Origin of the sequence: Aureimonas sp. AU40, assembly GCF_001463785.1 — a bacterium.
Taxonomy (GTDB): Bacteria; Pseudomonadota; Alphaproteobacteria; order Rhizobiales; family Rhizobiaceae; genus Aureimonas.
In genome coordinates, this window is the sequence record NZ_BBWL01000006.1 from 1 (window position 1) to 52,261 (window position 52,261).

At 68.1% G+C, this 52,261-nt stretch carries 45 protein-coding genes; 23 read left to right on the top strand and 22 right to left on the bottom strand.

Going from position 1 to position 52,261, the window contains the following annotated elements; genetic code table 11:
• Positions 1-173 precede the first annotated feature (173 nt).
• Both AUL32_RS02580 and AUL32_RS02585 read left to right on the top strand, forming a co-directional pair.
• Complete coding sequence (locus tag AUL32_RS02580; RefSeq protein WP_062111481.1) at positions 174-710, top strand: peroxiredoxin; 537 nt, start codon at positions 174-176, stop codon at positions 708-710.
• 35 nt (positions 711-745) lie between these two features.
• Complete coding sequence (locus AUL32_RS02585; protein ID WP_062111483.1) at positions 746-2,176, top strand: aldehyde dehydrogenase family protein; 1,431 nt, start codon at positions 746-748, stop codon at positions 2,174-2,176.
• A gap of 22 nt (positions 2,177-2,198) precedes the next feature.
• On the opposite strand, the gene AUL32_RS02590 is transcribed toward AUL32_RS02585, so the two are convergent.
• Positions 2,199-3,065 carry a 1-acyl-sn-glycerol-3-phosphate acyltransferase gene (locus AUL32_RS02590; protein WP_062111486.1) on the bottom strand — a complete coding sequence of 289 codons (867 nt, stop codon included), beginning with the start codon at positions 3,063-3,065 and terminating at the stop codon, positions 2,199-2,201.
• A 447-nt stretch (positions 3,066-3,512) separates the two neighbouring features.
• The gene (locus AUL32_RS02595) at positions 3,513-4,439 is read right to left on the bottom strand and encodes a LysR family transcriptional regulator (protein WP_062111489.1); all 927 of its coding nucleotides are present in this window, start codon (positions 4,437-4,439) and stop codon (positions 3,513-3,515) included.
• A gap of 134 nt (positions 4,440-4,573) precedes the next feature.
• Here AUL32_RS02595 and AUL32_RS02600 point away from each other — a divergent pair, with 134 nt between their 5' ends.
• The 3 genes from AUL32_RS02600 (at position 4,574) to AUL32_RS02610 (ending at position 7,538) form a co-directional block, all read left to right on the top strand.
• Complete coding sequence (locus AUL32_RS02600; protein WP_082659178.1) at positions 4,574-5,494, top strand: VOC family protein; 921 nt, start codon at positions 4,574-4,576, stop codon at positions 5,492-5,494.
• A gap of 17 nt (positions 5,495-5,511) precedes the next feature.
• Positions 5,512-6,477, top strand: a complete 966-nt coding sequence (locus tag AUL32_RS02605) for a glutathione S-transferase family protein (RefSeq protein ID WP_062111491.1) — start codon at positions 5,512-5,514, stop codon at positions 6,475-6,477.
• Positions 6,478-6,557: 80 nt separating this feature from the next.
• On the top strand, positions 6,558-7,538 hold the full coding sequence (locus AUL32_RS02610; RefSeq protein ID WP_062111493.1) for an asparaginase: 981 nt from the start codon (positions 6,558-6,560) through the stop codon (positions 7,536-7,538).
• 51 nt (positions 7,539-7,589) lie between these two features.
• On the opposite strand, the gene AUL32_RS02615 is transcribed toward AUL32_RS02610, so the two are convergent.
• Genes AUL32_RS02615 through AUL32_RS02630 form a run of 4 tightly spaced genes read right to left on the bottom strand, consistent with a single transcriptional unit; the run spans position 7,590 to position 11,421 of the window.
• Positions 7,590-8,612 carry a hemin-degrading factor gene (locus AUL32_RS02615; protein WP_082659180.1) on the bottom strand — a complete coding sequence of 341 codons (1,023 nt, stop codon included), beginning with the start codon at positions 8,610-8,612 and terminating at the stop codon, positions 7,590-7,592.
• Positions 8,600-9,409 carry a heme ABC transporter ATP-binding protein gene (locus tag AUL32_RS02620; RefSeq protein ID WP_062111497.1) on the bottom strand — a complete coding sequence of 270 codons (810 nt, stop codon included), beginning with the start codon at positions 9,407-9,409 and terminating at the stop codon, positions 8,600-8,602. Before AUL32_RS02620 ends, AUL32_RS02615 begins: the two co-directional genes overlap by 13 nt.
• 13 nt (positions 9,410-9,422) lie before the next feature.
• Positions 9,423-10,538 (bottom strand): FecCD family ABC transporter permease, encoded by a 1,116-nt coding sequence (locus AUL32_RS02625; RefSeq protein ID WP_062111565.1) that lies wholly within the window; start codon positions 10,536-10,538, stop codon positions 9,423-9,425.
• A 22-nt stretch (positions 10,539-10,560) separates the two neighbouring features.
• Complete coding sequence (locus AUL32_RS02630) at positions 10,561-11,421, bottom strand: heme/hemin ABC transporter substrate-binding protein (RefSeq protein ID WP_062111499.1); 861 nt, start codon at positions 11,419-11,421, stop codon at positions 10,561-10,563.
• Between the two features lie 409 nt (positions 11,422-11,830).
• Here AUL32_RS02630 and AUL32_RS02635 point away from each other — a divergent pair, with 409 nt between their 5' ends.
• Positions 11,831-13,924, top strand: coding sequence for a TonB-dependent hemoglobin/transferrin/lactoferrin family receptor (locus tag AUL32_RS02635; RefSeq protein WP_062111501.1), 2,094 nt, complete (start codon positions 11,831-11,833; stop codon positions 13,922-13,924).
• A gap of 57 nt (positions 13,925-13,981) precedes the next feature.
• On the opposite strand, the gene AUL32_RS02640 is transcribed toward AUL32_RS02635, so the two are convergent.
• The 3 genes from AUL32_RS02640 to AUL32_RS02650 form a co-directional block, all read right to left on the bottom strand.
• Entirely contained in the window at positions 13,982-14,953 is a 972-nt protein-coding gene (locus AUL32_RS02640) for a carbohydrate kinase family protein (protein ID WP_082659184.1), read from the bottom strand.
• A 62-nt stretch (positions 14,954-15,015) separates the two neighbouring features.
• Positions 15,016-16,608, bottom strand: a complete 1,593-nt coding sequence (locus tag AUL32_RS02645; protein ID WP_192847410.1) for a glycerol-3-phosphate dehydrogenase/oxidase — start codon at positions 16,606-16,608, stop codon at positions 15,016-15,018.
• A gap of 10 nt (positions 16,609-16,618) precedes the next feature.
• Positions 16,619-17,653 carry a zinc-dependent dehydrogenase gene (locus AUL32_RS02650; protein ID WP_082659186.1) on the bottom strand — a complete coding sequence of 345 codons (1,035 nt, stop codon included), beginning with the start codon at positions 17,651-17,653 and terminating at the stop codon, positions 16,619-16,621.
• A 418-nt stretch (positions 17,654-18,071) separates the two neighbouring features.
• Here AUL32_RS02650 and AUL32_RS02655 point away from each other — a divergent pair, with 418 nt between their 5' ends.
• The 9 genes from AUL32_RS02655 to AUL32_RS02695 all read left to right on the top strand — a co-directional run bounded on the left by AUL32_RS02655 (position 18,072) and on the right by AUL32_RS02695 (position 28,482).
• Positions 18,072-19,019: a substrate-binding domain-containing protein gene (locus AUL32_RS02655; RefSeq protein ID WP_062111509.1), complete on the top strand. Its 948-nt coding sequence runs from the start codon at positions 18,072-18,074 to the stop codon at positions 19,017-19,019.
• 76 nt (positions 19,020-19,095) lie between these two features.
• Entirely contained in the window at positions 19,096-20,586 is a 1,491-nt protein-coding gene (locus AUL32_RS02660) for a sugar ABC transporter ATP-binding protein (RefSeq protein ID WP_192847411.1), read from the top strand.
• Positions 20,587-20,658: 72 nt separating this feature from the next.
• Positions 20,659-21,651 (top strand): ABC transporter permease, encoded by a 993-nt coding sequence (locus AUL32_RS02665; RefSeq protein ID WP_062111511.1) that lies wholly within the window; start codon positions 20,659-20,661, stop codon positions 21,649-21,651.
• A 132-nt stretch (positions 21,652-21,783) separates the two neighbouring features.
• Positions 21,784-22,722, top strand: coding sequence for a sugar-binding transcriptional regulator (locus AUL32_RS02670; protein ID WP_062111513.1), 939 nt, complete (start codon positions 21,784-21,786; stop codon positions 22,720-22,722).
• A 79-nt stretch (positions 22,723-22,801) separates the two neighbouring features.
• Positions 22,802-24,124 carry an NAD(P)H-dependent oxidoreductase gene (locus AUL32_RS02675; protein ID WP_062111515.1) on the top strand — a complete coding sequence of 441 codons (1,323 nt, stop codon included), beginning with the start codon at positions 22,802-22,804 and terminating at the stop codon, positions 24,122-24,124.
• Between the two features lie 23 nt (positions 24,125-24,147).
• Entirely contained in the window at positions 24,148-25,212 is a 1,065-nt protein-coding gene (locus AUL32_RS02680; protein WP_062111518.1) for a thiamine pyrophosphate-dependent dehydrogenase E1 component subunit alpha, read from the top strand.
• Positions 25,213-25,356: 144 nt separating this feature from the next.
• Positions 25,357-26,370 carry an alpha-ketoacid dehydrogenase subunit beta gene (locus AUL32_RS02685; RefSeq protein ID WP_062111519.1) on the top strand — a complete coding sequence of 338 codons (1,014 nt, stop codon included), beginning with the start codon at positions 25,357-25,359 and terminating at the stop codon, positions 26,368-26,370.
• Positions 26,371-26,374: 4 nt separating this feature from the next.
• Positions 26,375-27,805, top strand: a complete 1,431-nt coding sequence (locus tag AUL32_RS02690) for an acetoin dehydrogenase dihydrolipoyllysine-residue acetyltransferase subunit (RefSeq protein WP_062111521.1) — start codon at positions 26,375-26,377, stop codon at positions 27,803-27,805.
• 17 nt (positions 27,806-27,822) lie between these two features.
• Positions 27,823-28,482, top strand: a complete 660-nt coding sequence (locus AUL32_RS02695; RefSeq protein ID WP_062111523.1) for an HAD family hydrolase — start codon at positions 27,823-27,825, stop codon at positions 28,480-28,482.
• A gap of 81 nt (positions 28,483-28,563) precedes the next feature.
• Here AUL32_RS02695 and ptsP read toward each other — a convergent pair whose 3' ends face one another.
• The 6 genes from ptsP to AUL32_RS02725 form a co-directional block, all read right to left on the bottom strand.
• Positions 28,564-30,510 (bottom strand): phosphoenolpyruvate--protein phosphotransferase, encoded by a 1,947-nt coding sequence (gene ptsP, locus AUL32_RS02700; RefSeq protein WP_306302883.1) that lies wholly within the window; start codon positions 30,508-30,510, stop codon positions 28,564-28,566.
• A 203-nt stretch (positions 30,511-30,713) separates the two neighbouring features.
• Positions 30,714-31,094: a PTS glucitol/sorbitol transporter subunit IIA gene (locus AUL32_RS02705; protein ID WP_061974688.1), complete on the bottom strand. Its 381-nt coding sequence runs from the start codon at positions 31,092-31,094 to the stop codon at positions 30,714-30,716.
• Between the two features lie 121 nt (positions 31,095-31,215).
• The gene (gene srlE / locus AUL32_RS02710; protein WP_062111525.1) at positions 31,216-32,262 is read right to left on the bottom strand and encodes a PTS glucitol/sorbitol transporter subunit IIB; all 1,047 of its coding nucleotides are present in this window, start codon (positions 32,260-32,262) and stop codon (positions 31,216-31,218) included.
• A 25-nt stretch (positions 32,263-32,287) separates the two neighbouring features.
• Positions 32,288-33,070 (bottom strand): PTS glucitol/sorbitol transporter subunit IIC, encoded by a 783-nt coding sequence (srlA, locus tag AUL32_RS02715; protein ID WP_062111571.1) that lies wholly within the window; start codon positions 33,068-33,070, stop codon positions 32,288-32,290.
• Between the two features lie 186 nt (positions 33,071-33,256).
• Positions 33,257-33,700, bottom strand: a complete 444-nt coding sequence (locus tag AUL32_RS02720) for a transcriptional regulator GutM (protein ID WP_062111528.1) — start codon at positions 33,698-33,700, stop codon at positions 33,257-33,259.
• 99 nt (positions 33,701-33,799) lie between these two features.
• A complete protein-coding gene (locus tag AUL32_RS02725) occupies positions 33,800-34,765 on the bottom strand; it encodes a sugar-binding transcriptional regulator (protein ID WP_062111531.1) in 966 nt (321 codons plus the stop codon).
• A 141-nt stretch (positions 34,766-34,906) separates the two neighbouring features.
• Between AUL32_RS02725 and AUL32_RS02730 the strand changes: the two genes are divergently transcribed.
• From AUL32_RS02730 to AUL32_RS02755, 6 genes are all read left to right on the top strand, one after another.
• Positions 34,907-35,608: a hypothetical protein gene (locus AUL32_RS02730; protein WP_062111533.1), complete on the top strand. Its 702-nt coding sequence runs from the start codon at positions 34,907-34,909 to the stop codon at positions 35,606-35,608.
• 100 nt (positions 35,609-35,708) lie between these two features.
• Positions 35,709-36,374: a hypothetical protein gene (locus tag AUL32_RS02735; protein WP_062111536.1), complete on the top strand. Its 666-nt coding sequence runs from the start codon at positions 35,709-35,711 to the stop codon at positions 36,372-36,374.
• A gap of 298 nt (positions 36,375-36,672) precedes the next feature.
• A complete protein-coding gene (locus AUL32_RS02740; RefSeq protein ID WP_062111538.1) occupies positions 36,673-37,587 on the top strand; it encodes an alpha/beta fold hydrolase in 915 nt (304 codons plus the stop codon).
• Between the two features lie 131 nt (positions 37,588-37,718).
• Complete coding sequence (locus AUL32_RS02745; RefSeq protein ID WP_062111540.1) at positions 37,719-38,903, top strand: substrate-binding domain-containing protein; 1,185 nt, start codon at positions 37,719-37,721, stop codon at positions 38,901-38,903.
• A gap of 92 nt (positions 38,904-38,995) precedes the next feature.
• Positions 38,996-40,483: a sugar ABC transporter ATP-binding protein gene (locus AUL32_RS02750; protein WP_062111542.1), complete on the top strand. Its 1,488-nt coding sequence runs from the start codon at positions 38,996-38,998 to the stop codon at positions 40,481-40,483.
• Positions 40,467-41,477, top strand: a complete 1,011-nt coding sequence (locus tag AUL32_RS02755) for an ABC transporter permease (RefSeq protein WP_062111544.1) — start codon at positions 40,467-40,469, stop codon at positions 41,475-41,477. The genes AUL32_RS02750 and AUL32_RS02755 overlap by 17 nt, the downstream gene beginning before the upstream one ends.
• A gap of 88 nt (positions 41,478-41,565) precedes the next feature.
• On the opposite strand, the gene AUL32_RS02760 is transcribed toward AUL32_RS02755, so the two are convergent.
• The 7 genes from AUL32_RS02760 to AUL32_RS02790 form a co-directional block, all read right to left on the bottom strand.
• Positions 41,566-42,435, bottom strand: a complete 870-nt coding sequence (locus tag AUL32_RS02760; RefSeq protein ID WP_062111546.1) for an urea carboxylase-associated family protein — start codon at positions 42,433-42,435, stop codon at positions 41,566-41,568.
• Between the two features lie 124 nt (positions 42,436-42,559).
• Positions 42,560-44,080, bottom strand: coding sequence for a tripartite tricarboxylate transporter permease (locus AUL32_RS02765; protein ID WP_062111548.1), 1,521 nt, complete (start codon positions 44,078-44,080; stop codon positions 42,560-42,562).
• A gap of 103 nt (positions 44,081-44,183) precedes the next feature.
• Positions 44,184-44,726: a tripartite tricarboxylate transporter TctB family protein gene (locus tag AUL32_RS02770; RefSeq protein WP_062111550.1), complete on the bottom strand. Its 543-nt coding sequence runs from the start codon at positions 44,724-44,726 to the stop codon at positions 44,184-44,186.
• Between the two features lie 65 nt (positions 44,727-44,791).
• Positions 44,792-45,787 carry a tripartite tricarboxylate transporter substrate binding protein gene (locus AUL32_RS02775; protein WP_062111553.1) on the bottom strand — a complete coding sequence of 332 codons (996 nt, stop codon included), beginning with the start codon at positions 45,785-45,787 and terminating at the stop codon, positions 44,792-44,794.
• A 108-nt stretch (positions 45,788-45,895) separates the two neighbouring features.
• Positions 45,896-47,632, bottom strand: a complete 1,737-nt coding sequence (locus AUL32_RS02780; RefSeq protein ID WP_062111555.1) for a dihydroxyacetone kinase family protein — start codon at positions 47,630-47,632, stop codon at positions 45,896-45,898.
• Positions 47,629-48,582, bottom strand: a complete 954-nt coding sequence (locus AUL32_RS02785; protein ID WP_062111557.1) for a sugar phosphate isomerase/epimerase family protein — start codon at positions 48,580-48,582, stop codon at positions 47,629-47,631. Before AUL32_RS02785 ends, AUL32_RS02780 begins: the two co-directional genes overlap by 4 nt.
• A 39-nt stretch (positions 48,583-48,621) precedes the next feature.
• Positions 48,622-49,659, bottom strand: coding sequence for a 4-hydroxythreonine-4-phosphate dehydrogenase PdxA (locus tag AUL32_RS02790; RefSeq protein ID WP_062111559.1), 1,038 nt, complete (start codon positions 49,657-49,659; stop codon positions 48,622-48,624).
• A gap of 164 nt (positions 49,660-49,823) precedes the next feature.
• On the opposite strand from AUL32_RS02790, the gene AUL32_RS02795 reads away from it, so the two are divergent.
• Both AUL32_RS02795 and AUL32_RS02800 read left to right on the top strand, forming a co-directional pair.
• Positions 49,824-50,525 carry a GntR family transcriptional regulator gene (locus tag AUL32_RS02795; RefSeq protein WP_062111561.1) on the top strand — a complete coding sequence of 234 codons (702 nt, stop codon included), beginning with the start codon at positions 49,824-49,826 and terminating at the stop codon, positions 50,523-50,525.
• A gap of 905 nt (positions 50,526-51,430) precedes the next feature.
• On the top strand, positions 51,431-52,261 hold an 831-nt coding region (locus tag AUL32_RS02800), incomplete at its 3' end, for a dihydroxyacetone kinase subunit DhaK (protein ID WP_192847412.1).

A 52,261-nucleotide genomic window follows, 5' to 3' on the forward strand; every position in this document is an offset into this window, starting at 1 on the left:
GACCCGCCGCAGCGCATGCGGCGGGTCTTTTTTATGGGCATCGTCTCCAATGCTGCCGGCTTTGCACGGATAGCGCGCTTGCCTCCGGGCGGGCGGCGGCCGACAATCCCCGCCAGAGCGGCCCCGATGCCCGACCGTCGGCCCGGCCGCGCCGAATGCCTTGAGGAGAGGCCATGCAGCCCGATCGCGTTCCCGACGTCACCTTCCATACGCGCGTGCGCAACGACGCGCTGGGAGGGCCGAACCCGTTCGAGTGGAAGGACCTGACGACGGCGGAGGTTTTCGGCGGCAAGCGCATCGTGCTCTTTGCCGTGCCCGGCGCCTTCACCCCCGCCTGCTCGGACACGCATCTGCCCGGCTTCGAGACGCATTACGAGGACTTCGTCGCGCTCGGCGTCGATCAGGTGATCTGCCTGTCAGTGAACGACGCCTTCGTCCTTTATCAATGGGCACGCAGCCGCAATATCGAGAAGGTCTTCATGCTGCCGGATGGCAATGGCGACTTCACGCGCCGAATGGGCCTGCTCGTTCAACGCACGCACAGCGGCATGGGCCTTAGAAGCTGGCGCTATTCCATGCTGGTGGAGGACGGCGCGATCGTGAAGCTCTTTGCCGAGCCGGGCGTGCGGGACGAGCCCGAAGGCGTCGGCGTCAACCTGTCGGATGCCAGCACGATGCTCGCCTTCTTGCGCGAACGCGCGGCAGCGTAGGCCAGCCTTTTTCTCCAATCCGGGACCGCATTTCCATGAAGAACGCCCTGAAATTCTACATCGACGGCGCCTGGGTCGATCCCGCCCGGCTGGAAACGCTGGCGGTCGTGGACCCCTCCACCGAGGAAAGCTGCGGCGAGATCGCGCTCGGCTCGGCGGCGGATGTGGACAAGGCCGTGGCGGCCGCGCGCCGCGCCTTCGAGAGCTTTTCGCGCACCAGCCGCGAGGAGCGCCTCGCGCTGCTGCGCCGGCTGCTCGAGGTCTACGATCGACGCTTCGACGAGCTGGGCGAGGTGATGAGCCGCGAGATGGGCGCGCCGCTTCCCTTCGCCCGTGAGTGGCAGGCCGGCATCGGCCGCCGGCATCTGCAAAAGGCGATCGAGACGCTGGAGGTGTTTTCCTTCGAGGCGCGTCACGGCACGACGCTCGTCGCCAAGGAGCCGATCGGCGTCGTCGGTATGATCACGCCCTGGAACTGGCCGATGAATCAGATCATGGCCAAGGTCGCGCCCGCGCTCGCCGCCGGCTGCACCATGGTGCTCAAGCCTTCCGAGATCGCGCCGCTGAACGCCATTCTCTTTGCCGAGATCGTGGACGAGGCGGGCGTGCCGCCGGGCGTGTTCAACCTCGTGAACGGCGACGGCCCGGGCGTCGGAGAGGCGATCTCGCGCCATCCCGCCATCGACATGGTGTCCTTCACCGGCTCCACACGCGCCGGCATCCTGATCGCCAAGTCGGCGGCCGACACGATCAAGCGCGTTCACCAGGAGCTCGGCGGCAAGTCGGCCAACATCCTCCTGCCCGACGTCGATCTGGAAACGGCCGTGACCAAGGGCGTCGCCGGCTGCTTCGGCAATTCGGGGCAGAGCTGCAACGCGCCGACGCGCATGTTCGTGCCGGCCGACCGGCATGACGAGGCGGCGGAGATCGCCGCGCGCGCCGCTGCCCGTTTCAAGGTCGGCCCGGCGGGCGACGAGGGCGTCGATCTCGGCCCCGTGGTCAGCCAGATGCAGTACGACAAGATCCAGCGGCTGATCGAGACCGGCATCGCGGAAGGCGCGAGCCTCGTCGCCGGCGGCTTAGGCCGGCCGGACGGGATGAATCGGGGCTATTTCGTCAAGCCCACGGTGTTTGCCCATGTGACGCCCGACATGACCGTGGCGCGCGAGGAGATTTTCGGGCCGGTCCTGTCGATCCTCTCCTACGAGAGCGAGGAGGACGCCGTGCGCCTCGCCAACGACACGGTCTATGGCCTCGCCTCCTACATCCAGTCGGCCGACCTCGACCGCGCCCGGCGCGTGGCGGCGCGGATGCGCTCCGGCAACGTTTATATCAACTATCCCGCCTGGGACCCGGGCGCGCCCTTCGGCGGCTACAAGCATTCCGGCAACGGGCGCGAATATGCCGAGTTCGGCCTGGAGGAGTTCTTGGAGATCAAGGGCATCGTCGGCTACGAGGCGGCCTGACGAAGCGCGGCGGGGCGGGCGGTCAGTCGCCCGCCTTTCGCCGGCGCGCCCTCAAGGCGGCGCGCAGCGAGGTGCGCCGGGGTTCTGGCCGTGGCGCCAGGCGAAAGACGGAGCGGCGGAGCGTGTCGGTAAGGGCGCGTCCCTCGACCTGATCCCGCGCGCGGATCGGCTCGCCGACGGTCAGCCGGATCGTGCGCCCGTAGAGGCGGCGGAAGGCGCCGATAAGAAGGCCGTAGCGCAGGGTCTGCGACCACTTGCTGACCAGATGGAACAGCGGCCCGTTCTGCCCATGGACATGAACGGGCAGGACCGTTGCGCCGCCCATGCGCGCCAGCCGGGCGGTGAACTGCTTCCAGGGCAGGTCCTCGGCGCGGCCGAAGACCTTGGCGGCGGTCGCGACGCCCCCGGCGGGGAAGACGAGGATGGTGACGCCCTCGCGCAGGAGCCGCATCGCCTCGCGCCGCGTCTGGAGATTGAGCGCCTGTGCTTCGCGCGTGTCCTCGAACGAGACGGGCAGGCCGCACACCGCCATTTCCTCGATCCGCATCAGGTCGTTGCTGACGAGGATGCGGAAGGGTCGGCCGAGCTGTTCGGCCAGCGCCAGGAGCGCCACGCCGTCTCCGATGCCGAACGGATGGTTGGCGACGATCACCAGCGGCTCGCCGGGCGAGATGGCTGGCGGCCAGGCGCCGGCGATGTCGAGCCGGATGCGCATCACCGCGAGCATGGACTGGAAGCGGGCCATGGGCCGAAGCCGCGCCCCTTCGCGCCAGAGCGCGTAGAGCCGGGCAAGCTTGCCCCGCCCCGCCGCCCGCTCCATCGACCGGATCACCACACGCCGAAGGAGGGGATCGTGCGGGCGGGCATAGCTCAACTCGGGAAACAGCATTGGCACGGGCGGGATGGTGGGAAGTGTAGGTTCCACGGAGTCTAAGGCCGTGCCCTGACGGTTCGATGACAGGCTCGGTCCGCGTGCGCCCTAAAGACCCTTGCCCGATTCGACGAGGCGCGGACCGGCAGGCCGGTGGATCAATGCGCTGAGCGCTGGCGCTGAATATTTCCCAAACGCAAGCGAGCGCTCTCGGGTCGCCCTCGCGCATCTGATGTGCGGCGTGAGCCGCGATGTCGGGCGCTGTGGCCTTCAAAAAGGGGGCGAGAGATGAGACCATCACCTCTGCAGCGTGCTTGTGACCGCAGAGGTCGTAAGCCTCGGCGACCGTCGGCCCAGCGCCCGAAGGGAGAGTTGGCAGGCTCCACCGCGCCAAGGCAAGCGCGCAGGGTTCGACGCCGAGCGCGAGTCCGGCATGTCATCAGCCAGAGCGCAAGGCTGCCCCCGTTAGTCGAAAGGCAAGTCCCGGTCCCAGGGCGGGTTCGGTCCGAAGCGCGCGGCGAGAAAGTCGATCAGCGCGCGCACCTTGGCCGGCGGGCGGCGGTCCAGGGCGTGGACGGCATGTACGCCCGGCATGTCCAATGGCGGATGGTCGAGCGCGAGCGGCATGAGGCGGCCGGCGCGGATGTCGTCGCCCAAGAGAAAGGTCGGCTCGTAGACGATGCCCTGGCCGGCCAGCGCCGCGGCCACCAGCGCGTCGCCATTGTTGGCGCGCAAGGAACCGGACACGGCCACCTCCACCGATCCATCCCGCCCGAACTGCCAGCGATGGGCGCCGAGCGCGGGAGACAGCGTATAGCCCAGGCACTCGTGATGGCCGAGATCGGCGACCCGGCGCGGCGTGCCGCGGGCAGTGAGATAGGACGGCGCGGCCGCGACGAGGAGGCGGCAGGGCGCCAGCCGACGGGCGATCAGCGCTGGCGCTTGCAGGCGGCCGATGCGGATCGCCGCGTCCCAGCCTTCCTCCACCAGATCCACCACGCGGTCGTTGAGGCCGAGATCGACGGTGAGCCCGGGATGAAGGCGCGAGAAATCGGCAAGGATCGGCGCGATCTCCCGCACGCCGAAGGAAACGGGGGCGGCAAGGCGCAGCGTGCCCGTCACCTCCAGCCGCTCGGCCACAAGGCTCGCCTCCGCCTCGCCAAGCTCGGCGAGCAGCCGTTCCACCGTGTCGAGATAATGCCGGCCCGGCTCGGTGAGCATCACCTTGCGCGTCGTGCGATGGAGGAGCTTGAGGCCCAGCCGATCCTCCAGCGCGGCCATGTGCTTGGTCGCCATGGTCTGCGACATGCCGAGCGCGCGCGCGGCGCCCGACAGGCTGCCGAGCGCTGCGACCCTGGCGAAGACCTGAAGTCCCGTCAGCCGATCCAGCATGATCTCACTCCCTTAGTGTGAAGTGTTATCCCAGATCGCCGGATTATCAAACCAATCGCGCGGGTGCATATGACGAGGCATGGTTGGGATGGGCGCGGCCCGATCCCCGTTTCTGGTGGAGGATGGGGGAGACGATGTCCGATCTCGCGCACCCGGAGGATGCTTCCGTATCGCTTGCCCGTTCCGAGCGCTCCGCGCTTGCCCCCGTCTTGGCCGGAGCGCCGCACCGGATCGGCCGCGTCGCGCTGACCGTGCGCGATCTCGCTGCGATGAGTGCCTTCTACAGCCAGGCCGTCGGGCTCGAACTCATGGAGGGCGGCGCGGATGTTGCCCGCCTCGGCGCGGGCGGGACGGTGCTTCTGGAACTGCGGCACGACCCGGGCGCCCGCCAGCGCTCAGCTCGCGAGGCGGGCCTGTTCCACACGGCTTTTCTGCTGCCGACGCGCGCCGATCTCGGCGCCTGGCTCGGGCATGCCGGGGCAAGCGGCGTGCGGCTTCAGGGCGCGGCGGATCATCTCGTCAGCGAAGCGATCTATCTCTCGGACCCCGAGGGCAACGGGATCGAAATCTATGCGGACCGGACGCCGGAAACTTGGCGCTGGAACGGCGGCGAGCTCGAGATGGCAAGCGATCCGTTGGACGCGGAAGGCCTTTTGGGCGCGGGCAAGGCGCGGAATTGGACCGGCTTTCCCGCAGGGGGAACGGTCGGCCATGTGCATCTTCAGGTTGGTGCGCTGGAGCCGGCGGACCGGTTCTATGGCGGGCTTCTCGGCTTCGACGTGACCTGTCGCTATCCCGGCGCGAGCTTCTTCGGCTCGGGCGGATACCACCACCAGCTCGCCGCCAATGTCTGGAACAGCCGGGGCGCCGGCGCGAGGCTGCAGCCCTCCACGGGGCTCACTGAGCTGGAACTTCTCACGCGCCCCGACGCGCTCGATGCCATCCGCGCCCGCCTTCCCACCGAGGCGGCGCGGAGCGACGAGGGCGGCCGCCTGACGCTGGCCGACCCTTGGGGCACCGCCGTTTCGCTTCTTCCCGCGCCGACCCGCTCATAAATCGAAAGGAACGTCTCATGCTCTTGAACGGCAAATGGGTGGCCGACTGGCAACCGGTGCAGGCGAAGGACGAGAAGGGCGGCTTCGTTCGGCAGACCTCCAGCTTTCGCAACTTCGTGACGCCGGACGGCGTGCCGGGGCCGAGCGGCGAGGGCGGCTTTCCCGCCGAGGCCGGGCGCTACCATCTCTATGTCGCGCTCATCTGCCCCTGGGCCTCGCGCACCTTGATCGCGCGAAAGCTGAAGGGGCTGGAGACGGCGGTCTCTGTTTCCGTGGTCGAGCCGGAGCTGGGCGACCAGGGCTGGCGCTTCGGCGAGGCGACGCCGGACAGGGTGAATGGCGCGACCTATCTGCACGAGGTCTACACGAAGGCCGACCCCACGATCAGCGGCCGGGCCACCGTGCCGGTGCTCTGGGACCTTGAGCGAGCGACCATCGTCAACAACGAGTCGGCCGATATCCTGCGCATGTTCGACAGCGGCTTCGGCCAGCTGGCCGATGCGACGTTCGACCTCTATCCCGCCGATCTCCGATCCGAGATCGACGCCCTGAACGCGCGGCTTTATCCCAGCCTCAACAACGGCGTCTACCGCGCCGGCTTCGCGACGACGCAAGGCGCCTACGAGGAGGCGTTCGCCGACGTCTTCGCCGCGCTGGACGAGATGGAAACGCGTCTGACGAAGGGTCCCTTCCTGTTCGGGGAGCGGCTGACCGAGAGCGACATCCGCCTCTTCGTCACGCTCGTTCGCTTCGACGCGGCCTATCACGGCCTGTTCAAATGCAACCTGCGCCGCATCGCGGACTATCCCGCGCTCAGCGCCTATCTCGAGCGGATGCTGGCAGTGCCGGGCGTCGCCGAGACGGTCAGCATCGACCACATCAAGCGCGGCTACTATTCGATCAAGAGCCTCAACCCGAACCGCATCGTTCCCCTGGGACCGGACCTGCCCTTCGCCCATCTTCTCCGGGAAACCCGCCTCTGACGGCGGAATCGGCTCGCCTCCCATCGGGCGGAGAATCTTGCTAAGCCACGGCCTCGCGTTTCGACGGCAAAGGACTGGCCATGGCCCGCATTCAGCTCATCACCACCGGCGGAACGATCGCCTCGCGGCCCGGCGGGGCGAAGGCGGATGTGGTGGCCGAGATGACGGGCGCCGATCTGAAGGCCAGCCTGCACGACAGCTTGGAGGGGATCGATCTCGCGATCGACGATTTCTGCCGCGTCGGCTCCTCCGCCATCGACCTGCCGCTCGCCTTCTCCATCGCCCAGCGCATCCGCTTTCATCTCGCCCGGCCGGATTGCGACGGCGTCGTCGTCACGCACGGCACCGACACGATGGAGGAAAGCGCCTTTCTGGCCGATCTCCTGATCGAGGGCGACAAGCCCGTGGTCTTCACCGGGGCGCAGAAGAGCGCCGACGCGCCCGACACGGACGGGCCACGCAACATCGCCCAGTCCGTGCGCCTCGCCGCCTCGCCTCTGGCGCGCGGGCTCGGCGCCCTGGTCTGCTTCGAGGACGAGTTCCACGCCGCGCGCGACGTGACCAAGACCCACACCTCGCGCACCGACACGTTCCGCTCGGGTGAGCATGGCAAGCTGGGCGAGGTGGACGGCACGGACGTGATCCTCCACCGCCGCCCCCTGATCCGCCGCACCTATGCGCCGGCTCGCATCGAGACGGAGGTGGAGCTGGTCAAGCTCGGGCTCGGCACCGGCGACAAGGTGATCCGCTATCTCGCGGCGAGCGGCACGAAGGCGATCGTGATCGAGGGTTTCGGGCGCGGCAATTGCAGGCCCGTCGTGACCGAGGCGATCGGTGAGATCGTCGCCGGCGGCGTGCCCGTCATCATGTGCTCGCGCTGCCCGGAGGGCCGGGTCAAGCCGATCTACGGCAATGGCGCGGGCAAGGACGTGGAGCGAAACGGCGGCGTCTTCGCGGGCGATCTCACCGGCGTGAAGGCGCGCATCCTCACCGCCGTGGTGCTGGGCCTGGAGGACGGGCCGGCGCGGCTGCGCGAAGAGATCGCCTATCACGGCGGCTGAGGCTGCGAGGGCAGGGCGCCTCGCCCTGCTGAAGGGCCAGGCGCGTCGCGGTCAGGCGTCGAAGCCTGCTCCGAGCGCGTCCACCAGGGCGCGCCAGCGCGGGTCTTCCGGCCGCCCTTCCTCGCGCACGCCGAAGAACTGCACGGCCAGCGCGCCCTTGGCGTCGAAGAGTTCCACCGAGGTGAGCAGGCCGTCGCGCGTCGGCTTGCGCACGGCGAAGGCCTCGGCCACGAGGTCCTCGCGCAGATGCAGGTCGAAGCCGGGATCGAGCACGTTGACCCACGGTCCCATGGCGCGGATGGTCTGCACCTGGCCGGAATGGATCTGGATGCAGCCCCGGCTGCCGACGAAGCACATGATTGGCAGGCTCTCAGCGCTCGCCGCTTCCAGAAGGCGCGTCGCGGTCTTGGCGCCGAGTGGGCGCACATGCGCCTCGCCCATCAGGTCGAGCGCGCCGCGCCGGCTGACCCCGTGGCGGCGAAGCAGCGGGAAGAACTGATGAACGTCCGCCATGGCTTCGAAGTCGTGGCGGAAGGCGTCGGCGTCCACGTTCTTCCTCATCGTCTCGGCCGCGTAGGGCGAGACGGCGAGCGGTGCGGGCGCGGCCAGGGCGAAACGCGCGCGGATCGCCTCGAAGGCCGCCGCGTCTGAGGCGGCGCGCAGGTGGATTTTGATCGCCGCTTCGCCCGATGCGTCGAAAATTTGGATCGAGCGGCGCGGCCCGGCCTTGTCGGGCAGCTCCAGCGCGAAGCACGAGGCCCAATGCTTGGGAAACAGGCGAAGGTCGATCGGCGGGTGGATCACGAGTCCGGCGTGTTCGCCGAAATGGATGCCGCCGAACGCGCCGACCTTCTCGTGCACGGCGACATCGTTTCGCGTCAGCACCATGATCTCGCCGAGCGCTGGCAGAGCCTCCACCAGCGCTTTGGGCTCCAGCGCCAGACGCACGACCTCCGGCCCCTGATGGCTTGCCAGAAGCTCGGCCTCCGACAGGCCGAGTTCGGCGGCGAGATCGCGGCTGCGCTTGCCCGTGGCGTAGAAGGGCGTGGCGGACAGGTCGGTCAATGTATCCATGCGGATGTCCTCGAAAGCGGCGCCGCCGTCTGCGGCAGAACGAAGGGCTGGGGCGGGAAGGGCGTCGCGCCGACCGCGAGGCGGATGCGGAAGACCTCTTCCACCAGCGCGTCGGTCAAGACGGCGGCGGGCGGCCCGTCGGCGGCGACGCGCCCGTTCTCCATCGCGATGAGCCGGTCGGCGAAACCGCTCGCCAGATTGAGATCGTGCAACACGGCCACCACCGCACCGCCCGCCGCCGCGAACTCGCGCGCCAGCCCCAGCACGGCGAGCTGGTGGCGGATGTCGAGGCTGGAGACCGGCTCGTCCAGAAAGAGCAGCCGGGCCGTTCCGGCATGGATCGGCGCGCCGATCTGGCAGAGGACGCGCGCCAGATGCACGCGCTGCTGCTCGCCGCCCGAAAGCTCGTTGTAGAAGCGGCCCGCGAAGTCGGCGAGATCGACGCGGGCAAGCGCGGCGCGAATGGCACCCGGCTCCCGCGCGCGGCCGCCCGCCTCCAGGCCGAAGCGCACGACTTCGGCCACGGTGAAGGGAAAGGCGAGGCTGGCGCTTTGCGGCAGGACGGCGCGGCGGCGCGCCAACTCCTCGGGCGAGAAGCGGCCCAGCGGCTGGCCGTCGAGACGCACCTCGCCGCCGGCCGGCGGGAGTTCGCCGGTCATGAGCTTGAGAAGGCTCGACTTGCCCGCCCCATTCGGCCCGACGATGACGGTGAACGCGCCCGGCTCGACGCGCAGCGACAGCGGGCGGACGACCTCGCGGCCGCGATAGGAGAGGCTGGCCTGGAGAAGGTCGAGCATGGTCGCGGAAGCCTCACAAACCGGCCAGGCCGCGCCGGCGCAGCAGGATCCACAGGAAGACCGGCGCGCCGAGCGCGGCGGTGAGAATGCCGATCGGCAGTTCCGCCGGGGCGACCAGCGTGCGCGCCGCCATGTCGGCGACGAGCAGCAGCACCGCGCCGCCGAGCGCCGCATTGGGCAGGAGGTGGCGATGGTCCGGCCCGAACCAGAGGCGCAGGAGATGCGGCACGACGATGCCGACGAAGCCGATCGTGCCCGACACGGCGACCGCCGCGCCCGTCGCCAGCGCGACGATGACGATGGTCAGGCGCTTCAGGCGCTGGACGCGAATGCCGAGATGATAGGCCTCGGCCTCGCCCAGGACGATGCCGTTCAGCCCGCGCGCCAGGAAGGGCGCGGCGAGGAGCGCCGCTCCCATCATCGGCAGGCCCGCCCAGAGCTTGGCCCAGGTGGCGCCGCCCAAGCCCCCCAGACTCCAGAAGGTGAGATCGCGCAGCTGGTTGTCGTTGCTGAGATACACGAGAAAGCCCGTGCCGGCAGCGGCGAAGGCGCCGAGCGCGATACCCGCCAGAAGGATCAGCGCCACCGAGGATTGCCCGGCCCGCGTGCCGACGCGGTAGATCAGGAGCGTCGCCGCCAGACCGCCCCCGAAAGCGGAAACCGGCAGGGCATAAAGGCCGAGAGCGGCGGTGAAGGGCGCGAGCACGCTCCCCGAAAGGACGATGGTCGCGACCGCCGCGAAGGCCGCGCCGGAGGACACGCCGATCAGGCCTGGATCGGCCAGCGGATTGCGGAACAGACCCTGCATCATCGCGCCGACCAGCCCGAGCGAGGCACCGACGAGCGCCCCGAGCAGCACGCGCGGCAGGCGGATCTGCCAGACGATCACCGTGTCGGCGAGCAAGGCGACCTCGCCCTTGGGGCCGGCGAGAAGAATGGCGGCGACCGCGCGTGGCGACAGCAGCGCCGGCCCCGTGCCCAGCGCGACGATCAGCGTGGCGGCGAGAAGCAGGGCCAGAAGCAGCGTCGCGAGCCGGGCCTTGGCGCTGCGGTCGCCGGCAAGCGCCGGGGCAGCCAAGGGTTCGGACGCCTCGCGCGGCGCTCCACGCCTCGCCCCCAGCCGGCGCATGCTCGGCTTGCCGTCCATCGTATCAGCGGACAAGGGAGGCTCCGAGCCCGGCGTCGGGATAAAGCCTTACTGCTAGATCGCGCAGCGCGGCGGGCGTGCGCGGGCCGAAGCCGAGAAGATAGGCGGCGTCCATGCGGATGACGGCGCCGGCCTGGCCCGCCGGCGTCGCGGCGAGCGCCGGGATCGCCAGCGGATCGCCGCCGCCGGGCCCCGCCCGGTCGAGCATCAGGATCACGTCCGGCTTCAGAGCGGCGGCCGATTCGGGCGAGAGCATCTTGTAGCCCTCCACGTCGCCGAAGACGTTCTCCGCCCCCGCGAGGCGGATCACCGCGTCGGCCCCGGTGCCGTGCCCGGCGGCATTGGCGCGCCCGTCCGCGACCGACAGGAGGAAGAGGACGCGGCGCTTGGACTTGATCTCCGCAAGGTCCCCCCGCAGCGCTTCGAGTTCGCCCGCCATGCGCTGGGCCAGCGCTTCGCCCTCCTCGTCGCGGCCGACGGCGGCGGCGACGAGACGCATCTTTTGGAGAAGATCGGGCACGCTGTATCCGCTCGGCACATGGCGCACCGGAACGCCCGCCGCGTCGATCAGCGCCACCGCCTCCTTCGGCCCGGCGCCGTCCTCCATCAGGATGAGGTCGGGCGACAAGGACAGGACACCCTCGGCCGAGAGCCCGCGCATGTAGCCGACATTGGGTTTCTCGCTGAGCGCGGCCGGTGGGTAGACGCTGGTCGTGTCCACCGCCGCGATGCGCTTGTCCTCGCCCAGCGCATAGAGAACCTCCGTGATCGCCCCGCCGATCGACACGACGCGGGTGGGCAGCGGCTCGGCCGAGGCGGGGACGGCAAGGAGGGCCAGGAGAAGGGCGGCGACGGGCGTGCGCATGGCAAGTCTTTCCCGGGGGGTGGCTTACATCTGGGCCTGAGTAAGAACGGATGTGCCGAGCCGTCAAGTCATATCGCTAAAATAGGGAAGTCTAAAACCGTTCTAAGAACGATTTCACATTGTAAATATTCAAAATTCGAACGTCTAAAATGTAAATACTGTAAGTCTTATTTGTTTGACTCGGGCGAGATGGCGTCGATAGACAGTGATTCAAGCTCGGTCGCCTAGGGAGATTGTAGAAATCTTCCAATCACAAGGCGCGGCTTGAAACAATCAGCTTGGTCGAGGGGACGAGACAGTGGGACGATGCGTGGCGGTTCGAGCTTTGTTGGTGGGCGTTGCCGCCTCCGCTCTTTGGGCGGCCGGGCCGGCGCGAGCGCAGACGGCGGCACCCGCTCCGAAGGAGGAGGTGCAACTCGACACGGTGGTCGTGACGGGGGGCGGGCCAAGCGCCAGCGAGGGGGCGGCGGGGACGCAAACCACCTCCACCACCAGCCGCGCCACGATCGACCGCAAGCTGATCGACGACATTCAGGATCTCGGCCGCACGCAGGAAGCCGGAGTCTCCTTCAACCGCAATACGAACAGCATCAACATCCGCGGACTGGAGGGCGCGCGCGTCCTCACCACGATCGACGGCGTGCGCGTGCCCTACCTCGCCGACGTCACGCGCGGCGCCAATGGCGGAGCCGATAGTTTCGACTTCAATGCGCTCTCGGCGCTGGATCTCACGCGCGGCGCCGATCCACTGCTCGGCACCGGGGCGCTCGGCGGCGTCCTGGCGCTGCGCACGCTCGACCCGGAGGACCTGCTGCTCGGCGGGCGGCGGATCGGCGCGCTGACCAAGAACGGCTACGATTCGGCCGACCGGAGCTGGTTCACTAGCAACGCCGCCGCCGTCCGGGCGGGGGACACGCTGGCCCTGGTGCAGGGCGGCACCCGCACCGGGCACGAAACCGACACGATGGGCACGCTCGATCTCTACGGCCCCCAGCGCACCGCGCCGAACCCCGAAGACTACGACCAGTACAATCTGCTGGGGAAGGTCTATCAGTATGTCGAGGGCGGCCATCGCTTCGGCCTCACCGGCGAAGTGTTCAATCGCAAGGAGGACTTCGAGGGGCGCACGAGCCAGAGCCGGACGGGCAATTACCGCCCCGGCCAGTATTTCACCGGCGAGGAAGTCGATCGGCGCAAGGCGGCGCTGACCTACGACTTCGATTCGCCCGATGGCGAGGGCTGGATCGATACGGCCAAGATGGTGCTTTATTATCAACAGATCGAGCGCGACACGAGCGTGAACGCTTATCGCACGACCTCGGTGATCGGCCCCTTCTCGCGCAACAACTCGATCGACGAGGAGGCCTTCGGCTTCAACGGCTTTGTCGGCAAGACGTTCGAGACGGGCGAGGTGCAGCACCGTGTGACGCTCGGCACCGAGCTTCGCACGGCCGATACGACCCAATATTCCGCGGGTCGAGACAATTGCTCGCTGAACCGGGCGCGCGATCGCTTCGCCTGCGGCATGCTCCACACCAACCAGGCCGACGCGCCGGATGTGACCAGCCGCATCCTCGGCCTCTATGGCGAGGACGAGGTCGCGCTTCTCTCCGGCCGGCTGCGCGTGACGCCGGGCCTGCGCTTCGACTGGTTCGACAACGACCCCGAAGCGACCCCGGAATACCGGGCGAGCGCGGCTTTCACCGGCACCGTGCCGAACGGCAACAGCGACCACGCCTTCTCGCCCAAGCTCGGGCTGGAATACGATCTCCTGCCGCAGCTCACCGCCTATGCCCAGTATACCCGGGGTTTTCGCGCCCCGACGGTGGGCGAGCTCTACTCGCGCTATGGCGCGGTCGGCTCTTACTTGCGCACCGGCAACGCCGATCTCCTGTCGGAAACCAGCGACGGGTTCGACGCGGGCCTGCGCTATGGCGACAAGGATATGGGCGCCCAGATCAACGTCTTCACCACGCGCTACCGCAACTTCATCGACACGGTGCAGCTTCGCGCGCCGGGCGGCGAATATCCGCTGGGCGGCGTGTCGAGCTACTACAACATCCCCGACGCGCGGATTTCCGGCGTCGAGCTCGGCAGCCATGTCCGCTTCCTCGACCATTGGACGGCTCGCGCCTCGCTGGCCTATTCGGAAGGGCGCAACCTGACGGACGACACCTATCTCGACTCCGTCCCGCCGCTGACCGCTATCCTCGGCCTCGGCTACGACCACACGGACTGGGGCGGGGAGGTGACCACCAAGCTCGCGGCGCGGCGCGACAAGGTGGACGACGGGTTCGAGGCCCCGGGCTATGGCGTGGTGGACATGACGGCCTGGTATGAGCCGACGCAAGTGCCGGGGCTGAAGCTCGCGGCCGGCGTGTTCAACCTCTTCGACAAGACCTACTACGACGCGGTGAACGTGCCCGAGACCCGGGCGCAGCCGAGCCTCTACTACACCGAGCCCGGCCGCTCCTTCCGCATCAACGCGACCTATCGGTTCTGAATCGGCGAAGGCCGCCGATCGGCACGAGCCGGTCGGCGGCCTTCAGCCTTCGGAACGTCAGGCGACGAGGGCGGCGGCGTGCTCGGCCGAGGCGCGGGTGCGCGTCTTGGTGAAGGCGAGCGTGTTCTCGAAAGAGGTGACGCCCGCCTGACTGCCGAGGCCGGTGGCGTTCAGCGCCGAGGTCGCTTGGGCGAAGCGCACCATGCTTTCCGGGTCCATGCCGCGCACGAGGCCCGTCGCGATGCCCGCGTTGAACGCGTCGCCGCAGCCGCAGGAGCAGATCATCTCGATGTCGAAGGCCGGCATCAGGAAGCGGTCGCCGTTGGAATGGCGGTAATAGGCGCCGTTCTCGCCGAGCGTCAGGATGCAGCAGGTCACGCCCTTGTCGAGGAAGAAGCGGGCGACGTCCTCGATCTCCTCGCGGCCAGACAGAACGCGCGCCTCCTCGATCGAGGGCAGGAAATAGTCGGTGTGCGGCAGCAGGCCGACGACATTATCGAGATCCTTCTCGGCAGCGGCGAAGACGTCCACCGTTGTCAGCGCGCCGCGCCGCTTGGCCTCTTGGAAGAGCCGGGCGGAAGGGGCGCCGTCCATGCGGTCCATCAGCCCGACGCCGCCGATATGAATCACCTTGGCATCGAGCACCTGATCCCACATGTCTTCGGTGATCTCGAAGGCGCCCGTCGCGCCCTTCATGTGCAGCGCCGGGCGCGAGCCGTCGGCGCGCGTCAGCACGATGGAGGAGGAGGTGCCGACGCCGGAGAGGCGCTGCATGGTGGACGTGTCGACGCCGAAATGCCCGAGCCGGTTTAGGACCCAGTCGGCCATGAGATCGTCGCCGACGCCCCCCACCGCTAGGCAGTTCAGCCCGTGCTTGGCGGCGGCGATCACCGCCGCGCCGGCGGCGCCCGACACGGCCATCTCGATTTCCTCGATGAACTGCGTGCCGCCGCCGGGCGGTATCGCGCCGACCGGGCGTCCCAGGCAGTCGAACGTGTAGAAGCCGATCGACGTGTAGTCGTAGCGCATGTTCAAGTTCCTCCCATGTCGCGGACCCCTTCCCGATCCGCGCGGTTCGACGGGGCGAGCCGTCAGTTCACCTTGGCGGCCTCGCCGCGGCGGATCGCCTCCACCTCCGCTTTGGCCCTCTCGTTCGCCTCGCCCTTGAGGGCGATGTCGGTGCGCCGGCGCAGGATGTCGTCGGCGGTGCGGACCCGCTCATGGGCCGCGATCCAGCCGATCTCCGCAACGTGGTAGTCCGGCAGGCTGAGCAGGCGGCGCCCGTCCGAGCGGCCTATCGCCTCGGCCACATGTTTGGCGCGCGTGCCGTAGCGCGACAGAAGCCGCTCACCGGTCTCCGACGATGTCCGCGACAGGGCGCCAAGCTCGGCCGCGACGCGGGCTCGCGCCGCTTCGCTCTTGGGATAGTCGCGCCCGCCGCCGATGGCGAGATCGGCGGTGGAGGCGCGGCGGCGCGTGTGGAGATGGGCGAGGATGCGGTCCGTCGCCTCCTCGGCAAAGCCGCGATAGGTCGTCCACTTGCCGCCGATGAGCGACAGGACGGGCACGTTGGTGCCGGGTAGCTTGTCCTCGGCAATGGAATGGTCGCGGCTGATGGCGCCGGGGTCGCCGACATCGGCATGGGGCAGGGGGCGCACGCCGCAAAAGGAATAGACCATGTCGGCGCGCGACAGCGGAATGCCGGGAAAGACCTCGCGCACGACCGAGAGGAGATAGGTGATCTCCTCGTCGCTCGCCCGCGCCTCGTCGGGATGGGCGACCGGAATGTCGGTGGAGCCGATCAGCACCTTGCCCTTGAAGGGATAGAGGAGGTTCACTCGCCCGTCGGCCGAGCCGAAATAGACCATGCGCCCGCCCAGCGCCTCGAGCAAAGCGGGCTTGTCCACCACGACATGCGAGCCCTTGGTGCCGCCCATGTAGCGGCTGTTGAGGCCGAGCGCGGCGTTCACCTCGTCGATCCAGGCGCCGCCGGCATTCACCACGACATTGCAGGTAATCCAGTGCGCCTCGCCGGTCAGCGTGTCCCGGATTTCCACCACGCCGCCTGCCGCCGAGCAGACGCCGGCATAGGTCCTGGCCTCGCTGCGCGGATTGTCGGCCAGCGCGTCCAGCACCAGTTCCAGCCCGAGCCGCTCGGCATGGTCGAGACGCGCCTCGTAATAAAGGCCGACCGAGGAAATGGCGGGGTCGAGGCCCGGCAGCGCGCGCTGCGCCGCCTGCCGGCCGAGAAAGCGATGCACCGGCATGGCGCGGAAGGGGCGACCGAAATGGTCGTAGAGCGAGAGGCCGAGCTTGGTGATGACGGAGCCGCGATCGTTGAGCTTGGCCTTCAGGCCGAGAAAGCGCTTCATGGAAGGGACGATGCCGCCGAAGCGCGAGCGCACGGGCAGCGCGGTTTCGAGCGGCGTGACATAGTGCGGCGCGTTGCGAAGGAGGATGTTGCGCTCCTCCGTCGACTGGCGCACCAAGCGGAACTCGCCGGTTTCCAGATATTTCAGCCCGCCATGCATGAGGCGCGAGGAGGCTTCGCTGGCGCCCGAGCAGAAGTCGCCGCGATCCACCAGGAGGCAGTCGACGCCCTGGAGGCAGAGGTCGCGGAACGTGCCGATGCCGTTGATCCCCGCGCCCAGGATCAGGACGGAAAAGTGGCGGCTGGGCAGCATCGCGTCCATCTCAGGAAACGATGGCGACCTTGATCGCGTCGCCGCGCGCCGCCGTGGCGAGCGCCTCGCCGATGGCCGGCAGGGCGAAGCGATGGGTCAGGAAGGGCTTGGTGTCGAGCTGGCCCGAGGCGATGAGGTTCAGCGACTTCTCGAACTGGAGCCGCGTCAGACCGAAGGAGCCGGTGACGATCAGCTCGTTGTAATGGATGGCGTTGACGTCGAGCGGCGCCATCTCGCCCCTGTTGAAGCCGGCAAAGAGCGAGACGCGGCCGCGCAGCCGGGCAAGGCCCAGCGCGTCGTTGGCAAGGCTCGGCACGCCGATGGCGACGATCACCACGTCGGCGCCGATGCCGCCGCTTTCCTGCTTCACGATCGCCTTCAGGTCTTCGCAGGTCGGGTCCACCACCACGTCGGCCCCGGCGCGCAGGGCCGCCTCGCGGCGGCCGGGATTGGGCTCGGAGACGATGATGCGCCGGGCGCCCGAAAGGCGGGCGAGCTTGGCGTGGAGCAGACCGATCGGGCCCGAGCCCAGGATCGCCACCACATCGCCGCGCTCGACGCCGACCTTTTCCTGGCCGTTGATGACGCAGGCCAGCGGCTCGGCCAGCGCCGCTTCCTCGAACGAGACGCCGCTCGGCATGGCGAAGACATTTCCGGTCTCGATGGCGCGACCGGGAATGCGGATATATTCGGCGAAGGCGCCATCCACCTCGTAGCCGATGGCGGTGAGGTTCTCGCAGACATTTTCCAGCCCGCGCTTGCAATAGGCGCAGTGACCGCAGGCGATAGCGGGATCGACGCAGACCGCATCGCCCACCTTGAAGCGGCTGGAGCCGCCATTGTCGACGATCTCGCCGGAAAACTCGTGGCCGAGAACCGAGGGGTAGCGCACGCCCATGGTCTTGCGGCCGGAAACGATGCGGATGTCGGTGCCGCAGATCGTGGCCGCGCGCACCTTGAGAACGAGGTCGCCGCGCTCGGGAACGGGGTCGGCCACATCCTCGAACAAGACGTCGTTGGGGGCCCGTAGGAGCGCGGCTTTCATGGCAATCCACCCATGCGAAACGCGCCAGAAGCGCGGGTGATCGAAGCGCTAAACCGAATTTTTGTGATTTGCAAATTAATAATGTTCAGAACGAGTTCGTTGTACTCAATCTCGCAGTGTGTGCAATGCGACATTCTATAGTTCCAATCGTGGGCGGTAAATTTAGCCGAACAAGTTAACGATGCGGATTTCTAAGTTTTCGGCCGGCATATCAAGTTGTGAGTCTCGGTACGATCTCGTCATTCGGTTGTGAAATTCGCACAAAATGAATTTATGTTTGACAAATGTGTTGACGATTGCGGGAATTGGCGGCACATCAAGGCGAGACGCCGATCTTGGGAGAGAGGCCGCGTCTGGGCGGGGCGATCCGCATCCGCTCGCTTGAGGGCCGGCACGGCCCGTTCCGGGAGGACCATCAATGCGCACATCCATTCTGTCCGCGCTCGCCCTGGGCTGCTTCATAGCCGGCGCGGCCGCGCCCGCCCTGGCCGAAGGGCAGCAGGACCTGATCAAGCCGGTCAGCAAGGAGCTGACCTTCGTCTTCATTCCGAAGGTCATCCATCCCTGGTACGACGTGGTTCGGCAGGGCGGTCAGTACGCCGTGGACGAGTTCGCCAAGAGCGGGGTCAAGATCAACATGATCTGGGACCAGCCGCCGCAGGCCGACGTCGCCGACCAGAACCAGCGCATCGAGGCCAATATCGGCCGCCATCCCGACGGGCTCGCCGTCGCCTGCCTAGACCAGGCGACCAATGTCCAGCTGCTCGGCGAGGCCAAGCAGGCCGGCGTCAACACGATCACCTTCAACTCGTTCTGTTCGCCCGACTTCGCCTTCGTCGGCCAGAAGGACAGTTTCGGCGACGGGTTCGACCTCGGCAAATATCTCGCCGACCATATCGGCGGCGAAGGCGAGGTCGGCATTCTCTCGGGCTCGCTGACGGCGACCGACCATGTCGAGCGCATCAAGGGCTTCAAGAAGGCGCTGGAAGCCTATCCCAACGTCAAGATCGTGTTCGAGCAGCCCGACGACGACGTGCTCGAGAACGCCGTTTCGCTGACCGAGAACGCGCTCCAGGCCCATCCCAATATCAAGGGCTTCTTCGGCTGCAACGCCTCCAACCCGATCGGCATCGCCCGCGCCGTGCAGAACGCCGGCAAGGCGGGCCAGGTGGCCGTGGTCGGCATGGACGATCTGCCCGAGGCCGTGGACTTCGTGAAGGAAGGCGTCATCACAGCGCTGAAGGCCCAGCGCCAGTGGGACATCGGCTATTGGGCGGTGAAGTACATGGTCGCCATGAACGAGAACCACACGATCCCGATGGACCACAACACCGGCTCGCGCTTCATCACCAAGGACGCGATGTAACCGGAGAACCCGAGAGCGGGCGGGGCGCCGGCTGCGGTGCCCGCCCGGCAGGCAAGGAGGAGGGAAAGGGTTCGCCATGGATGCCATCGCCACCGCCTTCGAGGCGCGCAACGTGTCCAAGAGCTTCGGGGTCGTCCACGCGCTGCGCGGCGTTTCCGTCTCGATCCACCCCGGCGAGGTCCATGCCATCATCGGCGAGAACGGCGCCGGCAAATCGACCCTCATGAACATCTTCTGCGGCCGGCTGCGCCCGAGCGAGGGCGAGCTGCGCGTGAACGGCGTGGTGCAGCAGTTCCATTCGCCCGGCGAGGCGCAGCGCGCCGGCATCGCCATCGCGCCGCAGGAGATCAATCTCGTGCCGGCGCTCACGGTCTGCGAGAACATCCTGCTCGGCGCCGAGATCATGCGCGGCCCGGCCATCGACTGGAAGCGCACCCGCGAAGAGGCGCTGAGCCATCTCCACGCCGTGGACGACACGATCGACGGTGCGGCGCGGGTGGAGACCCTGTCCAAGGCGCAGCAGCAACTCGTGCAGATCGCCCGCGCCGTCGCCACCAAGGCGCGCATCCTGATCTTCGACGAGCCGACCGCCGCGCTCACCAACCGCGAAACGGAAAAGCTCTACGCCTTCATCCGGCGCTTTCGCGACGGCGGCGGTTCGGTCTTCTACATCTCGCACCGGCTGGACGAGATCCTGATGCTGTCGGACCGCATCAGCGTGTTGCGCGACGGCGCCCATGTCGGCGAGATGGACCCGCGCCGGGCCACCAAGACCGACATGGTCTCGCTCATGGCGGGCCGCGAGGTCGCGATCTCCCACCACGTTCCACGTCGGCTGGAAGACCGGCCCGTGGTGCTGAAGGTCTCCGGCCTTTCCCGCCACGGCGAGTTCGAGGACGTGTCCTTCGATCTGCACGAAGGCGAGGTGCTCGGCATGTCCGGCCTGATCGGCGCCGGGCGAACCGAGGTCGCCAAATGTATCTTCGGCCTGACGCGGGCGAGTGTCGGCACGGTCGAGGTCTTCGGCAGCGCCAAGCCCATCGCCGACCCCGCCGACGCCATTGCGCGCGGGCTGGTCTACCTGCCCGAGGAGCGCAAGCAGGAGGGCATCTTCCCGCTTCTCTCCATTGCCGAGAACATGACGATCGCGACCCTCGACCGCTTTCGCCGGCCGGCCTGGATGGATTTCGGCGCCATGGCCCGGACGGTGGACGACTATGTCGGGCGGCTGCGCATCAAGATCGGCTCGCCGACCGACCCGATCACCAGCCTGTCGGGCGGCAACCAGCAGAAGGTCATTCTCGGCCGCTGGCTCGCCAAGAACTCGCGCATCCTGATCCTGGACGAGCCGACGCGCGGCATCGACGTCGCCGCCAAGAGCGAGATCCAGGGCGTGCTGGACGCGCTGACCGCGCAAGGCCTGTCGATCATCTACATCTCCTCCGAGCTCGAAGAGGTGCTGAACGTCTCCGACCGGATCGTCGTCATGCACGAGGGCCGGGTGAAGGGCGTGCCGCGCACCGAGGACATGACCCAGGAATCGCTTCTCCAGCTGGCCATGAGCTGAGGCTCCTGCGCGCCCCGGCCAGGATCGGCCTTGGCGCCTTCGCACCCGTTCCGCATCGAAAGGCATCGCGCCATGACCAACATCGCCGCCGCCGGACAAACGCGCGCCCGGTCCGCGCCGCCCTCCCTCTGGTCGCGCTTCAAGGGCTGGGAGGCGAGCGGCATCCTGATCGCGCTCGGCGTCTTCGCGCTCGTCCTCTCGCTCGCCGCGCCGAACTTCCTTTCGGCCTACAATCTCACCGTCGTCGCCCGTGCCGCCGCCTTCGTCGGGCTGGTGGCGCTCGGTCAGACCCTGGTCCTGCTGCTCGGCGGCATCGACCTTTCGGTCGGCACCGCCGCCGGCCTGTCGGCCATCGTCGGCTCGCTGCTTCTGACGAAGATCGGCGTCTATCCCTACCTCGTGCTGCCGCTGGCGGCCGGCTTCGGGCTTTGCCTCGGCCTCGTGAACGGTTTCCTGATCGCCTATCTCCGCCTCAATCCGTTCATCGTGACGCTGGCCACCGGCGAGATCTTCGCCGGCCTCACGCTCGTCATCACCGAGGGCTATCCGATCCGCCCGCTGGGCGCGCAGTTCCGCGTCTTCGGCCAGGGCGAACTCCTCGGCCTGCCGATCCCGGTCTGGTTCTTTCTGGTCTCGGCCGCGATCCTGATCTGGATGCTGCGCAACACGCGCTTTGGCCGCAACATCTTCGCCATCGGCGGCAATCGCGACGCGGCGGCGCTGGTCGGCATTCGCATCCATCGCGTCGAGCTTCTGGTCTACGGTCTCGCCGGAATGTTCGCCGCGCTCGCCGGCATGCTCTATGCCAGCCGCATGGACGCCGGGCAGCCCTCGGTCGGCGAAGGCTGGATGCTGCAGGCGATCACCGCCGCGATCATCGGCGGCACGAGCCTTCGCGGCGGGCAGGGGACGATCGTCGGCACCGCGCTCGGCGCGCTGCTCCTCGCCATGCTCGCCAACGGCACGGTTCTGCTCAACGTCTCGGGCTTCTGGCAGCGCGTCATCGTCGGCCTCGTGGTTCTCGTCGCCATCCTCGTCGATCTCGCCCGCCGGCACCGGACCTGACCCTTGGCCTGGCGCGCTCCTGTCCCGTCCGGCCCCGGCCCAAATCTCGGCCAAGGCGGGGCGGGACTGTCCCCCGCGAGGGAAGACGGTCTATCTCCGCTGGAGAGGTTCTCCTCCAGCGAAAGGCAGATCGTGTCGTCCACCGAGAGCGAAGACATCAAGGCCCGGGCCGCCTGGCTCTACTACATGGAAGGCCTGACGCAGGATCAGGTCGCCAAGATCCTCAACCTGACGCGCACCCGCGTCCTGCGCATGCTCGCCTCGGCGCGCGAGGACGGCACGGTGCAGATCCGCGTCACCGCGCCCATCGCCCGCTGCGTCAAGCTGGAGCGCGAGGTGCGCGCCCGCTTCGACATGGAGCGCGTCGTGGTCGTGCCCGATCCGCAGGACGAGGCGCGCCTGCCGGCGATGATCGGCGCGGCGCTCGGCCAGATGCTGCCCGATCTCCTGGCCGAGGGCATGACGATCGGCCTCGGCTGGGGCCGCACGCTCTCCTCCTCGCTGCCCTTCATCGAGCCGCTGGGCTACAGCCGCTCCACCACCATCTCCATGCTGGGCGGGCTGACCCATGTCAGCCTCTCCAACCCGTCCGAATTCGCCTGGCGCTTCGCCGACCGGCTCGGCGGCGAATGCTACATGCTGGCCTGCCCGGTCTTCGCGCCCGATGGCGCGACGCGCGAAGCACTGCTCGCCCATCGCGGCATCGCCGAAGTCTTCCGCCGCACCGACCGGTTGGATCTCGCCATTCTCAGCGTCGGCGATTTCACGCGCGATTCCATCTTCGTCCAATACGGGCTCCTGGAGCGCGCCGATCTGGACTCGCTGGAGCGCGCAGGCGCGGTGGGCGACGTGCTCTGCCGCTTCATCGACGCCGAGGGGCGGGTTCTCGACCATTCCGTCAACGACCGTGTGCTGGCCGTGGACCCGCGCCGTCTGGCGCAGGCGCGCCGCACGGTGTTGGCCTCCGGCGGCTGGTCGAAATTTGCCGCCATCCGCGCGGCGATCACGCTGCTCCATCCCGAAATCCTCGTCACCGACGAGCGCACGGCGGAGCGGCTTCTCGACACGTAGAGGTATTTTTGATCCTCCGTGTTGAACTCTTGTACTTTCATGGATACAAATGTATCAGAGATCGCAGGGAGGATCTTCGATGACCATTCTTCAGGTGGGCCTTGCGGCCGAGCTTCAGGCCTATGCGGACAAGCACGGCCCGGTGACGGTGGGCCTCGCCGGTTCGGGCCAGATGGGCACCGACATGGTGGTGCAGTTGACGCTGATGCCGGGCGTCCGGCTCGGGGCCTTGTCGGAGCTGAACATCGCCGGAGCCGAAGAGGCGCTGCGCATGGCCGGCTCGCCCTTCGTGCGCGCGGCCGGCGTCAACGACATCGACCGCGCCATCGAGGGCGGCAAGGTCGCGCTGACCGAGGACTACAAGGCGCTTTGCGCCTCGGGCCATGTGGACGTGGTGATCGACGCCACGGGCAATCCCAATGTCGGCACGCTGATCGCGCTGGAAGCCTTTCGCAACGGCAAGCATGTCGTGATGCTGAACGTCGAGGCCGACATCACGATCGGCCGCTTCCTGCGCGAGGAGGCCGCCAAGGCCGGCGTGGTCTACACGGGCGCGGCGGGCGACGAGCCGGCGGCGACGATCGAGATCGTCGGCTTCGCCCAGTCGCTCGGCTTCGACATCGTTTGCGCCGGCAAGGGCAAGAACAACCCGCTGAAATTCGACGCGACGCCCGATGCCTACGAGGAGGAGGCGCGCCGCCGCAACATGAACGCCCGCATGCTGGTGGAGTTCGTGGACGGCTCCAAGACCATGATCGAGATGGTCGCCGTCGCCAACGCCACCGGTCTCGTGCCGGACGTTCCCGGCATGCATGGCCCGGCCGCGACGCGCGACGAGCTCGCCACCGTGCTCTGCACGAAGGAAGACGGCGGCGTTCTCTCGGGCACCGGCAAGGTGGATTATTCCATCGGCAAGGGCGTCGCGCCCGGCGTCTTCTGCGTGGTGAAGCCCCGGCATGAGCGCGTCCTGGAGCGCATGAGCGATCTGAAGATGGGCACCGGCCCCAACTACACGATCTTCCGCCCCTATCACCTAACCTCGCTGGAAGTGCCTCTTTCGGCGGTGCGCGCGGTGGTGAAGAAGGCGCCCGACATGCAGCCGGCCGAGCGGCCGGTGGCCGAGTGCGTGACGATCGCCAAGCGCGATCTCAACCCCGGCGACACGCTCGGCAAGATCGGCGAATACGATTATCGCGGCTTCGCCATGACCTGGGAAGGCGCGCGCGACGAGGGCGCCCTGCCGCTGGGCCTTGCCGAGCGGGCCAAGGTCATCCGCCCGATCAAGGCCGGCGAGAAGCTGACCTATGCCAATTGCCAGCCGGACGACAGCCTCGTCATCACCCAGATCCGCCAGCGTCTCGACCAGGCCGACAGCCGCTTCGCGTCCAGCGCGGCGGCCTGACGGGACGGGAGGAGGAGAAGCCCATGTCCGCCTTGCCCCAATCCGCGCCATCAGCCGAGGACGTCGCAGAAAATGCCGCCCGCACGACCGCCGTGCGCGACGGCCACAACAAGCCCTTCGCCTTCCGGCACTTCCCGCCCGAGGTGCTGAAGGATGCGCTGCGCCAGATGCACCTGATCCGCCGCTTCGAAGAAGGGGCGGAGGAAAGCTACACGCGCGGTCTCATCCACGGCACGATGCACCTCTCGATCGGCCAGGAGGCCTCGGCCGTCGGCGCCTGCTTGGCGCTGACCGACACGGACCAGATCACCTCCACCCATCGCGGCCATGGCCATTGCATCGCCAAGGGCGCCGAGGTCGGGAAAATGTTCGCCGAGTTCTTCGGCAAGGAGACGGGCTATTGCCGGGGGCGCGGCGGCTCCATGCATATCGCCGACGTGTCCAAGGGCAATCTCGGCGCCAACGGCATCGTGGCGGGCGGTCTGCCCATCGCGGTCGGCGCGGCGCTTTCCATGAAGATGCAGAAGCGGCCCGACGTGGTCGTCTCCTTCTTCGGCGACGGCGCCAACAACGAGGGCGCCTTCCACGAGGCGCTGAACATGGCGTCCATCTGGAAACTGCCTGTCATCTTCGTCTGCGAGAACAACAAATACGGCATGTCGGTCTCGACCGAGCGCTCCACGGCGGTGAAGAACATCGCCGAGCGGGCCGTGGCCTATTCCATGCCCGGCGTCACGGTGGACGGCAATTCGCTCTCCGACGTGTCGGAGGCGCTGGTCACCGCGATCGAGCGGGCGAGGGCGGGCGAGGGGCCGAGCCTCGTCGAGTGCAAGACCTACCGTCATCGCGGCCATTCCAAGAGCGATCGCAACCGCTATCGCACAAAGGAGGAGATCGACGACTGGATCTCCAAGGACCCGATCGGCCGGTTCGAAGCCGAGATGCTGGACTACGGCGTGGTGGATGCCGGAGAGATCGAGGCGATCCGCGAAGGTGTCGAGCGCGAGATCGCGGAAGGGATCGAGTTCGCCAAGAACTCCCCCTCGCCCGACGTCAAAGAGGCGACGCGCGACGTCTACACGGCCTGAGCGCCGTTTTCGGCAAGGCGGCGCGGCCCGCCCTGCCACCTGAGCAAGACACCTGAACGACGAGCCGGGTCGAGGGCGCGTGAACGAGGCTTCACCCCGACCCCCCAAGCTCCCACGGCCGGCGAGCCGACAAGGAATCCAGGGATGAGCGAGACCATCGACGTGGCCGGCGGCCGCGAGCTTTCCTATGCCCAGGCGATCCAGGAAGCGATCGCCATCGCCATGGAGGAGGACCCGCGCGTCTTCATCATGGGCGAGGATATCGGCGTCTATGGCGGCGCCTTCCAGGTGACCGGCGATCTCGTCCACCGCTTCGGCGCCGACCGCGTGATCGACACGCCGATCGCCGAACTCGGCGGCGCGGGCGTTGCGGTGGGCGCGGCGCTGACCGGCATGAAGCCGATCTACGAGTTCCAGTTCTCCGACTTCGCGACGCTCGCCATGGAGCAGATCGTCAATCAGGCGGCGAAGCTCCGCTTCATGCTGGGCGGCAACGTCTCGGTGCCGCTCGTCATGCGCTTTCCCGCCGGCTCGGGCACGGGCGCGGCGGCCCAGCACTCGCAGAGCCTCGAAGCCTGGCTCGGCCATGTTCCGGGGCTGAAGGTTCTCCAGCCGGCGACCCCGCACGACGCCAAAGGCATGCTGCTCGCCGCGATCGACGATCCGGACCCGGTCATGATCTTCGAGCACAAGATCCTCTACAAGATGAAGGGCCCCGTGCCGGAAGGGCGCTACACCGTGCCGATCGGCAAGGCGCTGGTTCGCCGCGAAGGGCGGGACGTGACGGTCGTCGCCTCCGCCATCATGGTGCACAAGGCGCTCAGCGCCGCCGAGGAACTGGCCAAGGAGGGGATCGACGTCGAAGTCGTGGACCTTCGCACGATCCGGCCGATGGACCGTGAGACGATCATCGCCAGCGTCATGAAGACGGGTCGTCTCGTCTGCGTCTACGAGGGCGTCAAGACGCTCGGCATCGGCGCCGAGATTTCCGCCATGATCGCGGAAAGCGAGGCCTTCGACTATCTCGACGCGCCGGTGATCCGGCTGGGCGGCGCGGAATCGCCGATTCCCTACAATCCCGAACTCGAAAAGGCGGTCGTGCCGCAGGTGCCGGACATCGTTCAGGCGGTGCGCGCGCTGGCCCGCCGGGAGCGCTGACGCCATGCCGACCGAAGTGATCCTGCCCAAGGTCGACATGGATATGGCGACCGGCCAGATCTCGCGCTGGTTCTACAAGGAAGGCGACGCGATCAAGAAGGGCGAGCCGCTCTTCGAGATCGAGACCGACAAGGCCGCGATGGAAGTGGACGCGCCGGCCTCCGGCACGCTGCGCAACGTCACGGGCGCGGAGGGCGTGGACATCGCCGTCGGCTCGCCCGTCGCCTGGATCTATGCCGAGGGCGAGGCAGCCGAGCCGGCCGCGCCCGTCGCCGACGCGGGCTTGCCGAAGACGGTCGGCCCCGATCCCGACGTCGAGACCGACTCCAAGCCCGTCGCGGCAAGCGAAGCCCGCGCCCTGGTGAATGGCTCGGGCGAGACGGCAAAGACCTGCTGCGCCAAGGACCGGCCGGCGGAAGGCGAGCGCCGGGGCGTTCGCGCCACGCCGCTGGCCCGGCGCCTGGCGCGCCAGTTCGGCCTCGATCTGAAAGCCATCGCCGGCCAAGGCCCGCTCGGCCGCATCGGGCGCGAGGATGTGGAAGCGGCCGCCGCGAAGGCCCAGGCGAAGCCGGTCGAGGCGCGGGTGGAGGGGACGGCCGAGGCGCCTGCACCCGCCATGGCTCGCGCGCCTGCGCCGCAGATTCAGCCCGCCGCGCCTTTGCGCGCGACGACCACCGCCGACACGCCGCTCCATGTGGCGCGGCTGCGCGAGGGGGAGGGCACGCCGATCGTGCTGCTGCACGGTTTCGGCTCGGAAAGCGCGAGCTGGCGGCCGCTGCTTGCCGAGTTCGCGGGCGGCAATCCGGTTTTGGGGCTCGACCTTCCCGCCCATGGCGGCTCGGTGGCGCGGGAGGCGTCGGGCTTCGACGCGCTGGTGTCGGGCGTCGAGCAAACGCTGCTCGCGCTCGGCCTCGCGTCCTGCCACCTCGTCGGCCATTCGCTGGGCGGCGCGGTCGCCACCGCCGTCGCGGCTGGGCTCTCGGTCGACACGCGCTCGCTGATGCTGCTGGCGCCGGCCGGCTTCGGACCGGATATCGACACCGCCTTTGCCGAAGGCTTCGCACGCGCCGTGGACGAGGCGCCGGTCCGCTCCTGGCTGCGCCATCTCGTGTCCGACCCTGCCGCGATCTCGGACGGGTTCGCGCGCGCCACGGCGCGAGGCCGGGCGGACGGCGTACAGGCCGAAGCGCAGATGCGGCTCGTCGGCTCACTCTTCTCCAACGGCACGCAGCATTTCACGGTGCGCGACCTCGTCGGCACGCTCGCCATGCCGGTGAAGATCGTGGCGGGCGCCGAGGACCGCGTCGTGCCGGTGCGTCATTTCACCGGGCTTCCCGGCACGGTTGCCTTGCATGTCTTCCCCCGCACCGGCCATATGCCGCAATTCGAGCAGCGGGCGGCGGTGGCGCGCCTCTTGCATGAATTGACGCGCTGATCTCCAGAAGGATGCCGATGGCCGAGTTCGATTGCATCATCTTCGACTGCGACGGCGTCCTGGTCGACAGCGAAATCCTGGCCCGCCGCGCCATGCAGTCGGTGTTCCGGCAGGCCGGGATCGAGGTGACGGCGGAGATGGTCGACAGTTTCGTCGGCATGAAATTCGCCGACATCCTGAACGGCATCGAGGCGCGCACGGGGCAGCGCATCGCGGACGACTACCATCCCCGCTTCTGGACGGAGACCAAGGCCCTCTTCACCGATCACCTCCGGCCCGTGCCGGGGGTGGTGGCGTTTCTGGAAGGCTCGGCCGTCCGCCGCTGCGTCGCCTCGTCCTCGGACCACGAGCGCATCCGCCACAGCCTGGGGGTGACCGGCCTTGCCAAGTTCTTCGAGCCGAATGCCATCTTCTCCTCGCACGACGTGGCGCGGGGCAAGCCCGAGCCCGACCTCGTTCTCCACGCCGCCCGCACCATGGGCGCCGACCCCGCGCGCTGCCTGGTGATCGAAGACTCGCGCTTCGGCGTGATGGGCGCCAAGGCGGCCGGCATGGCGGCCTATGGCTTTCTCGGCGGCGCGCATCTCCTCGCCAATTCCGGCGACGCCCTGCGCGAGGCCGGCGCCGATTTCGTCGCCCGCAGCTACGAAGAGATCGCCGCCTTCATGGCGGGCTGACTCTTACTTTCATTTCCAAACGCAAAAGCCCGGCGGGAGCGAACCCGCCGGGCTTTTGCGTTCGAGGAGGCGAAGCCCCTTTCAAATCTCCGTCACGCATTTCTTGGCGCGCGGGATGGAGGCGGGGCTCATGGAGAGTTCAGTCACGCCGTTTTCCACGAAGAAGGGAATGAGGTCGGGCCGTGCCGCCGCCTCGCCGCAGACGCCGATCCAGATGCCGGCCTCGCGCGCGGCCTGCGCCGCTTGGCGGATGGCGGCGAGAACGGCGGGGTGCTCGGCGCGGTTGAGCTTGGCGACGCGCGGATTGAGCCGGTCTGCGGCCATGACATATTGCGTGAGATCGTTCGTGCCGACGGAGAAGAAATCGACCTCCCGCGCGATCTCGGCCGCCAGGAACACGGCCGCCGGCGTTTCCACCATGACCCCGAGTTCGAAGGGCCCATGCGCGTGGCCGGCCGCATCCAGCTCCGCCCGGCATTCCTCGATCAGGGCACGGACCGCCCGGACCTCGCCGACGTCGGCGATCATCGGCAGCAGGATTTTGACGTTGCCGACCGGCGAGGCGCGCAAAAGCGCGCGCAGCTGCGGCTTGAACACGTCTGGCCGCTCCAGGCACATGCGCACGCCGCGCCAGCCGAGGAAGGGGTTGTCCTCGTGCTCGAAATCGATGCCGGCCACCGGCTTGTCGCCGCCGATGTCGAGCGTGCGGATCACCACGGGATAGGGCGCGAAGGCCTCGGCCAGCTTGGTGTAGGTCTCGGCCTGCTCGTCCTCGCCGGGCAGGGTGCGGCGCTCCATGAACAGGAACTCGGTGCGGAACAGGCCGACGCCCATGGCGCCCGCTTGTCGCGCGCCGTCGATCTCGGCCAGCGAGCCGAGATTGGCGGCGATCTCCACCCGCCGCCCGTCGCGGGTGCGCGGCTCCACGGTGCGATAGGCTTCGAGGCTCCGGCGCTCCTCCGCCTCGCGCGCGATGGCCGATTGCAGGCGCGCGGCACTCTCGGCATCGGGATCGAGCACGACCTCGCCGCTGGCTCCGTCGAGGCCGACCGTGCGCGCCGCCTTCAACTGCTCCTCCGACGCGGAAAAGCCGAGCACGGCGGGAATGCCGTGGGCGCGCGCCATGATCGCGACATGGCTGGTCGCCGCGCCCTTGCGGCAGACGATGCCGGCAATGTCGGCGAGCGTCGCTTTGGCGAGATCCAGCGCCGCGATCTCGTCGGCCACGATCACCGAGCCCTTCGGCATGTCCGCCAGCGTCAGGTCCTTGGCGCCGATCAGCGTCAGCGCAATGCCACGTGTCACGCTGCGAATGTCCTCGGCGCGGGCGCGAAGATAGGGGTCCGCCAGCGCCTCGAAGCTCGCGGCGATCGCGCGCCCTGCCTCGACCACGGCGCTCGGCGCGTCGCGCCCCTGGCCGATCGCGGTCTCGACGCTCCCGATGAACTCGGCATCCTCCGCCACGTCCACCAGCGCGTCGATGATCGCCGCGTCGTCGCGTTTCAGACCCGGCCGCGCCTTGGCCTCGCGGAAGGACTGCACCGTGGCGGCCAGCGCCGCGCTGTATCTGGCGCGCTCGGCCTCGCGCTCTTCGGCCGGCACGTCGCGCGGCGGGATGTCGAGCGCGGCTGGAAAGAAGGCGAAGGCCGGGCCGATCGCCGTGCCCTCGCTGGCGGCGATGCCGCGCGAGCCGGAGGGGGCGGGTGTTGCGGCGGGGGCGGGCGCAGTCGCCGCCGGCTCGGCGTCGCGAGCGGGCAAGGCGACGTCGCCGGCATCGGGCGTCTGGAGAAAGGTCGAGAGCGCCGAGACGGCGTCGGCCGCGTCCTCGCCGTCGGCGCGCAGCGTCGCCTCGTCGTTTTCCTTCACGCCGAGCAGCATGAGTTTCACCGCGCTCTTGGCGCTGGCGCCCCGGCCGTTGCAGCGGATTTCGATGTCGCTGGAAAAACTCTTGGCGAGCTTGACGAATTGCGTGGCCGGGCGGGCGTGCAGCCCTTCGTGCACACGCACGACGACGGATCGCTCGATCATGGGTCTCACGTCCTTGAAGGCGGGATGAAGGGCGGCACTTGAGCACCTAACAAAAATCTCATGGGGTCGGGTGCCTCAGGCTTTTCGTCGCTGACATCGTCGCAAATGCTTAGCCATGCCGCCGGCATCGACTGCGCTTTGCTCCTCGTCCTCGGCCGAAAATCCCTCGACCATCCTCCGCCCAGAGATTTTGTTAGGCGCTCTTAGCCGGTGATGGCGATCTCGGCGCCGGGCTGGAGAGCGCTGGCGAGCGCCGCGCCGTCCACCGCGCTGGCGGCGATCTCGCCGGGCCGCTCGGGCGCCTCCGCGCCGTTGAAATTGATCACGACATGGCCGATGTCGCGCACCTTGGCCCAGGCGAGCGGGCCGATGCCGGTCAGCGTGGCTTCCACCGACCCGACGCGGATCGCCGCGCCGGGCGAGGGCGCCTCGACGCTCGGCTCTTCGGCGACGCGGTGCGTCACCGAGACTTCGGCGAGTTCGGGCGGCGCGCCGTCCGCGAACAGGATCAGGACGCCGCCTTCCAGAAGGTCGGCCACGTCCGGGCCGATGGCGGTGACGAGCGTGCGAAAGCGTGTGGTCATAAGGGCTCTCCAGAGGAGGTGAGGCCGGGCGCCGTCTCGGCCGCGCCGGCTCCGAAAGGGGGCGGGCCGGGGCGCTTCGGCGCCGGCCCGCAAGGCTTGGCGTCAGAGTCGCGCTAGCGCGTCAGAGCAGGAAGCTCGCGCCCCAGGCGATGAGAACCGAGACCGGCCCCATGATCTGGCGGCTGATGAGCACGGCGGGTACGCCGATCTCGATCGTCTTGGGCTTGGCCTCGCCGAGCGCGAGGCCCACCGGCACGAAGTCGCAGCCGACCTGCGTGTTGTAGGCAAACAGCGCCGGCAGTGCCATGGCCGGGGCGATCGTGCCGTTGGCGATCTGCGGGCCGATGATGGCGACGCCGATCACCTGCGCGATCACCGCGCCGGGGCCGAGGATCGGCGACAGGAAGGGCAGGCCGCAGATCGCGGATAGAACGATGAGCCCGAGGATGTTGTTGGCGAGCGGCCCCATGGGCGCGGCCAGAAGATCGCCGACGCCGGTATAGAGGATGATGCCGATCAGCATGGTCACGAAGGCCATGAAGGGCAGGACGTTGCGGATCACCATGTCGATGGTGCGCCGGCCGGCATTGAAGAAGATGCCGACGGCCCGGCCCATGACGCGGCCGACGCTGGTGATGGCGCCGATCAGCCCGCCCTGGTTCGAGGCGGGCATCGCGCTGCCGAGCGCCGCCGTCGCCTCGGCCGGGGAGGAGAAGGAGCGCGGCGCGGCGGCCGGCTGGCCCATGCCGGCGGGCGAAGCCGCCCCCTGGCCGCTTGGCGCGGCAGCGGCGCCATCGGCCGGCGCCATGTCGTCGGTGGTCACGCCCGAGACGTAGATGTCCTCGGTGATGAACTGCGCCAGCGGGCCGCTCTGGCCGACCGGCATGATGTTGATGGTCGGGATGCGCTTGCGGGCGTAGACGCCGCAACGCGCCGTGCCGCCGCAGTCGATGACGACGGCCGCCATCTCGCTTTCCAGCGGCGGGTTGCGGAACCCGTCCACCACGGTGGCGCCGGTCAGTTCGGCGAGCCGCTGCGCGACGGCGGGGATGCCGCCGCCGGTGACGGCGACGATCTTGTCGCGCTCGGGCGTCGGCTGGATCACCAGCGGGCCGCCCCAGCCACCCTTGCCCTGCGAAACGCGAATGGCATTGAAACTCTTGGCCATGATCCGATCCTTTCCTCTTCCGGCCCTAGAGCGTCACGCCTTCGCGCTGCGCGAGAAAGCGCGTGACGCGTTCGGTGACGATGCCCTTGAGAAGGATCACGACGATGCCGACGATGAAGTAGTAGATGGCGAGATTGATGTGGTAGCCGGGCGGCACGACGCCCCGGTTTTCCAGCTCCAGAAGCGCCACCAGAACGCCGCCCCAGACGAAGTATTCGCCGGCATTGGCATGGGGAAACAGGCCGAGGATCGGGTGGCAGAAGGAGACGGCCGAATCGTAGAAGGCCGGCTTGTGCTTTTCCTCCAGGAACGTGCCGAACGTGTAGGCCATCGGGTTGGTGAGGAAGAACATGGCGAGCACCGGCAGCACGGTGTAGCGCGTCAGCGCGATGCGCCCCGCCTTGCGGGCGAGCCCGTGGACCCGCTCCTCGCCGATCATGCCGGTCAGCGCGTAGAAGGCGGTCATCAGCACCACGAGCGTCGGGATGATGCCGGTGACGAAGCCGAGAAACACCTCGCCGCCCTTCTGGAAGACGCCGATGAAGTGGCGCCCGATCGTCGCCAGCCAGCCGAGCTGCTCCTCCTTGTTGCTGGTGGAGAGCTGCTGAACCCGCTTGGCATATTCTTCCGCCGAGATCGGGCCGCCGGCCGTGGCAGGAACGGTGGCCTGCGCGGTGCCGGCGGCGCCGGGATCGGTGGCCTGGGCGAGCAGCGTCGCGCCGTGATGGGCGCTGTCGGCAACGCTGCCGGCAACGGCGTGATGGGCCGCGAGATCATGGACCGGGGCCAGCGTGGCGGGGTCGCTCAAGGCATGGGCGTAGGCGGCGCCGTGAGCGGCGAGATCGGCCACTCCTTGCGCCATCATCATGGTCAGCATCATTGGCCCCTCCCGGCCTTGTTCGCCCAAAAGGGCATGTCATGTCTCGGCTGGCGGAAACCCGGCGCGCCACTCCCGCGCGTCAGGGCTCCCGGCGATGGATGGTCGAGGAAAAGCTCAGACGGCGGCGGGGCGCAGGGGCGCCGTGGCTTTGGGCGAAGCGGACGCCGTGCCGCCGCCTCGGCGCACCGTCTCGACCTGCGCGAGGGCTGTCAGCAGCGCTTGCGAGAACGGGTCTTTCGGCCGCAACGCGGCTTGGCTGCGCGCTTCGCCTGGGCTGACGCCCTCCAGCCTTTCCACCCGGCGCGCCTTGGCGAAGACCGTTCGGCCCTCGATGGTGACGACGCGGCGCAGCGTCTCGTCCGGGGCGACCACCAGTAGCACGATCGCGCCGCGCTTCAGCCCGCCGCCGCCCTTGCCGACGCCCATCCAGCCGTCCGACCATTCGCTCGACAATTGCTGGAACGCCGCGCGGTAGCGGCGGATCTGGACGATCGTTCCCCAGCACTGGAGAAGCCAAGCCAACGCCAGAAGCGCCAGCACGCCTTGCCAACCCCACATTCGAAAACCTCCCGACGACGCTCTCCCTTGCATCGTTGACCGATCATGAACATTTGACTTCTATAGTGTCAAGATGTTCGTTCGCTCGGCGTAGAGTTGTTAGGACGTGGGGTCTTCGAGGAGGCTTGCGGCCGTCAACTCGTCGGTGACGAGTACGGTCGGCCGCACGAAAGCGAGGGAGGCGCGCAGAATGTCGATCTTGTCCGCCCCGCCCGAGGCGATGACGCGCTTTCCCGCCCGGCGGATCGCCGACATGTCGGCCGACATGATGCGGGAATTGATGGGATGATCCACCAGTTCGCCGGCTCTGTCCAGAAAGTGGAAGAGAAGATCGCCGACGGCCCCGGCCTTCTGCAGCGACTGCCGGTCGCTTTCCGCGATATAGCCGGTGCGATAGGTCGTGGCGCCGCTCTCGATGCCGCCGACGCTCAGCACCACCATGTCGAGATGATCGGCCATGCCCAGAACCGAGCTGAGGCCGCAGCGCTCGATCAGGGCGGTCTTTGTCTCGACGCTGTCGACGATGGCCGGCGCGGTGAGAAGAAAGGCGTCGCCGTTGAAGATCTGGGCGAAGCGCCAGGCGAATTCGGCCGGGTTGAAGCGATGCGCCTCAGCGATGCCGCCGAGCAGCGACACGACGCGCATCTCCTCCAAGGCGCGCGCCTCGACATAGGGCAGCGATTCCAGAAGCGTCCGGCCCCAGCCGAGGCCGATCGTCATGCCTTCCGCCACGGTCTGCGAGAGATAGCTGCCGATGGCCGCGCTGATAACGGGGGCGGGGTCCTCGCCGGCGCCGGGCGCCGGCACGACGATGGCGCTTTCCAGCCCGAAGCGCCGCTCCAGCGCGCGCTCGGTCGCGGTGAGTTCGGCCAGCGGGCCGGCGACGGAGATACGCACCTCCGAGCGGTTGCGCGCTTCGGCGAGCAGGCGAACCACGCTGACACGCCCGATGCCGAGCGCGCTGGCGATGTCGTTCTGCGTCATCTGCTCGACATAGTACATCCAGGCCGCGCGCACGCGCATCCGGTCGGCGCGCGTGCCGGCGAGGGAGGCTTGATCCGACATCTCGGCTTCCTTTCCGGCGCTCAGGCGCTTCGCACGGGCGAGGGGCTGCGGCTTGGCCGCGACGGGCGGGCTTCAAGCAGAAAATCCCTCATGATTCGGCGGGGCCTATGATAGCGTTCGGCTGCAAGTTGGAGAGCGTCCATGTTGCCTTATCCTGATAGTCTGGCCCTGCCGCTGAAGGAGGGAATCCGGGACTTGAGATCCTCGATCCGCCATGAAGCGCGGGCGGGCGCCGTGTCCAACCAACTGTTCGGAACCCCCGAGCCGACCCGCCGGCTGGCGCGGCTGGCCGACGGCATGTTGACGCGGGCCGAGCGCTTCGCCGGCAAGGTCCTGTCGCGCGACGCCGTCGATCTCGGCGCGCGGCTGGATCGGCTCGGCGCCGGTCTTGCTGAGGGACATGTGACCGAGCGCACGGGCGATGTCTATGCCGTGTGTCAGGCGATCTGCGATCTCGACGGCCCGTCCGGCGCCGTGGTGTCGGAGCTCAAGCTCTCCAGCCGTAATCTCGACCGGCCCCTGTCGGGCGAGGGGGACCGGGCGCTGGCGGCCGCGCGCATCGCCGCGCGCATGGCCACGCTCGACATCGTGCGCCCGTGCCTTGGCACCGTTCTCGCCTCCGCCGGCCGCGAGGAGACGAAAGCGCTGAACGCGCGCGTCGCGCTGACAGCCTGGCTCGCCGTGCTCGTTCGGCTCCAGACGCGCGAGGACGCGCGCGTTATTCTCGCCAGCGCACGCTGGGCGACGGAGGCGGAAGAGGCCGAATGGCGGACGCTGCTGAACGAGCGCAAGCTCGAGGACCTTGCCGCGCTTTGGCGCCAGACCGTGCCCTATCTGCCTTGAAGGCCGTACCTTATCTGTCTTGAAGGAACTGCCGGCTCCCGGCCCCGAGCGAGGAAAGCCGCCGGAGACCCGACGAAAAGCCCCGAGAAAGAGTGCCGAATTGACCGACAGCGCGATGAAGCTCAGCATCGACTTTCCGCCCGAGGCGGAGGGGCGTTCGCCCATCAAGCGCTCGATCCGGCGTCTGGCGGCCTTCTCGCATCTGGTGGACCACGGGCTCGCCCAGTTCAACCTGCGCTACGGCACCGATCTCACCGTTTCCTCGCGTCAGCTGACCCGCGCCTTTCTGGAATGGGTCCGCCGCTTCGACGCGCAGCGCGAACTGGCCGATCGGGACCGGCGCGACTTCAGCCATTTCGCCGCCGGGCTCCTGTTCAGCAGCTTCATCCGCAACCGGCCGGTGCAGTCGGCTGCCGGGCAGGGGGTGGCCAGCGAACCAGCCGGCACCTCGGCCCTGCGCCCAGAGGAACGGCTGATCGCCTTCTGGCCGGAAGGCGTCTTCTATTTCGAGTTCTGCATCACGGTGCTCGACAAGGTCCTGGCGGAGCAATCGCTCGAAGGCATCCATCTCTCGCCGCAGGCGGTGGAGCTGCGCTCCTGGCAGTCCTTCCGCGAGAACGTGCAGGACGATCCCAATCTCGCCATCCCGTTTCTGGACCTCTTCCTCGGCGGCGATCCCAATTGGGACTACCCCACCGCCGCGCGCTTCCGCTCCGCCCTGCAGGGTCACTTCCTCGGGGCCGATCGGCGGCTCACCTCGAACTGACATCGACGCTCGGGCTGCGAGGCGCACCGACGCGCCCGTGTCGATACTATTGTGCGTGCGCGATCAGCTCCTCACGTTTCTCGCCTGACGCTTTTACGTCGTTCGATAGCCATCCGGCGAGCCTTCGGCGGGAGTTTTGCAGCCTACGCATGAACAGATGTTTTTTGTATTGACCAAATGTTCCTCCCTGATTTATGTTGCAGGCGATCGAAGTCCGCTGCGCTGGGAGGCGCGGGCGACGAGCGCCTGAAGGCTTGAGGCCGCGCTCTCCCGGACTTCGCTTCGTTCGGGAGGAAACATGGTTGAGATCGTCGATCACGCGGGGGCCCCCGTGAAGCACGGGCGCGCGCGGGTCAATGGCATCCGGATGCATTATGTGACGGCCGGGCAGGGCGAGCCGCTTCTGCTCCTGCATGGCACGCCCAAGACCCATTACTACTGGGCCAAGCTCCTGCCCCTCCTTACGGAGCATTTCACCGTCGTCGCGCCCGATCTGCGCGGCTTCGGCTACACCGACAAGCCGCCGGCGGAGGAAGGCTACGATTCCCTTACCAACGCCAACGACATGGCCGAGCTGATGACGCAGCTCGGGCACGAGCGGTTCCACCTGCATGGCGAGGACCGGGGCGCGGAATTCGCCTATGCGCTGGCCGCCACGCAGCGCGACCGGGTCAAGACGCTTTCCTTCTGCGAGATGCTGCTTTCGGGCGAAGGGCTGGAGGAATGGTCCAACTTCACGCCGGACAACATTTCCGCCCAGTATCGCCAGCAGGGCGTCTGGGTTTGGCACATTCCCTTCTTCTGGATTCCGCATCTGCCGGAAATGCTCATCACCGGCCGCGAGCGCGAGTTCTGGGAGTTCTGGATCAAGGCCGAGACCTGGAACCCGACCGCGATCAGCGACGAGGCGATCTCGGAATGGATCGCCCGCCTGTCCGCCCCCGGGGGCTTGCGCGGCTGCCTGGAGACCTACCGCGCCGGCCTGAAGAACGCGCGCATCAATGCCGAGCTGAAACAGAAGAAGCTCTCGCTGCCGATCATGACGGTGGGCGCGCCGGAATTCTTCGGCCCGCTGGTGCGCGACCAGATGCTGAAGGTTTCGGAAGGCGTCGAGCGGTCCGAGGTCTTCGAGGAATGCGGCCATAGCCTTGCCTGGGAGGCCGAGGATCGGCTCGCCCTCATGCTGCGCGAGTTCATGCTGAACCGCGCCTGACACGAACTGAAAGCCTCGCGACGACGAGGTTCGCCCGGCGCGACAGCTTCGCGCCGGAGCGATGAGACCCGCGCACCGTCTGGGAGGACGGGGCCGGGCAGCGCTGCTCGCTCAACATCCGGGAGGATCTCATGCGTCACTTCAAGCCAGCCGCCCTCGCCGCGGCCCTCGCTCTGCTTTCGGTCTCGGTCGCACCGAGCGCGGTGTTCGCGGCCGACAACATCGCCGCCGATCTCAACCAGCCGCTCTGGTATCAGGCGCCGACCGCCAAGACGCTGGAGCTCGCCAAGATCGACGATCTCTCCTCGACCGTGGTTAGCGACGGCCAGCGCGGCGAGAAGGGCGTCCTGGGCTCATCGATCGCCATCACCCCGGAGCAGGCCGCCAAGATCAAGGCCGGCAATTTCACGGTCGCAATCGCCATGGGCTGGCTGGGCGACGACTGGGCCTCCGAGCAGCTGACGGGCCTCAAGGAAAACTTCGAGTCCATGGGTATCAAGGTCGTGGCCGAGACCAATGCCAATTGGGACGACGCCAAGCAGATCTCCGATCTCGATTCCATCGCCGTCCTGAAGCCCGACCTCCTCGTCTCCATCCCGCTGAACGGCCAGACCACGGCGGCCGCCTACAAGCGCATCGCCGAGGCCGGCACCAAGGTCGTCTTCATCGACCAGGCGGTGGACGGCATGGAGCCCGGCAAGGACTATGTCTCGATCATCTCCTCGGACAATCTGGCGCTCGGCATGTATGTGGCCGACGAGCTGGCCAAGGCGATCGGCGGCAAGGGCGACGTCGCCGCGCTCTATTTCGCCAACGACTTCTACGTCACCAATCTGCGCTACGAGGGCTTCGTCGCCCGGCTCATGGCCAAATATCCCGACGTGAAGCTCGTCGCCACCGCCGGCCATGACGACCCGGACAAGGGCCAGGAAGTGGCGCAGGCGCTGCTCGCGCGCTATCCCACGTTGAACGGGCTCTACGGCTCCTGGAGCATCCCGGCCATGGGCGCCGCCACGGCCGCCCAGGTCGCCGGCATGTCGCCCGAGAACTTCAAGATCGTCTGCGAGAACTTCGACCAGATCGTCGCCGCCAACATGGCCAAGAAGGGCTTCATCGCCGGCATCTCCTCGCAGCGTCCCTACGACCAGGGCACGGCCGAGGCCAAGGTCGGCGCGCTGGCGCTGATCGGCGAAGCGACCCCGCCCTATGTCGTCGTGCCGCCGCTGGCGGTGGATCGGAGCAATCTCCCGGCGTCCTACAAGACGATCTACCGCAAGGACCTACCGGCCGAGATGTCGGCCGACCTGTCCAACTGATCCCCGCTTCGCGGCGGGGCGGCGGGTTCGCCGCCCCGCATCTTCCCTGAGCGCTTTGGGTCTCCCGCGCTCGCTGGTCGGGATGGCATGGGATGCAAGACGACATTCTCGACATGCAGGGCATGGAAAAGGCCTTCAACGGCATTCCCGTCCTGAAGAAGGCGCGCTTCGAGCTGCGTCGCGGCGAGATCCACGCGCTGATGGGCGGCAACGGCGCGGGCAAGTCGACGCTGATGAAGATCCTGACCGGCGTTTATCTCCGCGACGCCGGGACGCTGACCCTCGACGGCAAGGCCGAGACCTTCGCCACCCCCGCCGAGGCGGAAGGCGCGGGCGTCGCGATGATCTTTCAGGAGCTCAGCCTTGTGCCGACGCTCACCGTCGCACAGAACATCTTCCTCCATCGCGAGCCGCGTCGAGGCGCCTTTGTGGACGATCGCGAAGCCTGCCGGCAGGCACAGGCGATCCTCGACGATCTCGGCGAGGCAATCGACCCGCGCATGCCGGTGGAACTGCTCAGCACCGGCGCGCGGCAGATGGTGGAGATCGCCAAGGCCCTCTCCAAGAAGGCGCGCGTCCTCATCATGGACGAGCCGACCTCCTCGCTTTCCGACACGGAAACGCAGTCGCTCTTCCGCATCGCCCGCCGGCTGAAGGAGCGCGGCGTCGCCATCGTCTACATCTCGCATCGCATGTCGGAGATCTTCGAGATCTGCGACCGGGTGACGGTGATGCGCGACGGCGCGACCGTTCTGACCGACGACTGCGCGAACGTCTCCATGGAACGGCTGATCGAGGCCATGCTCGGTGGCGGCTCGGTCGGCTCGCTGCAATGGCGCGAGCGCCCGCCCTTGGCCGATGTCGGGGCCGTGCTGGAGGTGCGCAACCTCGGTGTCGCGGTGCGCGTCCACGACGTGTCCTTCTCGATCCGCGCCGGCGAGATCGTCGGGCTTGCCGGCCTCATGGGCTCGGGCCGCACCGAGATCGCCGAGGCGATTTTTGGCGTGCGGGCGGCGACCGGCGGCGAGATCCGCATCGAAGGCAAGCCCGTGCGCTCCACCGACGAGGCCATGGCGGCGGGCGTCGCGCTGGTGCCGGAGGATCGGCGCCGGCAGGGCCTGGTGCTCGATCATTCCGTCCAAAGCAATTTCGCTCTGCCGAGCCTCAAGCGCTTCAGCAAAGGGCTGTTCGTGCGGGACCGCGCGGCGGCGAACGAGGCGCGCCAGTCGATCCGCGACCTGAAGATCCGCACCGACGGCCCGGCCAAGGTGGTCCAGCTTCTGTCGGGCGGCAACCAGCAGAAGGTGGTGCTCGCCAAATGGCTGGCCCGCCATCCCAAGCTCCTGATCCTCGACGAGCCGACGGTCGGCGTCGACATCGGCGCCAAGACCGACATCGTCGAGATCGTGCGCGAGATCGCCGACCGGGGCACGGCGGTTCTCGTCATCTCGTCCGAGTTCGAGGAACTGCTCGCCCTCAGCGATCGGCTGGTCGTGCTGCACGACGGGCGGGTCGTCAAAACCCTGGAAAGACGCGACATCGCATCGGAGGAGGTCCTGCATCATGCAGTCCAAGGCTAGCCCAACCAAGACCGCCGGCGCCGCTGCTGTGCCCGTTCACCCGGCTTTCCACGCCGGATTCCAGTGGCGCGACTTCGTGGTCTACATCTTCTTCGCCGCCGTGCTCGTCTTCTTCGCCTTCACCATCGGCGACAAGGGCTTCCTGTCGATGGCGAACCTCTTCAACATCACGCGCACGACCTCGATGATCGCCGTCATCGCCGTCGCCATGACCTTCGTTATCGCGGCGGGCGAGCTCGATCTCTCTGTCGGCTCGACGGCGGCGCTGGCCGCGCTCGCCTCCGCGCTCGCCATGCAGGCGGGCTACGGCGTGGCGGGCGGGGTGGTCGCGGCGCTGGCGAGCGGGCTTCTGGTCGGCGCGGTGAACGGCTTCTTCGTCACCGTCGTCAACATCCCGTCCTTCCTGGTGACGCTCGGCATGATGCAGTTCGTGCGCGGCCTCGACATGCGCCTGACCTACACCAAGCCCGTGCCGATCTCGGACCAGACCTTCACCGGCCTGTTCGGCTCGGGCAGCCTCGGCCCGCTCCCCTCGCTCTTCGTCTGGTCGCTGGCGGTGGCGGCGATCGGCCATGTCGTCCTGCGCTATACGCCTTTCGGCCGGCAGGTGCTTGCGACGGGCGGCAACCGCGTCGCCGCGCAATATTCTGGCGTGCCGACCAAGCGCATCAAGCTCTATTGCTTTCTCATCAGCGGCGCGGCGGGCGCGGTGGCCGGCATGCTCTATTCCGGCATGATGCAGACGGCGCGCTATTCTTTTGGCACGGGGGCCGAGCTTGCCGCCATCGCGGCGGTGATTCTCGGCGGCACCAGCCTGTTCGGCGGCAAGGCGACCATCATCGGCACCTTCGTTGGCGCGCTTCTGATCGGAACGATCAACAACGGCCTCATCATCATGGGCCTCGATGTCAGCGAGCAGAACATGGTGGCCGGCGCGCTGATCGTGCTGGCGGTCGCCTTCGGCCGCAAGGGCGCCATGGGCGGCGGGCGCTAGCCAAGCGAGGGGCGCTCCGGTCCGAGCGGGGGCGGCCCGGAGCAAAGCGGCGGGGAAAGGCAGGGCCGGCGTGCCCTGCCTTCTTTCGTTATTCGCCCTTGGTGCCGTGGCTGCGGTCGTAGGCGTTTACTGGTGGCGGCGCCCAGCCTTCCGGCAGGCGGGCCGGCTTGTAGACCTCCACCACCAGCGGATGGCAGGCCGCGACATCCGAAGAATGGACTGTGGAGCAGTCGCCGCCGGGGCAGGCGGAGAGGCAGCCGAGAAGATCGATCTCGGCGAAGAACTCGAGATAGTCCCCCGGCCGCACCGGGCTCGCCTTCATGAAATACTGGCCGGTGTCCCGGGTGAAGCCGGTGCACATGAAAACGTTCAGCACGTCATGCACATGCCGCTCGGCCTCGTGCAGCGGCAGCCCTGTCTCGGCCGCCAGCGCCCGCGTCAGGTTGGAATGGCAGCAATGGTGGTACTGGCCGCCGCCGCTCAGCAGCGCATGCGTGTAGGGATCGCAGCGCGTGCCGATCACGTCGTGCACCGAGCCGCCGAACGCATCGAACCCGTACCAGTCCAGCGTATCATGGGTGATCGTCGCCATCGGGCGAAGCGTCGGAAAGCTGGAAAAGAGCTGGTCGCCGAGGCCGACATGCGTGCCGAACAGCGCCCGCGTCTTGCCGCTGTAGAAGCGCTCGGTGAGATCGGCCGCGTTGAAGAGGTTGAGGTCGCCGACCTGCGGCCCCTCGACCGAGAGGATGCGGAAGAAATGGCCCGCCGGGGCGCGGAAGCAGGCGGCGTCGCGCGCCGGCAGGGTGACCCGCTCCACCAGCGACCAGTCCTCCCGAACGGCGCGGTAGGCCGCGAGGTCGGGCTTCGGCAGGGTTTCCACGGGATAGCAGATCACGGGAGCGATGGACCGTCGGTGGGCGGCGTCGCCCGGCGCTTGGGTGAGGGGCTGAGGCTTCAAAAGACGTCTCCGGGTTTGGCTGGTGGTTTCGATAGCGCGATGCCACCTGCGGTTCCAGCCGAACACGAAACGGCCGCGACGGGGATGTTGTCGCGGCCGTTTCGTGTTGCGTGCGCGGGGAGGATCAGCCGCGCGGCGCGCTGGCCTCGGTCCGTTCCCCGCTGACAAGGCCGACGAGCCTGGACAGGAGCGGCCAGAAGAGAAGCAGCATGGCAAGGCCCATCAGCGTCGCCACCAGCGGGTTCGACCAGAAGATCGAGATCGAGCCGCCGGAATAGAGCATGGACTGGCGGAAGGCGTCCTCGGCCTTGTCGCCCAGCACCATGGCGAGCACCAGCGGCGCGATGGGATAGTCCAGCCGCTTGAAGACATAGCCCATGACGCCGAAGGCCACCGCCATCATCACATCGAACTCGGCATTGGCCACGGTGTAGGCGCCGATCAGGCAGACCACGATGATGATCGGGCCGATGATGCCGAAGGGAATGCGCAGGATCGAGGCGAAGAGCGGCACGGTGGCGAGCACCAGCACCACGGCGATGATGTTGGAGAGATACATGGAGGCGATGAGGCCCCAGACGAAATCCGGCTGCTCGGTGAAGAGAAGCGGGCCGGGCTGGAGGCCCCAGATCATCAGGCCACCCATCATGACGGCGGCGGTGGCCGAGCCCGGCACGCCGAGCGCCAGCATGGGCAGAAGCGCCGAGGTGCCGGCCGAATGGTCGGCGACTTCCGGCGCGATGACGCCTTCCGGCTCGCCCTTGCCGAAATTGGACCCGTATTTGCCGAAGCGGCGGCCGAGCCCGTAGCTCATGAAGGACGCGGCCGTCGGCCCACCCGGCGTGATGCCCATCCAGACGCCGACCGCCGCCGAGCGCAGGAAAGTCACCCAGTAATGCGGCAGGCGCGCGAGCGCCCGGAAGATCTCGCGGATTTCGATGCGCGAGGAGACGCCCTTGAACTTCAGCTCCTCCTGAACGGTGAGAAGAAGCTCGCCGATGCCGAACAGGCCGATCACGGCGACGAGGAAGGAAATGCCGCGCAGAAGATCGGTAAAGCCGAAGGTGAGGCGCAGCTCGCCCGACACCGTGTCCATGCCCACCGTCGCGAAGGCGAGGCCCGCCAGGAGCGACACGGCGGTCTTCATCGGATCGGCGCCGCCGAGCCCGATGAAGGAGCAGAAGGCGAGGAGATAGATCGCGAAGAATTCCGGCGAGGAGAACCGCAGCGCGAAGGAGGCGATCCAACCGGCGAGAACCGTAATGACAAGAACGCCCACCAGCGCGCCGATTCCGGCCGAGAAGAAGGCGGTCGCGAGCGCTTCCGTCGCGCGGCCCTGCTTGGCCATGGGATAGCCGTCGAAGGTCGTGGCGACGGAGGAGGGCTCGCCCGGAATGTTGAACAGGATCGAGGTGGTCGATCCGCCGAACAGCGCGCCCCAATACATGGAGGAAAGAAGGATGATCGCCGACACCGGGTCCATGGTGAAGGTCAGCGGCAGGAGCAGCGTCACGCCGTTCGGCGCGCCGAGGCCCGGCAGAACGCCGACCAGAATGCCGAGCAGCACGCCCATGACGATAAGCGCGACATGGTAGAAGGACAGGGCGACGGAGAAGCCGTGCAGGAGATTGGCGAAGTCGGCCATCGTGTGTCTCCTAGAGCATTTCCAGGCAAGGCGGACACGCCTTGCCGTCGGATAATGCGGTGAAATCAGAGAGCTGGAGCCTTTTCGATGTCATCGGAAAGGCTCAGTGGATGCCGAGAAGCGGCATCAGCACGCCCTTGGCGAGCGGAACCTGAAACCAGAACTCGAAGAGGACGAAGAAGGCCCCCATCGTGCAGACGGCGATGGCGAGCGCCTTGGGGAGGCTCGACTTGTTGAGCGTGACGATGGAGAAGACGAGAAACAGGCCGCAGGCGAAATAAACGCCGAGCCAGGGAATGAGCGCGGCCGAGACCGCCGTCGGCACGAAAACCGAGGCGATGCGCCCGAGCGCGCCGTCTTCCAGGAACCGCACGTCCAGCCCGTTTGCCGGATGCATCGCCGCCGGGCCTGCGACCTCCGCTTCCGCCGCCGGGCGCACGCGCCGACGCCCGGTCAGCCCGTAGCGAAGCGCGATTGCCAAGCCGAGAAGCAGCACGAGAATGCCGATGCGGAAGGGAAAATAGCCGGCGGCCGGGCCGAAATCGGTCCAGCCGATGCCGTTCTCCTGTGCGCCATAGGCCGTGACCGCGCCGACCAGGGCAAGCGCCAGACCCGTGACCACTTCGACATGACGCCGAGTCACCATGATGTCCTCCGGGTGGAAGCGTGGAAAAAGGCGGCCCGGCGGGCCGCCTCGGGAGGCGCCTGGGGTTACTTCACCAACCAGCCGTCGGCCTCGAACTGCTTGCGCGAGGTCTCGGCATTGTCGGCGATGTAGCTCTTGAACTCCTCGCCCGCGAGGAAGCGCGGGGTCTGCGAGGTCGTCTTCAGATAGGCCTGGAACTCCGGCGTCTCGGAGGCCTTGCGCAGCATGTCGGTGTAGTAGGCGACGGCCTCGGCCGGCACGTCCGCCGGGGCGAAGACCGTGCGCGGCATCTGGTAGCTCTCGATCGGCAGGCCCTGTTCCTTACAGGTGGGGATGTCGTTCCAAGACTGGGTCTCGGTCACCTTGTCCTTGTAGGCCATGCGCTGGGGCGCGACGACGCAAAGCGCCTTGGCCTGTCCCGCGCGCCACTGGCCGACATTTTCGGCCGGGTTGTTGGTGTTGGCGTCGATATGGTTGCCGGCAAGCTGCACGGCCGCTTCCGAACCCGACTTGAAGGGAATGTAGAGGAACTTCGCGCCGGTCGCCGCCTCGATCTGGCGGACGAGAGTCTGGTCCACGTCCTTGGACTGCGAGCCCCCGAACTTGATGGCGCCGGGTTTTTCCTTGCCGGCGTTCACGAGGTCCATGATCGTGTTGTAGGGGCTGTCGGCCTGCACCCAGACGATGAACTCGTCCACCGCGAGCGTCGCCACCGGCGTCAGGCTGTCGGGCTTGTAGCCGATCTTGGTGACAAGCGGCAGCTGCCACTCGTTGGAGGTGCCGAAGATCAGCTTGTGCGCGTCGCCGGCCGAGCCGGTGCCGTAGATGAAGGCCTCCGCGCCCGAGCCGCCGCCCTTGTTGGCGACCACGACGTTCTCCGGCGCCAGATCGTTCTTGGCGATCGCGGCCTGAAGCTGGCGGGCGAACTGGTCCGTGCCGCCGCCCGCGCCGCCGGCCGCGACGAATTCGATCGGCTTGCTTGGCGCCCATTGGGCCGAGGCCGGCGCGCTGGCGAAGGCGGCGGCAATGGCGACGAGGCTGGTCAGGGCTAGGGTCTTCATGTCGGTTCCTCCCGGTTGGTCTGGTCGGGGCGCGTCCTGCGCCCCTCGATGGGTCCTCGCCTCCCTCGGGCTCTCCTCGGCCCGGGGGCGGCGTGTTCTAGGGATGCGTCAGGCGGGCAGGGGCTCCGCCGTCTCGGCGGCGGCGAGAACCTCTGAGACCGTTCGCGCGACGAGCGCGAGCGAGACGGCGCCGGCGTCGGGATGGCCGAGGCTTTTGGCCGCCAGCGGCCGGGCGCGCCCGAGGCGCGGCGTCAGATCTTTGGTGGCCTCGGCCGCCACGGTCGCGGCCTCGGCGGCGGTGGCCCAGGCCGAGCGCAGATCGCGGCCGGTGGCCACCTCGCGCTCCAGCGTTTGGGCAAAGGGCGCCAGCGCGTCGACCAGCGTCTTGTCGCCCGGCCGGGCGCGGCCGAGCGTGGTGACGGCCTCGAGTCCGGCTTTGGCGCCCGCCGCCACGCGGGGCGCGTCCGGCGCTTCGCCGTCGCCCAGCGCGGTGCCGAAGGCGCGCAGGAACAGGCCCCAGATGGCACCGGACGTGCCGCCCGCCGTGTCGGCCCAGCGGTCCCCGGCATGGGCGAGCAGCGAGCCCGCGCCGGCCCCGGCCTCCAGCGCCTTGCGCCCGCCCTCCGCCGCTGAGGCGGAGCCGCGCCGCATGCCCTGGCCGTGGTCGCCGTCGCCGGCAACGGCGTCGATGCGGCCCAACTCCTCCTCTGCCTCGCTCAAGGCGCCCGCGATGGCCTCCAGCGCCGCCTGGACGCGGGCCGCGCTCCGGCGCGAGGTCTCGGAGGCTGCGGTGAAGCGCAAGGTTTCGGCCCGGCTCTCGATGGGCTTCTCCGCCCGCTCGCGCGGCGTCCCATGGCCACGCCGTAAGGCGGCGGTCTCGGCCGGCGCCAGCCAGAGCGGCTCCAGCTCGGCGTCGAGCCAGGTCAACGTCAGCGAGCAGCCGGCCATGTCGAGGCTGGTGACGAACTCGCCGACCTCCGGCGCGACGAGCTCGAGGCCGCTCGCGCGCAGGCGCTCGGCCACATGGGTCCAGAGAACGAAGAGCTCTTCGTATTTCGTAGAGCCGAGCCCGTTCAGGATCGCGGCGACGCGGCCATTTGCGCCGTCCGGGCGCTCGGCCAGCAGCGGCTCGACCAGCAGCCCGGCCAGCTCGGCGGCGGCCATGCGCGGCTGGTCGCGAATGCCCGGCTCGCCATGAATGCCGAGGCCGATCGCGACCTGCGACGGATTGACGGAAAAGAGCGGGCCGTCCGCGCCGGGCAGGGTGCAGCCGGAATAGGCGATGCCGAGCGAGACGGTGCGCGCGTTGGCAAGCCGCGCCAGGCGCTCCACCTCGTCCAGCGCAAGGCCGGCCTCGGCCGCCGCGCCCGCGATCTTGAACACCGGCACGTCGCCCGCGACGCCCCGGCGCTTGGGTTTCTCGTCCGAGCCGGCGCTCGCGACATCGTCGGTGACGGCGAGCACGCGCACGTCGATCCCTTCGCCGCGCAGCCGCTCCGCCGCCGCGCCGAAGTTCAACACGTCGCCGGCATAGTTGCCGAAGCCGAGCAGGATGCCCCCGCCCCGATGGGCCTGCCGGCAGATGCGCGCGACGCTTTCCGTCGAGGGCGAGGCGAAGACGTCGCCCGCCACGGCCGCGTCCGCAAGGCCCGCGCCGACATAGCCGAGAAAGGCGGGATAGTGGCCCGAGCCGCCGCCGATCACCAGGGCGACCTTGCCCTCCGGCGTCTCAGTGGCCCGCAGCGCGCCGCCGCGGGTGGCATGGACAAGATGGCTGTAAACATCGCAGAAGCCGGCAAGGGCGCTGGCGGCGAAGCGCTCCGGCGCGTCGAAGATCGACGTCATGCTTGAACTCCGGGTCTTGGCAGGATTTTCCTGAGATAGTCGCGATTGGCGGCGCTGACGCTGAGGCCGTCGCCGCCGTAATGCTCGACCAGGAAGGGCGACCGGAAGCCGTGGGCGAGCGCCATGCGAATGGCCGCGCGGTAGTTGATCGTCCCGAATTCGAGCGGGGCGGGGGCGGTCATGACGAGGCCGCTCGAAGCGTCCTCCATGCGCGTGTAGTTCTTGATATGCCAATAGCCGCAGAAGGGCGCGAGCTTTTCCATCATCGCCTGCCAAGGCTCGACCTCGCGATGGAGGCGGACGAGATTGCCGAGATCGGCATTGATCTTGACGTTGGGCAGGTCGATTTCGGTGACGAGGCGAACTGCGCCGTCGGCCGTACCAAGGAGCGTGTCCTCGTACATTTCCAGTGCGACTTCGAGGCCGAGTTCGGCCCCGTGCCGGCCGAGATCGCGCACCCGCTCCACGGCGAGGCGGAAGGTCTCGGGATCGTCGGGGTTCTTGACGCCGTCCACGGTCCAGAACCACAGCGCCTTGCGCTGCGCGTCCGTCAGGGGCGAAAAGAAGCCGAAGGACACGGCCTCCGCGCCGATCCGGGCCGCCGTGTCGAGAACGCGGTGGCCATAGGCGACATGCGCCTCGCCGTGCTCGGGGTCGATCAGGTTGCGCCGCGCGGTGGAAATGCTGGGAATGGTCAGCCCATGGGCGCGGACCACGCCCATGAACTCGTCCAGCCGCGAAGGTTCCAGATCGGCGACGCGCAGCCAGCTGTCGGTCGGGTCGAGCTCGCTGAAGCCGGCATCCGCGACGTCGGCCAGCGTTTCGAACCATTCCTCGGCGGACTGGTCCTGCGTGGAACGCCCGTCCGGGAGCAGGGCTGGATATTGGATCATCGCCGCGGCGATGGGCCAGTTGGTGCGATCGAGCTTCGGTTCGTTGGTATGGGACATGCGCTTCCTCCCCGCGCGTGACCGGATGGGCGGCCCGGCCTATTCGGCCGCCACCGCCCGCGCACGCTGCTGGTTGGCCATGCGCACGGCGAGCCGGAAGGCCTCGCGCGTCGCGCCGATATCGGCGACGCCCTTGCCGGCGATGTCGTAGGCCGTGCCGTGGGCCGGGGTGCAGAGCGGGAAGGGCAGGCCACCCATCATGGTGACACCCTTGTCGAAGCCCATGAGCTTCATCGCGATCTGGCCCTGGTCGTGATACATGGTGAGGACCGCGTGCCAGCCCTCCTTGAGGGCGCGCAGGAACACCGTGTCGGCCGGGAACGGGCCGTCCACCTCGTAGCCGAGGTCCTTGGCGGCCCGCACTGCGGGCTCGATGATCTCGATCTCCTCGGTGCCGAACGCGCCGCCGTCGCCGGCATGCGGGTTCAGGCCGTTGATCGCGATGCGTGGGCGCTCAATCCCGGATTGCTTCAGGCAGTCATTCGTCAGCTTAACCTCGGCCAGAATCGCGTCCACCGAGAGATGCGCCGACACGTCCTTCAAGGGGATGTGCGAGGTAACGCGGGCGTTCCAGACCTTTTCCAGAACGTTGAACTCGCGGACCTTGCCGCGAAAGCCGGTGACATCCACCACGAAGCGGATTTCGTCGTCATAGCCGGGATAGGCCAGCCGCATCGCCTGCTTGTTGAAAGGCGTAAAGCAGACCGCATCCGCCTCGCCGCGATGGGCCATTTCCAGGGCCGAGCGGAAATTTCGCGTGGCGAAAAGGCCCCCGGGCAACGTTGCCTGACCGCGCTCGACCTCCTCGACCGAGAGATGGCCGAGATCCACCAGCACATGCCGCGCGCCGGGCACGATCTCCGCTTCGCTCGCCACCACGTCGAGATCCAACGTCACCCCGGCCTCGATGGCGCCGCGCTCCAGGATGCGCCGGTCGCCGAAGGTGACGATGCGAGCCGCATCCTTCGCCTCCGGCAACGTCAGGAGCATGGCGGTCAGTTCCGGGCTGATGCCGGCGGGATCGCCCATCGCAAGCGCGATCACGGGCCGGCTCGAAGGGTTGGTTGCGTTCGCCATGACGGCTCCTCCCAGGAAACTCGTCAGCAGGCATAACGATCTTGCATTCCGTCATCAAGCCTTTTGTATTCTGCATGCAGCATTTTAAATTGACGCCTTCCCGCCCGCGTGATGAATGTCACGCGCGTCGATGTCCCATCGGGCGCACAGGCCAGGAGCATTCGATGAGCGAGACGATCGGGACGGCCCGTCCGGCGGACCAGGCTGCGGAGCCTGCGGGAGCCGGGCGCATCGCGCGCACCTCGCTGCACGACACGATCGTCAACCGCCTGCGCGACATGATCATCGAAGGCGCGCTGGAGCCGGGTACGCGCCTGCACGAAGGCCAGCTCGGCGAGCAGCTCGGCATCTCGCGCACGCCGTTGCGCGAGGCCATCAAGTATCTCGCCAGCGAAGGTCTGGTGGAGCTCGTGCCCAGCCGGGGCGCGGTGGTGCGCCGCTTCGGCCGCAAGGACGTGCAGGACATGATGCTCGTCATCCGCACGCTGGAGGACCTGGCCGGGCGGCTCGCCTGCGCGGCGGCTAGCGACGGCGGCATCGCGGCGGTGCGGCGCGTGCATGACGAGATGATCGCGCGCTACGAGGCGGGCGACCGGCTGGCCTATTACAAGCTCAACCAGCAGATCCATTCCATGATCGTGGACCTCGCCGACAACCAGTCGCTGGCGCAGGTCCATTCCGGCCTGCAGATGCGTCTGAAGCGCGTGCGCTTCATCGGCCATGAGGGGCCGGAGCGCTGGGCGGCGGCGGTGGCCGAACATGGCGAGATGATCGAGGCCCTGGAGGCGCGAGACGCCGACCGCTTGGCCGAAGTTCTCACACGCCACCTGACCAAGGCCTGGGAGCGGGTGCAGGAAATGCTTTGAGCGGGCGCTGCGGCCGGTTTCGCATGGATGCGTCGGGGGCGCTTGGAGCGCCTAACAAAACCTCGTTGGGTCGGCTGGTCGGGTCATTCCGCCATGGACTTCGTGGCGAATGCTTGGTCCTGCCGCCAGCATCACTTAAGCTTCGCTCCTTGCTCCCGCCGAAAACCCTCGCCCATCCTCCGGCCAGAGGTTTCGTTAGGCATTCTTGAAGAGTGTTTGACCGCTCGGTCGGGTCGGTCCGTCGGCGCTTCTCCACCGCCCCGTCCTTACCAATCCTCGCCGATGCGCCACCGGCATCGACTGCGCTTGTCACTTCGCGGTCGTCGCAAAATCACTCGGCGGCCCTCCGTTGCTGAGTTATCGAAGAGTCTCTTGGGTCGATCGCGGGGAGGGGGCCTCCCAAAGCTCATGCGCTATCCGCGCCGGTTCCAATCCGTATCCGAAGGGCGGGCCGTTCTCGTCTATACGCTTTGGCACCGCTACTGTTGAGCGATCCTCGCCTACCCCGCCCGTGTCTTCCGAAGTGCTTCCGTCATGCGCTTGGTTGCCGAGGCGGATGCCTGTCGTCGCCCTTCCCGAGGCGCCATTCCCTGTCCCGATGAATCCTCTGTCCCCTCCGTGCAGCGTTTCGTCAGGTGGTGCCGTGTCACCCACGGTCTCGTTCCCACGTCGCAGCGATCGGCGATTCCCAACCTCCGCTAAGCCGCAAAACGACCCGGCGTCCTTGGTCTGCTCCCTTTTTTGAGGTCGTCTGCGAAGCGCAAAGCCCTCCGCTCTTCCTCCGCCGCCAGCGCTGTTTCACCACGCACGCCGCCGAAATCTCCGTTCCGTTCCCTCCGAACGCCTTGCCTCCAACCCGCAATCCGTCACCTTCTTCAGCAGGGACTGGGGCAGGGGGACCGCGCGTGAAGAAGCTCATCAACGATCCGAAGGCGATCGTGCCGGAAATGCTGGAAGGGTCGGTGGCTCTCGCGCCGGGTCAGGCCCTGCTGGCCGGCGAGACGGTGGTGCTGCGCCATCCTCTGGCTGAGCCGGATGCGCGCCGGGTCGCTGTCCTGTCTGGCGGCGGCAGCGGACACGAGCCCGCCCATGCCGGCTATGTCGGCGAGGGCATGCTGACCGGCGCGATCGCCGGGGACATCTTCACCTCACCCTCCACCGACGCCGTGCTCGCCGGGCTGGAGGCCGCGACGGGCGCGGCCGGCGCGCTGCTCATCGTCAAGAACTACACGGGCGACAGGCTGAACTTCGGCCTCGCGGCGGAGATCTTGCGCGGCCGGGGCGGCCGGGTCGAGACGGTCGTGGTGGCCGACGACGTCGCCTTGCGCGGCACCGTGCCCAAAGAGCGCCGGCGCGGCATAGCCGGCACCGTCTTGATCCACAAGATTGCGGGCGCCGCGGCCGAGCGCGGCGACGATCTCGAAACGGTCGCGGCCCTTGCCAATGAAGCCGCCGCCGATCTCGGCTCCATGGGGCTGGCGCTGGAATCCTGCACCGTTCCGGCCGCCGGCAAGGCCGGTTTCACGCTGGGAGAGGACGAGATCGAGCTTGGTCTTGGCATTCATGGCGAGCCGGGTGTGCGCCGCGCGCCCCTGCAGCCGGCGAGCGCGCTGGTGGAAACGCTTCTCGCCGCCATCATCGACGATCTCGCCCTGACCAAGGGCGAGCGCTGCGTGCTTCTGGTCAATGGCCTGGGCGGCACCCCGCCGATGGAACTCGACATCGTGGCGGGGGAA

What these genes read in the sequence shown, in the direction of transcription:
- AUL32_RS02580 (WP_062111481.1), top strand. Translation starts at nt 174, where the DNA reads ATGCAGCCCGATCGCGTTCCCGACGTCACCTTCCATACGCGCGTGCGC.
- AUL32_RS02585 (WP_062111483.1), top strand. Translation starts at nt 746, where the DNA reads ATGAAGAACGCCCTGAAATTCTACATCGACGGCGCCTGGGTCGATCCC.
- AUL32_RS02590 (WP_062111486.1), bottom strand. Translation starts at nt 3,065, where the DNA reads ATGCTGTTTCCCGAGTTGAGCTATGCCCGCCCGCACGATCCCCTCCTT.
- AUL32_RS02595 (WP_062111489.1), bottom strand. Translation starts at nt 4,439, where the DNA reads ATGCTGGATCGGCTGACGGGACTTCAGGTCTTCGCCAGGGTCGCAGCG.
- AUL32_RS02600 (WP_082659178.1), top strand. Translation starts at nt 4,574, where the DNA reads ATGTCCGATCTCGCGCACCCGGAGGATGCTTCCGTATCGCTTGCCCGT.
- AUL32_RS02605 (WP_062111491.1), top strand. Translation starts at nt 5,512, where the DNA reads ATGCTCTTGAACGGCAAATGGGTGGCCGACTGGCAACCGGTGCAGGCG.
- AUL32_RS02610 (WP_062111493.1), top strand. Translation starts at nt 6,558, where the DNA reads ATGGCCCGCATTCAGCTCATCACCACCGGCGGAACGATCGCCTCGCGG.
- AUL32_RS02615 (WP_082659180.1), bottom strand. Translation starts at nt 8,612, where the DNA reads ATGGATACATTGACCGACCTGTCCGCCACGCCCTTCTACGCCACGGGC.
- AUL32_RS02620 (WP_062111497.1), bottom strand. Translation starts at nt 9,409, where the DNA reads ATGCTCGACCTTCTCCAGGCCAGCCTCTCCTATCGCGGCCGCGAGGTC.
- AUL32_RS02625 (WP_062111565.1), bottom strand. Translation starts at nt 10,538, where the DNA reads ATGCGCCGGCTGGGGGCGAGGCGTGGAGCGCCGCGCGAGGCGTCCGAA.
- AUL32_RS02630 (WP_062111499.1), bottom strand. Translation starts at nt 11,421, where the DNA reads ATGCGCACGCCCGTCGCCGCCCTTCTCCTGGCCCTCCTTGCCGTCCCC.
- AUL32_RS02640 (WP_082659184.1), bottom strand. Translation starts at nt 14,953, where the DNA reads ATGCGCTACGACTACACGTCGATCGGCTTCTACACGTTCGACTGCCTG.
- AUL32_RS02645 (WP_192847410.1), bottom strand. Translation starts at nt 16,608, where the DNA reads ATGCTGCCCAGCCGCCACTTTTCCGTCCTGATCCTGGGCGCGGGGATC.
- AUL32_RS02650 (WP_082659186.1), bottom strand. Translation starts at nt 17,653, where the DNA reads ATGAAAGCCGCGCTCCTACGGGCCCCCAACGACGTCTTGTTCGAGGAT.
- AUL32_RS02655 (WP_062111509.1), top strand. Translation starts at nt 18,072, where the DNA reads ATGCGCACATCCATTCTGTCCGCGCTCGCCCTGGGCTGCTTCATAGCC.
- AUL32_RS02660 (WP_192847411.1), top strand. Translation starts at nt 19,096, where the DNA reads ATGGATGCCATCGCCACCGCCTTCGAGGCGCGCAACGTGTCCAAGAGC.
- AUL32_RS02665 (WP_062111511.1), top strand. Translation starts at nt 20,659, where the DNA reads ATGACCAACATCGCCGCCGCCGGACAAACGCGCGCCCGGTCCGCGCCG.
- AUL32_RS02675 (WP_062111515.1), top strand. Translation starts at nt 22,802, where the DNA reads ATGACCATTCTTCAGGTGGGCCTTGCGGCCGAGCTTCAGGCCTATGCG.
- AUL32_RS02680 (WP_062111518.1), top strand. Translation starts at nt 24,148, where the DNA reads ATGTCCGCCTTGCCCCAATCCGCGCCATCAGCCGAGGACGTCGCAGAA.
- AUL32_RS02685 (WP_062111519.1), top strand. Translation starts at nt 25,357, where the DNA reads ATGAGCGAGACCATCGACGTGGCCGGCGGCCGCGAGCTTTCCTATGCC.
- AUL32_RS02690 (WP_062111521.1), top strand. Translation starts at nt 26,375, where the DNA reads ATGCCGACCGAAGTGATCCTGCCCAAGGTCGACATGGATATGGCGACC.
- AUL32_RS02695 (WP_062111523.1), top strand. Translation starts at nt 27,823, where the DNA reads ATGGCCGAGTTCGATTGCATCATCTTCGACTGCGACGGCGTCCTGGTC.
- ptsP (WP_306302883.1), bottom strand. Translation starts at nt 30,510, where the DNA reads ATGATCGAGCGATCCGTCGTCGTGCGTGTGCACGAAGGGCTGCACGCC.
- AUL32_RS02705 (WP_061974688.1), bottom strand. Translation starts at nt 31,094, where the DNA reads ATGACCACACGCTTTCGCACGCTCGTCACCGCCATCGGCCCGGACGTG.
- srlE (WP_062111525.1), bottom strand. Translation starts at nt 32,262, where the DNA reads ATGGCCAAGAGTTTCAATGCCATTCGCGTTTCGCAGGGCAAGGGTGGC.
- AUL32_RS02720 (WP_062111528.1), bottom strand. Translation starts at nt 33,700, where the DNA reads ATGTGGGGTTGGCAAGGCGTGCTGGCGCTTCTGGCGTTGGCTTGGCTT.
- AUL32_RS02725 (WP_062111531.1), bottom strand. Translation starts at nt 34,765, where the DNA reads ATGTCGGATCAAGCCTCCCTCGCCGGCACGCGCGCCGACCGGATGCGC.
- AUL32_RS02730 (WP_062111533.1), top strand. Translation starts at nt 34,907, where the DNA reads ATGTTGCCTTATCCTGATAGTCTGGCCCTGCCGCTGAAGGAGGGAATC.
- AUL32_RS02740 (WP_062111538.1), top strand. Translation starts at nt 36,673, where the DNA reads ATGGTTGAGATCGTCGATCACGCGGGGGCCCCCGTGAAGCACGGGCGC.
- AUL32_RS02745 (WP_062111540.1), top strand. Translation starts at nt 37,719, where the DNA reads ATGCGTCACTTCAAGCCAGCCGCCCTCGCCGCGGCCCTCGCTCTGCTT.
- AUL32_RS02750 (WP_062111542.1), top strand. Translation starts at nt 38,996, where the DNA reads ATGCAAGACGACATTCTCGACATGCAGGGCATGGAAAAGGCCTTCAAC.
- AUL32_RS02755 (WP_062111544.1), top strand. Translation starts at nt 40,467, where the DNA reads ATGCAGTCCAAGGCTAGCCCAACCAAGACCGCCGGCGCCGCTGCTGTG.
- AUL32_RS02765 (WP_062111548.1), bottom strand. Translation starts at nt 44,080, where the DNA reads ATGGCCGACTTCGCCAATCTCCTGCACGGCTTCTCCGTCGCCCTGTCC.
- AUL32_RS02770 (WP_062111550.1), bottom strand. Translation starts at nt 44,726, where the DNA reads ATGGTGACTCGGCGTCATGTCGAAGTGGTCACGGGTCTGGCGCTTGCC.
- AUL32_RS02775 (WP_062111553.1), bottom strand. Translation starts at nt 45,787, where the DNA reads ATGAAGACCCTAGCCCTGACCAGCCTCGTCGCCATTGCCGCCGCCTTC.
- AUL32_RS02780 (WP_062111555.1), bottom strand. Translation starts at nt 47,632, where the DNA reads ATGACGTCGATCTTCGACGCGCCGGAGCGCTTCGCCGCCAGCGCCCTT.
- AUL32_RS02785 (WP_062111557.1), bottom strand. Translation starts at nt 48,582, where the DNA reads ATGTCCCATACCAACGAACCGAAGCTCGATCGCACCAACTGGCCCATC.
- AUL32_RS02790 (WP_062111559.1), bottom strand. Translation starts at nt 49,659, where the DNA reads ATGGCGAACGCAACCAACCCTTCGAGCCGGCCCGTGATCGCGCTTGCG.
- AUL32_RS02795 (WP_062111561.1), top strand. Translation starts at nt 49,824, where the DNA reads ATGAGCGAGACGATCGGGACGGCCCGTCCGGCGGACCAGGCTGCGGAG.